This window comes from Cupriavidus sp. 2SB (genome assembly GCF_005503625.1).
GTDB lineage: Bacteria > Pseudomonadota > Gammaproteobacteria > Burkholderiales > Burkholderiaceae > Cupriavidus.
Genome location: NZ_SCMX01000007.1, coordinates 53797 through 110135, shown reverse-complemented (window position 1 = coordinate 110135; position 56339 = coordinate 53797). Strand labels below are relative to the sequence as shown.

The window sequence follows — 56339 nt, the reverse complement described above, 5'->3', positions numbered from 1 at the left end:
CGGGAAGCGGAGGACAGTAAGAAGGTCCTGATCTTCATCTCTCTGACTTGCCCTGTTTGCGCCGCGTACCACGAGCAGATTGCGAAGTGGGCACTGTCGCTACCTAAGGGCTGGAGTGCGGAGTTTGTGCCGGTTGTCGAGGCACATCGTGACACCGTCATCGCTGCGAGGGCCTTCTATGCGGCCAAGGCTTTGAATGCCACGTACCTTCCTGCGTTCTTGAGCTACGCCTACTCCGCTATTCAGGACCGCGGTATGCCGGTGAGTGACGGCAAGACTTGGAGCTTCATTGCCTCGTCATCCCATTTGCAGGGGTTTGATGCTGCATGGAAGAACGTGAACCCCGCTACAGTCCAGGCCGCATTCAACAAGCTCATCCGGTACCGGATCGATGCGACGCCGTCTATTGCGATCGGTGGTCGCTATGTCATCACGCCCGACAGCACGAACGGCGACCAGGAGCTCTTCTTCAAGCTTGCAAATGGCATGGTCTCGAAGGCCATGACCGGCTGAACACTGGCCTTGGCGAGCGGCGCCGATGGTAGCTGCTCGCCAGCCCAGATCCTGATGCTTCAACTTCCCATGATTTGATTGCTGGGCCTGAACAGTCTCAATAGGCACCACCCCCGCCAATACGGTTTGCGATCTCTCTCCTGAGATCATCCGGCGCTACATGAACCGGCACCAGGCGCTCCTCGACCAAGAACCCTGTCAGTTGATCGGCAAATGTCTCGGCGGCCCATTCACTTCCCTCTGCAATGCGTTTCTGCCGCGCAATCAAGGCGGCCTGGATCGCGAGCACGCCGCGATCGGAGAGGCCAATCCGCTTGATCTTCACTAGGCCCTTTATCTCGTCGTCCATACCCGCCAATCCAAGATCCATCTGACTATCGGTTGCTCAAAGAAAAGCCCCGGATTTCGGGGCTGTTTCCAATCCTTCAGCGACGTACAGGGGTCTATCGACCACGCACGCCTCGGCGCAGGTCCTCCATCTCCTGGTTATGCATGACCTCTTGCCGGTGGATGTTCGCCTCGTACTTTGAGAGCTCGAGGAGACCAGCACCGCCTGCCGCTTTCCCGGTGGCCACGGCCTGCCGTGTAGCGTTCTGCGCAACGAACCCGAAAGTTGCGTCGGCCGGTAGCCCATCCTTACCAACCGATGCGCCAAACTTCTGCGAGTATGTCTCGGCCGAACGCAGAAGATCCTTCTCAGCTTTGATGACATTGGCGCCGGCCTTCCCATAGGCCTCCAGGAAATCGTCAGTGCTCTTGAAGCCAAGGTTCGCGACTTGTCGAGCGTCGAGGACCTTCTTGCCACCGAGCAATGCGCCGTTCGGAGACTTGAAGGCGCCCTCCAGCCTTGCCATCTCCTTCGCGGCCGTCGAGACACCTGCTTTCGCTGCTTGGACGCCTTGCCACCCCTTCTTTGCGGCTGCAGATACATCGTAGAGCTTCTTGAGTCCACCGGCGGCGCGCATCACGGGTAGCATGGTGACACCGGCTTCGATGCCGGCGGCCATATAGGGGTGGGCCTTCTCGAAGTCACCCCACGCCATACCTGCTCCCGCGAAGCCGCTCTTGACGGTACCCACTTCACGATGGAACGTGTCTCGCACCTGCTCGGGCGAGATCACAGCCGAGGCCGATTGCACCGCATCCTTCTGGTCGGCAATTCCCTGGCCGACCCCGGCGGTGCCGTTTGCAATCTTCTGCTTGTCCGCTTCATAGTTCGGGAGCGAGTTGTTCGTGAGGCGATCCAACCGCGCTTGGAGGTCTCCCGGGCCCGACGCAGGCGCAGCTGGCCCGCCGCCGGCGGCGCCTCCATTGCCGGTATTCCCAGGAGACGTGCCACCGCGAACAGCGGTCGTGCTCGGGCCGGATGCCGCGGCGGCGCGGCCAGACGCGTCCGGGGAATGGCCTGCGCTGCCGCTCTGTTGCAGCACATGAGGGTCCTTGAGTGACAAGTTGCCCGCAGCCGGATTGGCCGAAACAGCAGCTGCAGCCGGGGCCACCCCCTGGTTGGCGTTAGGGGAGAAATTGGTTGGCCCGTTGATACCGCTAAGCATGGACATGATCTTGGACGTCGCCCGAAACTGATTCGTGTCCGCAAGCGCATTGAATCTGGCAACCTCTTCGCCCCCGCTGATGTTACCAGCCCGTTGGATGCGGTTCTGATGCTCGGCAAGCTTCGCCTGGTAGCCGGGGACGTTTGCTATCGCGCTGCTGTTCATTTGATCAAGCTCGTTCCGGGCGGCGGGATTCGCGAGAATCATCGGACCGAGTTCTTGGTCACGAACCGAGAAGCTCGTGTCCATCGATGTCTTCATGCTCACTGCTTCCTGATAGCGCTGCTCTGCGGACTGGACGCGAGCAGTAGACTGACGGAGGGACGCCGAGAGGCCCTGCGCTGTCTTCGTGTCCTCGCCGGAGTACCGATCCATGGAATTCTGGGCACGATTAGTTATGCTGTCGGTCCATGACTGGTCAGTACTCACCTTTTGTGACATCGTCTTCGAAAAGTCCTGGGCGCTGACTCTACCTTTCGTGGCAGTCGCTGCGGCCTGTGCCGAAGCCTCAACGCCGCCAAATGGGCTCTTGAATCCCGCGCTTGCGGTGATCGCCGCTTGGAAGGCTGATTTCTCCTCTGCCGAGAACTTGTGCGAATCCATCGCGCTCTCGGCGGCCTCCTGCACCTTCGAGGCGCGACTTCCGTAGTCCTTACTCATCGCCGTGATATCGGATTCGCTAGACTTAAAGCCGCTCGAATGAGCCTTCATATAGCTCATCATCTTCTCGAACGAGGCTGCCGCTTCGGCCTTCGTCGACTGCACGTCCGCACTAGCACTGGAAACGTTGTTGTCAAGCATCTGGCCTGCGCTGTGAGCGCGAAGAGCAGCATCTGCGCGTGTCATTCCAGACAGCGGATTTCCGGTGATCGCTGCACTAGATTGAGTGGCCGCGCCGACATCCGTGATAGGCCCGTTACGCATGATGTCAGGGCTTGTCTGCTTCTCGTCAACATGGTCGCGCCCTGACCACCGCCCGGCAAGAGAGGCCATGGACATGGCGGTGCCTGTCAGCATGGCGAGTGAAACCAGTGGCGTCGCCGCGAGCATGTCAGACGCCACCGAGAGTCGAGTGGCCAGGATGTCGTAGTAGATCGCCGGGAAGTTTGAAAGCGTCAGCATCCCGGAATCAATCTGGGACAGCTTCTCGGCAACGTCGTTCTGGATATACATCTGGATCACTGCCGAAAACGGCAGCCAGCTCGACGTCCAGACACCGAACAGGAGGTACTTGATGTACATGCCCAGTGCGCCGCCGCCCTTCATTACGCCGTAGATGATGACCAATGGCGCGAAGCTGAAGAACATCAGCTGCATGAACACCATCGCCGGCATCATGGTCTTGGAGAAGAACGAGCCGGCGGCTGCAGAGTCGGTTCGGCTCTGCTCGAACGCCTGGGTCAACTGAACATTGCACTGATTGAAACTCCCCTGATCAGTGTTGCTCGACATGCAGTTGAACGTGTTAGCGATCGTGTTGTACGTCAGTGCGTTGATCATGAAGTCGCGCGAACTCTGGGCCATGCCTAGCGAGTCCGTTGCCGTCTTCCACCCGCCAGGTAGCACGTTCTGCAGCACGTCCTCGACATCGCCTTGGCCCCACGCATTGCCCGTGGGGCTCTTCTCCTTCATGTTCTTGTTGATCAGCTCCTTGAGGCCACGGTTGGTGCCATTGAGGAACCGGACGTTGGCGTCCTGCGAGATCAGTGCTGCCGATTCGTTGCAGGAGAGTGACTGGCCTTGCGGATTTGCAGCGTTCCAGTAGGTAGTGATGCCGTTGTCGCGTGCATGGGTCAGAATGTAGTTCAGCGAATTTGCGCTTGATTTCATCGCGTCCATTGAGAACGAGGTCGCGTTCGGCGTGCAGTCCAGGATGAATGTCCGAATGCTGGCAGACAAGAACACGTCAGCATTGTCAAAGCCCCTGCGCAACGAGTACAGAAGCTTGAGCGGCGTCACAAATCCGTCCGACGTGACAGCCATATAGCTGCCGTTCACGCTTTGGAAGGCGGTATTAGACAGCTGGAAGAGCTTGTGGCTTGCCGTCGTGAAGGCGCTTGCAGGAAGCGAGACGATCATCGGCACATTGTCGACCCTCGCGACGCTTCCCGTGTAGATGTCATTGACCAGCACGGAGGTAGGTATGGTGGTGGTCCAGACCACGGCAAAGAAGCCAAACAATGCGCTGACCGGGCCCATGGCGCCGGGGACAGGCCCGTCGCTCTGCTTGCCGATCATGTACAGGATGCCGGAGATCAGTGCCACAAGCCCGCCAACCAGAAACGTGCTGTTCAGGAAGCCCTGCTGGTTGAGGATCATGGCCACCGCGTTGAGGGCGGCATAGAACGAGCTCGGGTCGCCGACGACGTAGATGTTGAAGTCGAGCATAGCAGTCCCTTATCGGATTTCCGGCTTCACGAAGACGGCCGGATTGTCCTGGTTGATGGCTTTCGTGTAGGCAATTGCCTCATTGATGGCAGGCAGTTGCTCGGTTGCCGCACGGCGCATGTCAATCACCTCGTGCAGCAGGTCGCTCTGCGCCTTCAATACACGCTCATCGGCGGTGTACTTGGTCCCACCGAAAGCCGCTTGGGCAGCAACAAGCGCCGATTCGGCAAACTTGATGGTGATCTCATTGATGATGACGGGAGCCATCTGCCTTGCGATGTGATCAGCGGCGCCAGGCATTGCCTGAACCTTCTTCATCATCCCAAGCACCGGCGCACTCACGAGGCCGATGAACGTCTTCTGCTGGCTGGTGAAGTTGCAGGCATTGCCAGAGCAGAAGATCAGCTTTCCGACGATCGAATCTGCCGTGGTGGTGGCTCCCGTCGCATCTCCAAGAAGCATCGTGTAGACGTAGCCGCGGACGCCGCTGAAGTTGATCGACGCGCGGGAGATCCTCCGGCAGCTGCCTTCGTCATATCCATCTTGGCAGCGAAGCACGTAGACAGGCTTCTCACCGCCCATATTGCCATCGCGAAGGTCCGGGAGGCGCAGAGTCGGCGACCAGTAGCGACCGTTGTCGACTTGCACGCTGCCGTCCGGGTTCGTCTGGTCGGAGTCGTTTTCTGGCCCCACGACGACCGCACCCACGAGACTCATGACGATCTCATTCGCACCATCCGGATTGGTTTCGGCGGTCGATGGATTCCCAAGCATTTCACCGGCCTTGCTCGACTTCAATGCCTTCCATGTCATGTTCCCCAGTTCAGGAGCTTTGCCGCTCGCCGCAGCAGCTCGCGTGCCGGAGTTCGGTTCCGGAAGAAAGCTGTTGATTCCCGCGAAGAAGTCAGTGATAGCGCCAGAGGCAGTCTCCACTTCGGGGGCTATCTTCTGACCGACAAAACTACGGATCGCATCACTGGCGCCGGACTTGTCCATAATCGTGGTGGCCAGCGAGCACGTATTCTTCATCATCGAGTTCAGGGCAGCGATCTTGTTCTGGAAGTCCTGCATCAGCTTGCCCAGGGCCGGGTTGATCGCATCGATCGCGGCCTTGAATGCGACGCCGACGGCGTTCGCGGCAATCTGGCGGAACAGCGCAACGAGCTGATCGGCGTTGATGAAGGAGAACGAGCCACCGAAGAGGTCGATGCCGCCACACCCGGCAGAGATGCGCGGAGGATCGAACGCGATGAGGTTGATGTTGCGGATGGGCATGCGTACCGATGCGCCGCCGCCGACCAGGCCGCCTCGGGACTGATTGGTGAACGATGACGGTGTGGTGCTGTTCGACATAAACATGCCGTCAAGAGCGTCTTGCAGCCCGGCATGCGCGGCACCTGGGAGCCCCAGAAGCCAAGTCATCAACGATAGCGTGACGACAATCCGCTTGAGATTTAGTTTCATGGTGGTGCTCCGCATTAGTAGCGCCCGTCAAGGCGGTCTTTCAGATACTTCACCCAGGCTTTCGGGTCATCGCCAGCGCCCTTCTTCATGTCCTCGTTGGACAGAACACCGCGGTCGTATGTCCGGATCTTCGCGGCCAGGTCGGGTGGCAACAGGTTGTTCGATTCAGCAGCAATGATGATTCGCTGTTCAAGCTGGTCCTGAGCCATCATTCCCTGCGAGACCACGAAATAGTTGTTGGGCGGAACCACAAGAACTGTCGTGGGCGTCAGGCGGAGATTCAGGAGCTTGGCGTGGCCGTTGTCGTTCGCAAACGTTGGAACATTTGGCAATGGCCTGCCATCCATCGAGATGAACTTTGTGATGAATCCGTACTTCTTGCTGATCTCCTGGACGCTATTGGCCTGGGGGCGGCAATACTCACACTTCGAATCAAAGAAGACCCAAAGACCGCCTACCTTTGCAATGTGCTTGAGCGCCTCGGAGGTACCTTGACCAAGCTGCCGCAGGAAGAACGCCTTGGTGTAAGCGGCAATCGGTACGCGGTTGTTCTCATCAAGGAATGGATCGGCGGCGACCACTCGCTGGGTCATCTCCGCATAGCGTTGGGATTTGTCCATGGCGACCCGCTGCGCGTACAAGTACGCTTCGACGTTCTCTCTCGTCGGATCATTGATCGCGGCGTCGAGGAGCTTAGGCATGCTTGCGCGGAGCCATTCCACAGAGAAGGGCTCGTCCTGAGCCTTTTCAGGCTTTTTTGGTTGGGCGGTATCCTGCTTCTTCGGTGGTGCAGGTGGCTGCTGTGCCGGCGGTTCGGGAGGGATCTCATCCTTCGGATCTTGGTACCAGAACCACCCTTCCGCTTTCCGTTCAAGGAAGCGAGTCGGTGTACCGTCGTCTTCCCTGGCTTGCGCGGCTCCGACGGTAAGGGAGAGCAGTGCCAGTACGAGGAGTGTCTTTGCCATTCTTTACCCGTAGCAGTTGGCTGTAGTCACGTGTGGATCAGATGAGCGGCGTCACAGAGCCAACCAACGACCGTTGGTCCAGGAAGCCCCAGTAACGGCCGTCATAGCTACGCGGAAGCGTTCCGATCACGAAGAGCTTTCCAGGAGGCACAACCTCCTCCCGGTCAAAAGCTCCCGGACCACGGCCGAGCTTCTGGTTGAGCACTAGGTCCCCGATGTACTTTCCATTCACATACGCTCGGTCGTTTGTCACCCGGACCGTGTCGCCCGGAAGGCCGGCTACCTGCTTGGCTATCATTTTTCCGTTGAAGGGTTCGAGCATCAGCCCCTTGGGGGCGATGAACGCGATGATGTCACCGCGTTGGACAGACTTCGGGGCGCCAAGCTTCACCCAATACAGCCGCTCAGGCATGCATCGGATCGGCGTAAGGTCGAGCCCAATCTGGTAGTGCTTGCGGAACTCGGTGACGGCAGCCAAAGCCACGAGGAAGCTCAATACAGTCCACAGCAGCGAGGCACGAAGGAACCGAATGCGGTTCTGGTCCTTCATCCCGAGCCGAATGCGATCGAGATACTGATGGATCGGGTAGTGGAATCGCATCAGTTCACTCGATCTTGATTCCGAGCTTCTGCGCGACTGCTGCAGTCACATCCACGCTGCCGGGCCTGTTCAGCACGACAGAGGAGTTCACGACGATGATGCCGGCCTGGGTGTACTCCGACAGTGCGTTGTTCAGTTGTTGCACGAACTCTTTGCCCTGAGATTCCGCCTGTTCGACTGTCATCCCGGGTTTCGAGAGTGCCGCCTTCGCCTGGAGCTCTACCAGCTTTGCCCCATCAACCATGACCACCGGCGTCGCTTGAGCGCGATCGCCGGTAGCGAAGCTCCAGGTCAGGACGCTGGCGAACGCCGAAAACAGCGCGGCAACGATGATCGTCGTCAGGAGCGACACGCCCCCTTGATCAGGCGAGCGGCTCGGGGTGGCAGAGGACGGCTGAGTGGAGTGAGCAGTGGTGTCGGTGTCTTGGGTCATGGTGTGCTCGGGTAAGAAAAGTGTTCTGCAGGAAGCGCGATGGTCCAGCGGACAGAAACTCGCACATTTGGTAATTACGGAAGCATAACACGTACGGATACGACGTATGGCTAGAAGTGCGTGGTGAAAAGAAGAATGCCCGCAATTGCGGGCATTTTCCGAGGATCGTGTCGTATCTGCTACGCGGCCAGGAGCGCGTCCTCGGCTGCCGCTGCTTCCTGGTCGATAAAGCGATGGACTGCTTCGACGACACTATCCCCGCGGTCGATGGCATCGAAGATGGTGTCGCGCTCGTCATCCTTGGTGGAGAACAGGACCTGTGTGAAGCGGTCAACGGTTAGCCGGAAAATGCCCCACTGGCTTTCGCTCTGCTTCACCATGACTTCCGAGTACTTTCCGGGAATCGTATGCACAGTCTTGAGCATATGCGCACCGTAGGGCTCGATCTTGAAGTGCCCGCCTGCGATCGCACCGTCAATGGACTCGCTGTTCTGCTTCAGGATGAACTGCCATGCCGAGTTGGCGGCAATTGCGCGAGCGTTCGGCGAGTTGTAGAGGTCTTCAATCGATTGCGTGACGATCAGCACGGCGCCCTTCTCCTTTCGCGCCTTGCGATAGAGGGCCTCCATTGCCTTGCCCATGACGGGGTCGTCGAGCAGTTCCCAGGCCTCGTCAATGATCAGGATCTTCTTCCGACCACGTGTGAGGAACATGTCGTAGTTGATGCGCGACATCAACTGAAGCAGCACAACCTGCTGGAGCGCCTTCCGACCCTTCAGGTCGCTAAGTTCCAGAACAACGAAAGCGTTGTTCATGTCCAGGTTGTTTTCGCCCTCGAACCATCGAGTGTAGGCCCCGCCTGCGAACGGATAAAGCTGACGGCCAAGGCGCTGGGTGTCTTCGTCGGGCTGCTGCAGGCAGAACTCGGCCACCGCCTTGACGGACGCGTTGCGGCCATACTTTTGATAGACGCTGGTGATCGCCTCTTCAAGACGGGACATCGCATACGCACCCAACGCCTCGTCGGGGGCTGCCATTTTGGCGATCATCGCCTTGATGATGTCCATTTCCTCCTCGAGGTTGTCTATGAAGGTGAATGGATTCAGGCACAGATCAGAGTCAGCCTTGAACTCGACAAATGAGCCCTTGGCTGCCTTGCATAGCTTGAAGTATGAGCGACCGGCATCAATTGCCCAGACTTTTGCGCCCTCGGCCAGGTAGTCGCTGACGATCTTCTGGGTAAGGAACGACTTACCGGCGCCGGCCTCGGCGAACACGATGCCGTTGTAATTGGTTGTTGACTCGTACAGATCGATCAGCGCAGGTTGTCCGCGGCGCGTTACGAGGAGGAGCGCCCCATTTCGCCCGCTGCCGGTCCATTCACCGATGACTGGCATGAACTGCACGGCGTGGGTGACGCCCATCGTGTGAAACCGGAACAGATTCTGGATTCCCTCGAGAGATGTGTTCAGAGGCAGGAGGTTGTTCCAGAGGGGCTCGAGAATACGGCTGTCCTCTCGGATCTCGAATGCCAGACTGGTGTAGTAGGCGCGCAGGCCGGCCGCGAGCTTGTTGAGCTTCTCCTTGCTGCGGGAGAACAGGAAGAGCGTGAAGTTCGCCTCACAGACGATGGAGCCCTTGCCTTCGATGTCGTGGACCAGGACGTCCATTCCATGCTTCTTGTAGCCAAGAGCTGGGATCAGGTGCGCCGTTGGGCCGAATACCTGGTGATTCAGCATGGAGGATCGGCTTTTGACCCAGTCGACCTTCTTCACCTGATCAGGGTAGTGAAGGGTCAGCACCATGTAGTAGGGGTCTGTGATCTGGTTCGACAGGCCCAGGGGGTCGCCAATCATGTGGTTCATGATGGCCAAGCTCGCCCTTTTCGGGAAGTGCTTGACGCTCATGACCTTGGCGAAGTGCGCCCCATCATTGAAGTTGATGAGCTTCGGATCGTCGTAGTTGATCGAGTCACCGGGGAAGAAGACCTGCTCTCGGATAGGACGGGTTTCGTCGTAGTGGAAGCTCGGGTGCTCGTACATATTCGCGATCAGGCGGAGAAGAACGAGGTATCCCTGAGCGTCGAGCTGGACGGTCTGGAGTTCTGCGGCCTTGAATGCTTCCTGAACGCGGTCGACTGTCTCCCGAGCAGCCGCGATATCCGCGGCGGAGGGGAGTGCGCGAGCGCAAGGCGTCTTGATCGTAAGGATGAGCCGCTGCCGGTTCACCAATACGCCACTGCGGGTAACCAGAGGCTCATGGCGGCCATTCCGGACGTACGAGACATGCTGCTCTGCGAGCGCGCGGAGCACTTCGTTCTCAGTGTCTTTCCCTGCCATGTACGCGTCGAAGAATTCGTCTGCGTCGGGGGAAGACAGGAGTCCGATTTGAATAAATGTCCCGGCCGGGAACGGCATACTCAACGCCGAGCGGAACTTGTCGACGGTCGCGTCGTCCGCGCCTTTCAGCGGTTCCGCGATGAAGCAAGCGCCCAGATAGTGCTCGCCCTTGTCGGACGCCAGGAGCAGATTTGTATCCGGGTCCCACGCGCGAACAGTGATCTTGGCGTAAGGAACGTTGTCCCGGTCTCCGTCAATGGTGGGCGTGGACTTGGAACCCTTCGATTTTTGAGACCCGAGCATCGTGATTTCCTTGCCTTGTGATTCTGAATGGGGGATACGTTTTAGAAGACAAGTTCGCGGCCGGAGCCGCGAACCAGTTTCGAGATTGGCAGTGCAACGCGGCCTCCGACGAAAGCCGGAGGCACGAGCATTACAGAGTTGCCGTGAAAAGACCTTGCAGGACGCCAGGGCCCAGGGAGGCGGACAGAGCCACCGCCACACCGGTCACCACGCTCATCACGGACTGCTTGACGACGCCGATGGCCAGGCCGACAGCCAGCGAGCCGAGCGCGAAAACCGTGCCCAGCGAGCCGGTCATCCAGTCAGACAGTCGGGTCACGATCTGCGCGAACGTGGTATCCGAGGCCGCGGACGCGTTGACCGCAAGCACGAGTGCCATCATGGCCATGGTCAGCAGAGCTTGCTTGTTGTTGGTAATGCGGTTCATGGAAGATTTCTCCTAATGTGGAAATGATCACTCGAGGTTAATGTCCGAGGGAGATGGCATGCCAAGCTTCGTCACATCGGTCCCCTGATACGGCTGGTTGGCGTCTGCCTGCGGCGCATCCCCCCCGGGAGTTCTTTGCGCTGCAGGTTTCCCGTTCGGCCGGCCCGATTCCTGGGGAATCGGAGCGACCGCTGCGAGCTCACGATGAGGAACAACCATGCCCTTGCCGGCGAACTCGGACTTGCCGAACGACCAGCGGCGCGGTTGTACCTCGGTGTACAGATATGACGGGTAGTGAAGATCGTCCTTGCTATCGATCCACGGAGCGATCCAGATGCGCATGACCTGCGCCGGCTTGCGGACCGGGCGTGCCGTTCCGTTGGCCTGGGCGGAACCCGGGACGGACGTTTGGATCAGCCCTGGCGCACCTGCGGCAACACCGCCGGTGAGCTCAGGGCGCGCAACGTTTCCCTGATCGTCCCCCGCCTGAACGCCACGAGCTCCTGAAGACCCAAAGGGGCGATCGCTCTCCGTCGGTTGCGGCATCTGGTTCGTCGATTTGTAGACGGCCAGCGGCGTCTTGCAGATGATTCCCTGCGGCATACCCGGGCACGAGAAGGAATCGTTGTCCGCTGTGTTCAAGATCGATGAGCAGCCGGTCGCGAGCAGTGGAAGCGTCGCGAGAAGAAGTCGAAATTTCATGGTGGGCCTCCTTGACCCGTTTACTTGAGTTCGACGCCCTTGATGAGGACGACAGTCAGCTTGCGGCCAGCATCAATCTCGACCACCGGCGTCATCTCCTTTGCCAGTTCCAGGTAGAACTGCGAAACCATGGTCGCGGAGGAGGAGAAGCCTTTTGCCACGCCGGTTTCGAGGATCGATTGAGGCGTCGCGCGTTGGGTACTGATGAAGTTGTTGCCGCCGGTGCTCAGGTCCAGGCGGGGCACTTGCGTTGGCGTGAGCGCCGTTGCGAAGCCGCTCAGGACACCAGCCGTGAGAGCCTGCGCGATCTTCTGCCCCTGTTTGGAGACGAGGCGGCCACGAGCGCCAACCCGGCCGTCCTCGCCGACTACGTAGCCGTCGACCTTGGCTTCCATGGTTTTGCCTCCTTCGCGGACACAGGAAAGGGTTTCAGTCCTGAGTTGGGCCCGCTCGCTCGACAAGATCCCGAAGCCGGATACCAGTACAAAGCACTCCTTGATATCGTGGCTGTACTGATTCGGCAGCAGCGCTTCAGTCTTGATCCGCATCACAGCCGGCATGGGATTCTTCTGCGCAACCGAGTTGGTGGGCGCATCCATACCGTTCAGAAGGATCGCTTCGAACATGGAGCCCGCGGTGAGGTACGGTGTCGGCTTCGATTCCTGCTTGGCTTGAGCTACAGTGGCCGTGGCTGCATTGCCCGATACTCGAATGCGCGATACTTCCTGCTCTTTGGCACGCTCTGGCGGTTCCTCTCCGGCCTTCCCACCTTCGGTCGGAACCGGCAACGGGTCGGAGAGTGCCGGCGCCTTCCCAGGGGCGGTGCCTTTGCGCTCCATGGCCTCGAGGCGGCCCTTCATTTCCATGAGTTCTTTCATCATGTCCGAGGTAACGCCGTTTGCCGGCTGCTTGCGTTCCCTCTCCATCTCGTCGATCCGTGCCTGAAGAGCCCTGCTGTCTTTCGCGGCTGCCTCCAGATCGCCCTTGAGTCTGTCGACGTCTTTCTGGGTGGCAGAGTTCTGCGCGGACAGCTGTTCCCCCGTGGTGTCCTTGGGCTTGGGAAGCAGCATGTTGCTTACCGTTGGCTGCTCAACCTGCTTACGGGGCTTGCTGTGCGGTTTGATGAACAGCGACCCGATAGCCACCATCGAGCCGAAAAGCACTGCGATTGCGATGACCGTTCGGGACCGTGGTGGCAAGTCCAGCCACTTCTTCTTGAACTTGTCGGAAAGCGACTCAGACATGTCAGTTGCTCTCCGTCTTGTCGGAAACGATGAACACTTCGGTCGACTCGCCCTTGCGCAACGCGGCGTATGGGAAGAAGGCCACGGCACGCACGCCGTCGGTGTAGAACGCGCCCTCGTCGAGATCGACGCTATCGGCCGAGGCCTCGATGCGGTAGCGGAAGATGTCGTAGGTAGGGCCCGAGTAGCGGGTCAATGGGTAGGCGATCACCGGCCCCATCCGTGCGACTGACTTCGGAAGAACGCCGTCCGAGAAGCCTTCCGGCACCTTGCCAAGAGCGATCTGACGCAGAACGTAGCGCAAGCGATCGGTATAGACCGAGCTGTCGGCGCCCCGCTCTTCGTCGCCGGGCACTGCGCCCGTGCTTGCAGCGGGCTTGTCCAGTTGGAGGGTGATCGTCTGTGCAGGGAGGCTCTTGGGGACGAGCGTCAGCGAAACGACAGGATCGTTTGGCTTGTCACCGGTCACATACAGTGCCACCGAGCGATCGGTCTTCATCGTGACGTAGAGGGACTGCCCCACCGCCTTTACTTCGACGTCAGCCGATTGCCCGTCGATGGCCTGGGGGTTTGCAAACGGTGTCGCGATACGATTGGGCAGGCCCGACGAAACGTTGATCACCTCATTGCGGTCTGGGCTCACGCGGACAACCTGCGGCTTGTACACCTGGGTGTCGCCTGGCATGGTGCCCAAGCCGGGCAGGTTCTGTGCGGGGACTTTCTGTACCCGCTTGGCGGCAATCTCCGCGAGGCGAGACTCTGCCGCCGAGAGCTTCTTGCCGGGGACCGGCGGGGGCAGTTCGTCCGCGAGGACTGGTAGCGCGATCAGCGCGGCGACAGCTAGTGCGAGGCGCTTCATTGCGCAACCTCCTTGGTTGTGTTCAGGGGCTGGATGCTCACGGATTCGGCGGCCTGCTGCTTGAGGATCTGATCGGCCTGCGTAGCAGCACTCTCCGCTTGTCGACGGCGGGCCTCTTGAGCGAGGACCGGATTCTTCTCGATCCACGTGAGCGTATGAGGGTCGGAGCCTTCGTAATGGTCAAGGCTGTCCACCCATGGACGCCCGTCACGCATGACGACCTTCATCTCGATTACATAGTTCTTCGTATCCTTGCCGCCGATGCTCTGGGTGGTCATCTGGCCAAGGATGAAGACCTTCTCCGTCTCCTTCTCGGAAACAACCTTCGACGGGTCGAAGCGAACCGAGCCGCCGTTGTGTTTGAAGACTGGGTTCTTGCTCAGCACCAGCAGTTGCTGACGAACGTTGGTGTAGACCCGTGGGGTGACCAGGCCAGAAAGCCGCTCGATCACGAAATCGACGTTCTTCGGAGTGATGTTCGCTGTGAGCGTCGCCACGTACGACCCGAAGCTCTCCAGATACTCCTGGTCGGCAGATTCCCAGCCAACGGAGACCGCCTTTGTGAGGTGTGGCGGCACGATGCGAGTGACTTCGTGGTCGGTGACCAGCTTGCCAACGGCAATGACCACGCCCACGGCAAGAATGACGTTCGACAGAATCATTACGCTGGCCAGCTTGTTGGAGCCCTCCCATGTGGAGGTAAGCAGCGGCATCTTCATCAAAACTCCGTTCGGTTGCTGTACGGATACATAACACGTACCGATAATAGATAACTAAAAAAGGGCGGGTTCTAGTAGAAGAAGTCGCGCTTCGAGGAGTCCTGATACTGCTTGTTCAGCGCCATGAGCCCAGCCCAATAGCACAGGTGGTAGAGGATGCCTTCCAGCGAACCATTCTTGAAGCGTCGGAACGCCTTCACTGCCCCGTAACCGAGCGCCATGCTGACGAGCGTGAAGTAGCCGCCCAGTGAGATTCCGCCGGCTAAACAACCGATGAAAATGATGGCTTCGTCAAGTTCCCAGAAGAACAGCTGGGGTTGATTGTCGACGTAGCGCGGGATATCAATCTCTTTCACTGGCCTGCCCCCTGCGGAAATGCCAGGACGTCAATGACCGCCCGCCGGTTCCGTACGCCATCACCAGGGGCAACCGGCTCGAGTTTGCCCCGCCCTTCAACACTGATCCGAGCGGGATCGACGCCCTTTGCCGTCAGGTAGCGACGAACCTCGTTTGCGCGGACCTCGGAGAGTCGCTTGTTGTACTGAGCGGTTCCCACCTCGTCGGCGTGGCCGACCACGGTGATGCGCGCCGATGAAGTCTGGGCCTGATTCAGCACTTTGGCCAGCGGGCTCCAAGACACAGGCTTTGCCCGGTTGAACGAGAAATGGAGAGTCGCAGCCGCTACGGGCGTCGAATCCTTGGGCGCGGCGTTCAAGCTGGCTTCCTCTGCCGCCAGGCGAGCTTCCTCCTCCGGTATCAGTGCGCGCGAGCGTGCGGGTTCCATGACCATCCAGAAAGCGCCATCGCGCTTCAGTTGGAAGTTCCGCTGCTGGTCGGACAAAACGTGAGCGCGATGGGCGGGCTCAATTGCGATGCCGTCGCTTTGGGGAACGACGATCTGATGCGCGTCCAGCGCCCACGCCTGCCACGCGAGGCTCGCGAACACAAGGGCGACTGCCGGTTTGAGAAGTCGGGTCATTGCGATACAGGATGATGTGATGGCGAAGAATAACGCGTACCGATAAAGAGTGCAACGATTGCAAACGTTTCGCGAGCACAATAGAATTATAACGACGTGTTAAGTATTCGCAAGCGTAAGCCGAGACAAGTCTGTCCGCAACCCGGCCTGTAGGCCTTATCCGACGTTGTGCCGCATACCTCTTCGCAAGGCATTCCCGCATCAGTCATAGGAGGGTCGATGAATGAGTGAAAACGGCAGCAACAACAGCAAGGGGACCAACTTACCGGTTCCGGGGTGGATGCAAGGACCCTTGGGTGAAGGCTGTGCTCATGTCTGGGACAAGGTGTTTCATACAGATCCAACGTTCACGAAGGAGTTCAGCCACGGCGGGTTCTCAGGTACTGCAGTTACTCCAACCTACCTCGTCCAGAAAGCCACCAAGCTGTTCGGTCCAATGGGACTAGGTTGGGGGTGCACCATTGTTTCGGAAGAGATTCTGGAGGGGTCTCCGTTGGGCTGGGACGAGAACGGCAACTCTTGGGGGCGCGAGCTGATCCATAAATTGCGCGTTCGCTTCTGGTACGAGATGGAGTGGAGAGGTGAGATTCGACGCGGTGAGATCGAACAGTTCGGCCAGACGACGTTTGTCGGGCGTACGAGCCACGGCGTCTTCACTGACGAAGAGGCGCCAAAGAAGAGCTTCACGGATGGGATGAGCAAATGTATGTCGTTGCTTGGATTCGGCGCTGACGTACATATGAACCTCTTCAGTGACGTGAAGTACTTGGAAGGCCTACACGCCAAGTTTGGTAGTCCGGATCGCGGGCCTGGGCTCACCGACACCCCTCCTCCCGGAGCGAGTGGCGTCGATGCAGCACCGCCAAGGCAGCGTGCAGGTGCGCAGAGTCAGCAAGCTGATTCTGCCAAGTCCGATCGCTACACCATGTACAAGACCAGGCTTGACGACCAGAACCAAAAGATCGCCGACGTTGCGATCGCACGACAGACGGTTGAGCAGGACGCAGGGCTCACCAAAGTCGAAAGCGCCCTTCTGTTGAGCCACCCGCGCCTTCAACTCACCCAGCAGTCTCCCAAGGACGAGATTTTTCTTTAACCCACTGCCCCGGTCGCTTCTCGCGCACCGGGGCTTTTTTGCTCGACGCATGCGCACCGGTACCAGGAAAGGATGCAGGTGCGCTGGAAATGGAGGCAGCTCTCATGAGCATTGATCAGATTTATCGGACAAAGCTTGGCGGAACACGCGACACGCTCGCACTCAGTTCCATGGGCGCCGGCGCTTTGATGACATCACCCTACTTTGCCAACATACCGGCGGCTGTCCCAATGGCACTTGGCGCCGCCGGCGCAACATACCTTGGCACAAGGCTATTCGACTTCTGGCGCCAACAGAACATCCTCGAATCGAAGATCAGCATTCAGTCAGCCGCGGCGTTGACCAAGCCGGATGGTCTGTTGCTGGGCTTCACGACAGATACCGGTAAGCCAGTGTATCTGCCAGATGACGACTTGATGCGGCATGGTTTCATCGGCGGCCAGTCCGGCGTGGGGAAGACCGTGATGGGCAGATTGCTGATGTTTCAGCAGATCCAGCGGGGCGGCGGCCTGATTTTCATGGACGGCAAGTTGACTGCAGAGGACATGGAGACGGTCTACCAGTACTGCTGCGCGTGCGGTCGCGAACAGGACTTGCTCATCCTCAACCCCGGTGATCCGGACAAGAGCCACACGTACAGCCCTATTCTGCGCGGGGAGCCAGACGAAGTATCTGCGCGCGTCCTCTCGCTAATTCCGGCAACCGACTCGAATCCCGGGGCGGACCACTATAAGCAGAGCGCAAACCAAGGCATTACAACCCTGGTGGCCGCGATGCAGGCGGCCGGGCTAGCCTACAACTTCATCGACTTCACGATCCTGCTCATGAATCACAGAGCGATGGAGGAGCTCGAGACGCGGCTGAAAAAGACGCGCCCCCATCACGACGCTACGAAGAACCTGTCGCTATTCCTTGAACAGTACAAGGGTGGTGGAAAACCTGGCTCCGGGCTGGAGAACATGGTCGACATCAAGCGGATGCGAGAGACCTTCGGCGGAGTTGGAGGCCGCATGTATATGTTCGGGACCGGTAGCTTCGGCAAGGTCATGAACACCTACACACCGGAGATCGATCTTTTCGAGGCGATCAAAAGCAACAAGATCATCTACGTTGCACTGCCGACCATGGGAAAGAACGAGGCGGCATCGAACTTCGGGAAGATGTTCCTCGGTGATCTTCGTACCGCCATATCTTGGGTGCAGGCACTTCCTGAGAGCCAACGCCCGAATCCTCCCTTCTTCGTCTTCATGGATGAAGCAGGTAGCTACGCTGTGCAATCCCTGGCCCGCCCATTCGAGCAGTCACGCAGCGCACGCATCGCACTCTGGCCCGCGGTACAAACAATGGCCAACCTTGAGTCTGTATCCGATGAGTTCAAGGAGATGGTGATCGGCAACACCTGGACGAAGATCATGTTCAAAGTGGGGACACAGGCGACGGCGGAAGAGTGTGCGGAGCTCATTGGCTACCAAACGGGTATTGCCAAGTCGTTGAGTGCGACACAGAACCAGAGTACGAACTCGCCGTTGCTGAATATGACTCCGGAGGGTGGCGCTGGCGCAGGTTCGGGATTCTCGGAGGGCCAGCGGGAACAGGAGGAATACAAGGTTTCTCCTGACGATCTCAAGGCGCTTGGCAAGGGTGAGTGCATTGTCACGTACGGCGGAGATACGGTCTTTAACCTTCGCGTGCCCATGATCACGATTGACAAGAAACTGCAGCGGGAGATCGGCCCACTCCGCATCAACCACTTCCGACGACCCCAGGTTGAAGGTGCCGACTTCTTCAAGAATGCCGACAAGTATCTCGGGGGGAGCAGCGTCCCCAGCGGTGGGCGGAAGAGAGATTTCGGTCAGGAACTGGCGAACGAGTAGCCCCCGCGCACGAATTAAGGGCAGGGATTGAGTAGCAGGCCCTCCCGCTCGCTCACGACTGGGCGGGAAGGCTGGAACACAACGTACGGAGCAAGATATGAGTGAAAACCTAAACTGGGAGCATGGCTATGATCACGTCGGATTGGATGGTGTTTCTGGTGATCGCGGGGATCTGTCTGACCCTCGCGATGTGCATCGCTGGCTTGAGAGCTTTGATTGTTCCAATCTTTTCAAAGATCTTGACGCCTTCGATCTTAGCGATTCTGACGGCGACGGCGAAATGGCTCCTGTGGGGGATGAAGAAGCTACTGGACTCGCACGTCCTTTTAGCGAAGAACTTGCTCTCGCCGCACTCAGTAATATTCCCAACGCTGGAACGACCCAAAAACGGCGGAAAGAAGATTACCTGAGAAACCTGACAGAGGAGGACTTCGAGGAGGGCGTGGAACGTCTCTGCTACCGGATCGTCAAGGCGAACGTTGAGGCGTTGTTCGACAAACGGACCAAGCCAGATCAACTGGTGAAGGCGGCACAGTGGCTGTTCGGGCGCACGTTGGGCGAAGTGAACTTTGAGCGGTGCTGCGAAACGCTGGGGACGCGCAAGGATGTCCTTCGACTGCGAATTCACTATGAGTTCTGGCGTCGCTGGCTGGTCCTGCCCGTGGAGTTCCCCTTCATGATCGATCCAGTGCCTGATGCCGTCGAGGGGGAGATCTACATTGTCGCAGGAGACGAAGGCTACATGTTGGCGCGGGCTGCGTGGTTGCAGCCGGGAATCCGGTCGGCCGCTCTTCTGGAAGAGGCGTCCGGTGGCGAGAACGTGGACCGATATCGCCGGGCGCTGCAGCAGATGGCCGAAAGGTATTTGATGTCGCAACAGAACGACAACTGGTATCTCACTGGCCGGAATCCTACGTTGAGGGCGATCGATCTATCGGCTACGCCGTACCGGCCGCTGGCCAATCAGATCTCCTGGTCGAAGCTGTACTAGCTCCGGGCTAGACTCAACATAAGCCGGCCGCCCTTGGCGGCCGTTGTTCTTTTTTGCGCCGGGACATCAAAAAAAAACCAGCTCTCGGGAGGGGAGCTGGTCGGGAGAAAAGCCTACTCAGGGGTCAGGTAGAGAGGCCATTGGAGGGAATAGTCACGATCCCCAAACTGCTACTGCACGTCTCACTAGGCCGTCAGGCCAAGCAATGGGTGTAATACTAAATGAATCGAAACGATACTTCAAGAGTAGTTATGCGTGTTATGCGCGGATCATGAGCGCCACGAGCGCAGATCGCCGTCATCGACGTGGACGACGCCTTTTGACGGGTAGAAGCCAACTCCGCCCCCCCGCAAGTGCTGAGCGAGCTTGCCCATGTCAGCAACGGAGACGCCGGGGATAAAGATATCCGCAGCGGCCCCCTTCATGTGCCTGGAGTCACCCTTCCCGCCGACGGCTTCATTGGTTGGTTTAGTGCGGTAGCCCGAGGTCAATGCGATTACCTTCCGACGTCCGTTCATTTCCGTCCAGCCTTGCATTCCATAGAGAATATCCAGCAGGGTGGTACTCATCTGAACTGCGGCATCGGCACGTACATCGCGCATCAGGCGGCAGATAGCGAGGTAGCCTGGCCACACCACGCGGTCGTTGGCCCAGTATGTCTCGCTGATCTCCTCGATGACTCCCTTACGAACCTCCGTCTTGATCCAAAGGCGCCTTGGGCGCTCCCAGAAATGCGGGTCTGTCCGTGCAAATAATGGGTCGGTGCACGTGGCGATCAACGCGCCGGCAGTGCAGGTAAGAAATCGCCGTCTGTCCAAGGGAATGCACTCCATTGCTGGGCGCTCTTGATGGCCGTCAAGCCTTCACGCCCGTTGGTAAAGCTGGACGCTATTTTAACGCGTATGTGGAAGACTGGCGTAGCGATCCCGCTACAGGTGGGGTACAAAAAGAAAAAGCCCGGCGGGGAAGCCGGGCTTGGGTGACTACATTTTTAGACCGAGTTTGAGCTTGAGCTCCTCGTTGAGATCCTTCGCGCCAGGTGGCAGCGTGTACGTACCGATCGGTCCGCCAACTGCAGCCTCCAGGACAGGTCGAATTTTCTCCAACGCGGTTCGCCCTGCATCATCATCGTCAAATGCAGCCAAAACGTCTGCTCCGCGGAACGTTTCGAACCATTCTGGGCGCCAGTTTTCGCAACCTGGCAGTCCCATTATGCTTCGCTTCGTGCCCAGTGCGACAGCAGACAGCAAGTCGATGCAGCCCTCGGTGATCAAAATGCGTTGCTTCGATTCACCAAGCCATCCCCACGGAGCAATCGTTCCGTAGCGTAGCGATTTGACCTCGTCGGATCGCGTCGCACGCAAGTAGCGAAACTCCGCAGCCCTCCGGTTGTTCGACACCAGAACCAGAGGACGGAAAGCTGCTGCAGGCGCTTTTGATCCTTCCTTCCACAAGCCGGCTCTCGTCATGAGGTCCTGCCCAATGTGGTGAAGTAGAAACTCCTTTGCTTCCTTTGGGTTTGACGGAAGCGTCAGAAGGATGCCCTTTCGACAGGCGGTTCGAGTGATCTCCGGCGAGATTCCTCGACCGGCAAGGTACTCGATACCATCGCGAGACGGTTCGGGCAGCGCAGCAACAAGCTTGGAGAAGACTTCTTCAAGAGCCGAGTCATCCCTCTCGATCGCTGGCTTCGGCTTTGGGGGCGTGTACGAACGGATAGCGTCCGTGTCAGCACCGCTGAGCTCCAGCGCAGTCTCGACGGGAGACTTACCCAAGTACAGAGAAGCAGCTTCAATCACGTCACCGTGCTTGTTGCACGCGAAGCACTTCCAAGTGTCGTCCTTCACACTCACCTTCACCGAACCCTCGGAAGACGCACCGCATTCCGGATTCGGGCAGATCGAGTAACGGATCGTGCCGCTCATGGGCTTGGGGATTGCACCAAGCATGCGCTCGAAGACCCAATCGAGAGGGAAAGCTTTGCGCACCTTGGAGAAATCGACTTTCCAGTCCTTTGGATTGCTGTTAGCCATCTGGATGCTCCTGATGAAATTCCTTGATGCCAGGAGATGAATCACGCAGGTCCATAAGTGGGGCCGTTTGGGTCGTCGCTACCCCGGGGTAGTTTCCCTTGTCCGGTGATGGCCGATAGACTTATGGTTACGTGGTACAGAAGCCCTCTTTGTGGGGTTTGGTCAAGAAACTGCTAATGGAGGTCGAGAATATGGACTATCGATGCGCGGTACAGGCGGTTGCCACGCGAGAGAGAGGCTCCTTGGAGCTAGAGGAGGTGCCGCATCACGTCGTCGTCGATCGCGGACTCGATCTGGTTGAGACAGTCCGAGTACTTGCGGTGGACGAATGCGCTGCCGTCGACATGGTGAACGTCATGAATGATCAGGCCTACGCTACCCTCTCGAGGGTGATCTGACGGCTTTATCAGGCTAAGCGTTTCATACCCCGGTGTCAGGTGCGTTCCGGACGGGGTAACAGGTTGAACTGAAACGCCAACGGTGCGACATCGAGAGGACGCTCTCGAACCGTGAAGTGGGCAAGGCCCCTCGACAGTGAGATGTCGAGGGGCCTTGCCTTTTTTATGGACACTGAGGCTATCAGACAACATTGCACGTCTGTGCCTTGAGTCATTGCGATACAATGACGGTATGCATACGTGATATGGCGTGACAATGCAATTACGAACGCCGAGCGCCAAATTGACCAGGGACCGAGCCTATGGACATACATCATTCCTGTCCCTCGTGTGAGGGCAAGAAACGGGTGAGTGGTTTCGTTACGGACTCTACAGGAAGGCTCCGTCTGACAAGAACGGCTCCCTGCCCGCAATGTGACGGAGTAGGCACGATAACAGACGAGCAATGCCGCTGGATTGCGATCGGTAGGTCGCACCGCCAAATGCGGTTTGCGCACAAGGAGTCTGCCGCTGCCGCGGCACTGCGCCTCGGTCTGTCCGTGGACCAATTGACCGCGGCCGAGCTCGGGCGCTTGCCCCCCGCCATCCTGGCCCTTCCCGGCTCGCCGCCTGGCCAATCGCCCATCTGAGCTGACGTCTCGCCGGCACCGGCTGTTCCCCGCCGGCGGGCCGCATCAACACAGCTGCAGAGTCACCATTCAGAGGAGAGTCCTTGTTCTCAAACCTGCACCTTTACCGCCTGACCAAGGATTGGCCCATGACATCAGACGGCCTCGAAGCCTTGCTGAAGAAGCGGCCATTTCATCCATGCGGCAGCCAGGATATGAAGTCATCTGGTTGGGTCAGCCCGCGGGACAATGGCCCGCTTGTTCATGCCCATGGGAAGCAGTGGTTGGTTGCCCTCCGCATTGAGACGAAATCGGTGCCCGGGGAGGCCATCCGGAAGTTGGTCGAGCAACGGGCACGTGAGTATGAGGAGCGAAACGGCTATAAGCCGGGCCGCAAGGTGCTCAAGGAGATTAAAGAGCAGGCCCTCACGGAGCTATTGCCACGGGCTTTCCCAAAGCAGGCGACGATTCAGGTGTGGATCAATGCCGCCGATGGATGGGTCGCGATGGATACCTCGACTCCGTCCAAGGCCGACGACGTGGTTAGCGATCTGATTCGAACGGCTGAAACGATCCCGATCGCGCTGGCCCAAACGAATCTCTCGCCGGCCCAGGCGATGTCCGACTGGCTAACCTCGAACGAAGCACCGTACAACTTCACGGTCGATCGCGAGTGCGAGCTGAAGGGCACAGACGCAGAGAAGCCAACGGTCAAGTACACGCGCCTTTCATTGGAGCGAGACGAGATCCGGCAGCACATCCTCGAGGGAAAGCGTCCCACCAAGCTGGCGATGACGTGGACTGACCGCGTTAGCTTCATCCTCACAGATAAGTGCCAGGTTAAGCGGATTGCGTTCCTCGACGCCGTGATGGGAGAGGTCAATCTCGATGGGGAGGACGCTGAGGCCGTGTTCCAGTCCTCTTTTGCCATCATGACAGGTGAGCTGTCACGTTTTCTCCCGGACCTGATAGAGAGCCTGGGAGGCGAAGCGGAGTACGTTGCAGAGTGACCGCGGCGGGCAGCAATGCCGGGGGCACCAGAGGCCGGACATCGGTGGCAGCGCATGAGCGAGCTGCTGGTCATAGCGGGTGGTGGGAAGTCAGGAATGCACCATCACTCAATTCGTCGTTGAGCCTCCGACTGGGGGTATTGAAAGGAAGCGTTTGATGGCATCGGTAAACAAGGTGATTCTGGTCGGGAACCTCGGTGCGGACCCGGAAACCCGCTACATGCCCAGCGGCGATGCCGTGACCAATATCCGGCTGGCGACGACCGACCGCTACAAGGACAAGCAGTCTGGCGAGTTCAAGGAAGCCACCGAATGGCACCGTGTCGCCTTTTTCGGGAAGCTGGCTGAAATTGCAGGTCAGTACCTGCGGAAGGGTTCGTCGGTCTACATCGAAGGCCGCATCCGCACGCGGAAGTGGCAGGATCAGTCTGGCCAGGACAAGTACAGCACCGAGATCATTGCGGACCAAATGCAAATGCTGGGCGGCCGGCAAGGGGGCGCGGACGGACACGATGACGGTCCGCCCCCCCAAGAGCAGGGGTATGCAGACGATGGCAACCAGGGAGATAGCACGTTCATCTAAGCCGCCCTCCTCCTCCCGCCGACTCTTCTCAGCCCGCATCGCGGGCTTTTCTTTTGCCGGCAGCACGCGTCCGTGAAGGCCCTACTACTTGCTGTGACGCATATCCGATCGCAAATCAACCCAGAATGGAGATCTGACATGAATCATCAACAGCAAGCTCGGAAAGCCTTTGAGACCGAGTTGAAGGGTATTGGACGCCGAATGGAGGTCGGTTTTGCTCTGGCAGGACGGCGTTTCGAAGTACAGGACTGGGGTCTGATCAACTTCCATGCCACCGAGACGCTGGCCATGCGCGAGATGGAGGGCTCATCGGATGCGCGGATTCTGGCCGTGATACCGGCTGAAGTCCAGTTTGCTGCAAACGGCAACGTTCGTCTGTGGAATTGCCTTGGGGAGCCCGTCGCGCAACGGTGGGACCCACCATCGCAGCAGGAGCTCTTCCGCTCTCATGATCTCCATCTCCCCTATGTCAGGTCATCGCAAGGGTCCGACATCCACTAGGAGATCAAACATGGCAATCCTGCATATCCTCAAACTCGCCGCACTGGCGTTTGTGAACCGTCTCTTTCGTTCTCAGACCGTGTCGACCACAGGGAAAGACCCCAAGGGCTTCAACATCTATGAGTATGAAGGAACGCCGAGCGTCACGCCCGGATACTTCATCGTCCGTTTCCGTCATGTTCTCAATGGTGAAGTTCGGACCAAGCACCGTCAACGCATGACCGACCAGGAATGGAAGGCCACGCGCGAGCGACTGGAGCAAAGCCGCGAGGAGGCCGGGGTGTTTGACACCGCCGCCCTTCCGGCGCTGTCCGTGAATAGCCACGACGGCCACTAGTATCGGAATCAACTGCACAGAAAGGGTCCGCGTCTATCGATGCGGACCCTTTTTCTTACGCGTCATTGCGTGCCATACCAAAGGGCAATGCAAATGCACACTCAACCAATGTCCGGAGTATCGTCATGCAAGTTCAAGAGCAAGAGGTGAAGTTTGAGTCGCTGGAATTGTGCCTGGGTCGTAATGGAGAGGTCAAAACAAGCGGCCTTCTGATCCGGGACCTCGACGGCTACATTGAAATGCAGCCTTTGACGTCGCGCGGGGTGCCTGCACGATGCCTCATGCAGATTCCCAGCGATCAGCGCGTGCTCAATCAAATGGCCGAGGTGTTCACACGCCTGGCCGCGCGAGCTGCTGAGTCGCGTGGAACATAGAAATAAAGGCGGCCCGGATACCGGTGCCGCCTTTTTACTTTCGCCCTCCAGGTGCGCTCGAGTGGTGGTCGTCGGAACTAGATCGCGGTACTGCAGGCCGCCGGCATGGAGCCAACGATACGGACACTTACCGAGTTCGGCTCGACCTTGTCGATCGCGAGATGGGTGCCGGCCATCGAAATCAGCCGCAGATCATTCATGTATGCCAAGTCGCGCGAGCCGCGGATTCGGCCGGAAGCATCGGTCCGAAGGACGCGGTACTTCGCCACGCCGTCGTTGGCGCCAAGGAATACGGTTGAGATGCCGCAGAGTGCTGGCCCGCTGGTCCGAGACTTGGTGATCACCATGTCGCCCGGGGTGATCGAGACAGGTTCCTGCATCTCGTAGGTATCTCCCGTCGCCTTCAGTGCGTTCTCGAGTACTGCGCCGGTGTCCGTAATGGCGAAGTAGCGATTCCGGGCGAAGAGCGAGCTGCTCTCAGGGGCGGCCTTGACCAGATAGAAGGTCCTCCCCTCCTTGTCGACGATCTTTGCCGCCGGCGCAACGCGGGCGCCAGCCTTGAGGGACAGGGAAGCGTCGCCGGCCTCGAGCTTCACCTCTCGGACAACCTCCAGGAGCGGCGTGGTCGTCTTGGTCGAGACCGTGAACTCCATGAGCTTTGCACCTGGTGCGGCGGTACGTGTGTCGCCGGGTTTGACCCCGTCGGCGCCATTGATGCGCTCGACCGCCGGGCGAACCTGCTCGACAGGTACAACGTTCGGGAAAGTCGATTTCACCGTCGTAGTACCGCCGGCGATCGCGGAGAGGGATAGGGTCGACATGGCCACGGCCATGCCAAGCATTTTCTGCATAATTTTCTCCTTGGTAACCACAAGAACCGGGTTTGGAGGCTGATGTCCTGGGCTCAAGCCCCGCTGGCGGTCGGACCGGTGCCGTCCCGCCAGCAAGGCCCGTTCATCGCAATGTGCCGGGCTGATTCTTGGCTCGGATGGCCGCGAGGCGGTTCTCAGCGAGCTTTGCGATCGTTGGCTGCGCCCGCCGGCGGATCGTGTCCAGGGCTAGCTCGACGGACATGTTGCCGGCCACCGCCGAGTAGGCTGTCTCCGGCGAGCAGCCGTCGTCAAGCACGGATTCGGCCTCCGCACTCGCAACCACAAACGTCGGCACTGCGGTTACCTTGAACGCCTTGAAGAGGTCCGGATGGATCTCCCATGGGGCGCCCGCTCGGTTGACTTCGAGCGCGGCGAGCTTGGTTGCTTTGAGCGACCCGTCCTTGAAACCGCGGACCACCATAACGGCGCCCGTCTCCTTGGCCTGTCGAGCCAGCTCAGTAAGGACGGGCTTTGGCATCGAGAACGAGACAAAGATGATGAGGTCGTTCGCCCCCTGCTTTGCCGGCGCCGGGCCACCCTTCTTGGCCTCTGCATACTGCTGCATGATGTCGTCCAGACTCTGCGTTCGCACTGGCGGCGGCGCCTTAATCGTGGGGACCTCGACCTTGAACGTACCCGGCTTCACCGGCTTGATGTTCTGTCCAAGGACTGCTGCCGCCTCTTCTCGGTGCTTGGCCATTTCTGTCTGGATCTCGGCTTCGGGTGGTAGCGAGAGCGACTGAGCGATGGCCGTGCCAGCCCAGCCATTAGCCAGGAGAAGCGCCGCTGCAGCAATCACGTTTGCGGAATATCGCATAGCCAAAGTCCCTCCAGCCCGGCATGGGCAATTCAGTGTTTGTTTGGGTAAGAATGGGCGATCGCCCGATCGGGTCGCAGCATTTGCCGGCGATCTTGACGGTCTGCGGAATTGGGTACAGGCGCGTGAACTTGTACTGCCGCTTATCCATGATGATCTGCGGGTAGTAGCCGCACATGGCATCGCTGCCGAACGCTGACCACTGCGTTCCGGCGGCATGGAGTTTGGCCAGAACGCGCGTCGTCTGGAGCCGCGCAGTCTGCTCCATGCTCAGGTGAGCCTCATTATTCCCTGTCAGGGGATACATGTGCCCGTAGGCGCCCGCGGCCCAGAAGATCTCTGGGATCGGAAAGCCTGCAGTAGCCGCCACTGCATCGGCTGACATTGCGCCGATGGCAACCATCCCTCCGAACGGGAACGCGTAAGGCGCGATGATGCCGGCGAGCTCATCATCGTTGTGCGTCGGGTCGGCGAAGGACACCCAAGGGATGTCAATGCCCCGCTGGTCCAGACAGGAATCGTCCAGAATCGCGCCCATGACGTACAGTGCCGGATTGATGTAGAGGTTCACCTGCATGAACGACGTCCGGGTAGACCCGATCTCCCCCGACTGGTCATCAGAGATCTGGCCGAAGGCATCGGCATTCACGCCAGTGTTCACCCTCACCCCACCGAGCAGCGGGAAGCAGCCTGGAACGGCAGTCACATCCGTCATCATGTCGAACTCCCAGAATGACGTCGGGATGCCGACTTTCGGCGGGTTCTGGCAAAAGCAGATCGGGTTCACGGGGCCAGAATCGAAGTCGTCCTGGCCGCCCCCGAGAAGAGTCGCGGTGCCGAACAACTTGATCGGCATCATGCATGACCAGCACACGTCGGAGATCAGGTTGGGAAACTTGCCCGTGCAAAGCGCGTCGGCGTTCGCAGTGCCAGAACCGAAGAGTGCACCGGCGAGCAGGAGGGCCGCTGAGATGAGTTTCTTCATGGCGCGAACTCCTCGACCTGCAGCATTTTCCCCTTCTGGGAAAGCACTGCCGGGACCCGCTTGATGCCAAAGTGCTGAGTCAAAATGCCCTGCTGGTCAAAGTAGACCGGTCGCTTCCATTCGCGATCTAGTTTCAGGAAAGAGCCCGCGACGAGAACGACCTTGTCGCGGGGATTCTCGTCGATGCGCTTCTTGGCGTACTGGACTTGCTTCGGGTCGCGGCCGTCGATGAACACGATGGCCTTCGACAGAGCAGTGAAATCGAGCGGATTGAGTTTGGTCCCCGCGGGAACGAGAACATTGCCCAGGTGATCCTTCACGTTGTCAGGGTAGGTATAGGTAGGATCGAACGTCCACACCTTTGGACCGGTTGCGGTCGATATACCCGGAACTGGAGGGGGATTTTCCAGGTTGGAGAGCTGCTTGTTCCTGTAGTCTTCCCAGAACTTCTTCAGCTGGCCCTGCTTCTCCATGTTGGTCAACCGACCTTTGATCATGTCGACAGCGTCCTGCTCCTGGATGTCCCAGGTATTGCCGTATCGGCCGAGAGACTCGGCAAACGACGCGCAGGCGATGGTAGAGAGTGCCAAGCCAAGGAAGAGCGCTGTAGTGCGGCGGCTTACCTTCATATGGGCTCCGATCAACGAAGTAGATAGCACAAAACCGCGACCTTGGCCGCGGCTTTCGATGCGCCACTCACCGTGAAGGCGAGTGGTTGGGAGACACCTGATTACTTCGCACCATTGAGCCACGCGTCGATTCGCGCAGCGTCAGCGGCGCCCGGCAAGATGCGGCCATCGGCGCTGAACAGGGTCGGGGTGCCCCGCACGCCGAGGCCGTCGCCCAGTGCAGCAATACGCTTGATCGGGTTGTCGCACTTCGCCGCCGGCGCCGGGACGTTCTGGGTGACGAGCTTGTCCCACGCAGCAGCGCGTTGTGCGGCCGGCAGGCACCAGATCGACTCCGACTTGGCACTCGCCTGCGGGTGCAGTGAGTCGAGCGGGAACATGAACGTATAGATGGTCACGTCATCCAGCTGTGGGAACGCTTGCGCTTCGAGCTGCTTGCAATACGGGCAGTCGGGGTCAGAGAAGAGGTAGAGCTTGCGCGTGCCCTTGCCTTTCACGCGCACGATCGCGTCCTGAATGGGCAGCTTGCTGACGTCGATCTTGTTGGCGGCTTCGCGTTTCGAGGCGGTGAGATCCTGGCGCTTTTCCATGTCGTACATGCTGCCGAAGAGGAAGTAGTGCCCTTCCTTGTCGGTGTACGCGATGTTCTTGCCCATGGTGAGCTCGTAGATCCCCGGAATCGGGGTGGCCTCGACGCTGGTGAAGTTCGTGTTGGGATACTTGATCTTCAGTGTCGCCATCACGCTGTCGGTCTCAGGCGAAGCATGGGCAGCGATGGACATGGCGGCAAAGGCCAGAGCAGCAGCAATCTTTTTCATTCGTGTTCCCTCAGGTTCAGTTGTCGGAAGGGGTATCCAAATACGATCGGATCTTCGGTTGCCCGCGTCCTGCGATCAATGAAGATTCATCACACGTAACTATACACGTTATGTATTGAATTGGCGTCTTCTGTATAATTTGACGTCGTGGAGGGCGCGGGTGTGGCGAATGAGCCACATCGGCATGGCGCTTGGTGGATGCAAATCTGGCCGGCGCGGCTGAATTGGCGTGAAATCTCCTTTTGCTCGCCGGAGCGTCCCCTGCCCTCCACAAGGCATCATCTTGGATAGAGCAGCTTCACCCTGGCCCCCCGCCGGGAGAACTGCATTCACTGGCTACGGATTTGAGGGACAGCACGTGACTGAAGGGCGTACGGAATTGCTCTATGCGGCGTTTAGAGAGAGGGTTGAGTATCACCTTCTGTCGGCTCTGGTTCGCGGCAAGGCGACGCTGGGGCGCGACGATGTGTCCGCACAGAATGCACTTGCCCAACTTGAGGCCAGGCTGAAAGCCGTGGGCCGGTGGATTCGAGTTCATGGTTTCGTCGATGTCGCCACATTTGGGCAGCACTCGAGCGCGGCCAACCTTTCGCGCAAGGCAAGGGCCTTGATCAGTGTTCCGGGTGCGACATTGGAGTCAGCGCGGCGAGTCCTGACGGCCGAGCGGGTCGAGTTTCTGTGGGCGGAGCATCTCGCCGCAACGCTTGACGAGGACGAGACTGCAGGGGCGATCGACTGGGTTGAACTCGTGGATGCGCAGGGCAGAATCATTGGCACCGGCAGACCGCGACATGGCTCGCTGGTTTGGGAGCTCGTCGAGCACCTCGCAGAGGACGAATGTGCCGCTCGCACTGTGTCTGCCGCAGCAATGGATGCGGATGCTACCCATGCACGGCATGAAGCCCCCGATCGCGCAGCGGCGCTGGTTGCGGAAGCGAGCTATCAACGTTCAATCGTCGCTGCGGCGTCCTTCTGGCGCCAAACCTACGCGGGGCTCGGCGGGCCGCGTTGAGATCCAACCCACCAAAAGAAAAACGCCACCGATTTGTAGTCGGTGGCGTGTGGGGTTAAGCAGCTTTCAGCTCGGGCCTGACAAAGGATGAGAACGTCAGGGTTGCGCTCTCCTTGAAGGAGATGAGCGTCTTGCCGATCGCTTTGAAGACAGCAATCCACGGCGGCACACTGATAGCCTGGCCACAAACTTCGTGTCCAAACGTCTGCGTGGTTCCTTCAACCATTTCCGTCCAGATACCCTTCGCGCGGCCATGTTCGGCCACCGTAGGGATACGCAACAGGTCGGGATCAACCGGATGCTGAATGAACGTGCCGGTGCTCTGGCGTTTTGCCAACGTCTTGTTCAGGGTTGGTAGCTTGGTTGCAGTGCCATCGACCACACACATCCTAAAGCCCTTGCCCGCGGCCTCATCGCGAATCATTTTATCCTTCAAATAATCGAGGCGGCTCCACGATTTGTCGTCAAGCGGTACCTCGTCCATGATTTCAGCGAAGCAATGCTCTTGGGGAACAGGCACCTCCACCATGTCAAAGTCGAATGACAGTGGGTTGGTGACCGCGACCATTGCCATCCGCTGCCGATGCTCGATCATGTTGAAGTCCGCGGCATTGAGCACCGTCTCGTGAACAACGTAGCCCAGGTCCCTCAGCATCGATCGCGAGATTGAAGCGGAGGCCGTTTTCAGCCAGTTTGGCACGCACTCGATTACCACGAACGCCGGCGACGTCTGAGCCACGGCCGCGAGGAACGGAACGACCAGATGGCCGACGTCAGGATGGTCTTCGGGATGCGTCAGCTTGAGCTTACTTCGCCCTGCGCTGGATGCTCCGCTGCACGGAATTCCAATGACGATGCCGTCCAGCTTCGGAAGCTGGGACATTAGCCACGAATCGAACACCACCTCCTGCATCGGTGCCGTGAGCAAAATCGTCTTGGCATCGTAGACAGGGTTGCGCTCGACGGCATGCGCCATGCAATCCGCTCGGATCTCGTTGGCAACTGCAAGCCTGGATGCGACGCCCGCCGCTTGCAGCCCCTCGTGCGCAGCACGATCCAGGATGCCAATGCCAGCGGAGAACGAGCCGATCAGCAACGGCTCACCTGCATCGAGCTTTGCCTTCAGGCGCTCCAGGCGCTCCATGGCACGGAGCTCCGAGGCGATGGGTAGGATGAAGATTCGATGGTACTTGACGACGATGCGAACTGCCGTCAAACCCAGCTTCACGAACATCCCGAGAAGGTCGCTGTTGTTGATGTCGATTACCGGGATCTCACGATCGCGGACGATCTTCTTGGAAACCACACGCTCGCCGCCGCTCGTAACGACTTCGAGTGTGAGCATGCACCGTTCCTTGTCGACCTTGGGGTTGAACTCCACGCCCGGGGCAAAACCTCCCCTCATGGCTTGGTCCCCATCGATCCAGAGGCGTGGGTTGCCGCGCCTCTCGCCGAGAGTCCGAATCTCCATTGTTTCCAATTGCTTGCTCATGTGTCATCTCCTGAGGTTGAAAGGAGCCACTTGCGATGGCCGTACGCCAGGTGATGACCACCAGGTGGCTGTAACCTGGTGAGCGGTGGGAGGTCGGGCAGGACGCGGAGGCGGGTCGGGTATCCACGGCCAGCGCACGCTATGCGCAATGCGCAATGCGCAGTGCGCATAGGGCAGAAGGCGGCAGCTGGTGACGGGGCTATGGGGTGGATGGAAAAGGAAACGCCCCGGCTGTCTTGCTAGCCAGGGCGTCGGTGGTGCAGTTCATTGATATGGCAGGTCATCGGGCTTTGAGCAGCTGTTGGATCTCCGCAGTGACGGGGCGAAACTGCCCTCGGTGCCCGTTGGTCGGTTGCGCCCTATGTGTGGGAACGGTGCTGGGGAGCTGCACCCTGGGGGCATTCCAGAGGTTGATGGGGGGAATCCTGAGGTCAGGCCAGGTGATCACGAAAGCCTCCTTTGCGTTGGTCTGTGATCGGGTATGGCTCACAGCGTCAGCTAATGGCCGCGCAGAAAAACAAAACCCCCGTGAATAACACGGGGGCGTAGAGGCTTGACGGATCAGGGTGTGACCGATGGTCGTTCGCATACGAGCTGGGTTGCCTGCCCACCGGAGGCAAACAAGGTGAACGCGGCAGGAGCCCGGCCATAGAACCGATCCATGTCGGCGAGCTCGGCCTTCAGCGATTCCTCGCTGGGGCATTTCACCAGAATCCGGTCGCCTTCGGCGTAGCACATGGTCCAACGCTTTTCGAGGTTGACCCAACACCCGAAGTAAGGGGCATCCTGGTCGGTGTCGTACTGTTGCCAGCCGGCGCCGCAGAGCTTGCTGTCATACACGTATCGATCCCGGCTAACAAACCCGAGCGCCAGATCCGCATCCAGATCGCGATGGACGGTATTCCCGCGTGCATTGACTTCCTCGCGGTACATCCCTGCCGCAAGCTGATTCCGCCGGCGACGGTAGTCGAGGACGTGTTCGGCTCGCTCCTGCTTAGTTTTACTCGTCGCGCGACGGGCATACAGCCAACTGCCCAGCGCTTCATGCATCTGACGGCGAAGTTCGTGCTTGGTGGGAAGGGCTTCATTCATCTGTATCTCCTTGAGGTGGGGAGCGTTTGCGTGATGCTTGGCTATGCAGATCACCCACCTGCAATCGAGATACAAGGTCGTGTACCGCATCTCCGAGGTAACAGATAACGGAGTCAGTCACGATGAAAAAGCTAGCCTTCGCGGCATTCCTTGCGATGCCGGGGTCATTTGTCATGATCGCCCTCCTCTGCATTCATCCTCGGATGCGTGCGGAGATGGCGGAAGCTTCGGGAATGAATGTCCTCCTTGACACCTTGAATCGAAACGCGGCGCTTCTGCTGCTGGTAGTCGTGCTCTATCGCCACTCGATGGCCGATCGGCACGTCCGCCGATGATGTGAAAAGGCCATTCGGGTTCTCCCGATGGCCTTTTTTCTTTGGGGCTTGCGATTGCCGCCGGCCAGGACCACGCCATGGCGCAATCTGAGACACCCTATGCAATATTGCGCGCTTGTGCCACGCTTCCGCTTTGGCCCACAAGACACACGTTCCTGGGATGTCGGAGAACCACTATCAGACGCTGGGAGTCAGCCCTGACGCTGATGCGGCAACTATACGCACCGCGTACCGGCGCCTTGCCCAGAAGTGGCATCCGGATCGACTGTCCAAGGCCCCGGAAGCCGAGCGGAAATTGGCCGAAGAGCGGCTCAAGGACATCAATCGCGCCTACGCCGTTCTGTCCGATGACGCGCGCAAGCAGGCCTACGATGCGCGCACAGGGTTCGGCGGCTTCGCGGCAGACGACGAAGCCGACGGCGATGACGATTTCGATTCTGGACCGAGCCGGCATCAACGCCAATCCTCGCGGCGCAACCCCCCGCCAAAGCCCCCGGAGCACGGCCGCGACTTGTTCGTGAAGGCCACTACCGATGTGCAGACAGTGCTTCGTGGTGGGTACGTGAGAGTCGGCTGGCTCGCCGATGACGACTGCCCGCTTTGCGACGGGACTGGCTTCCTTTTCCACGCATACACGACGGAGTGTCCTGAATGCGGCGGTATTGGCTGCTACGCGTGTAGTGGTAGGGGCCGAGCTAGGGCCAGGACGCGCTGCCCTTGGTGTACAGGACGCGGCTACCTATCGAGGGATCATCTATTCGAAGTGACGGTGCCGGCAAGGACGCACAATGGTTGCAACCTCCGGCTACTTGGGAAAGGCGGCCCAGGCTTCAACGGCGGCGCCCCAGGAGACCTCTACTGCATCATTCAAGTCAAGAAGCACAAGCTTGGCCACGTTCGGGGACTGAATGTCTACACGGAGATCCGAATCGATTGCATCGACGCAATGCTTGGTGCCACCCGAACATTCGAAGTCTTGGGCAGCGATCTCCAAATCAAGATTCCCGCCGGGACACGCGCCGGGAAGTACCTCAGGCTTGCTGGGCAAGGGCTGAGGAGCGGGGATGGGTCCGGGGACCTGGTCCTTCACGTCAGTATTGATATCCCCAAGGGCACGTTGTCGGACAAGCAGCGCCTTCACCTGCGGCGATTTGCTGGGTTGGAGCCTGAGCCGTCAACGGACCAGGAACAGGCCAGGCCAGCGACCACCCGCCATCCTGAATCCGAGCCATTGCGAGCATCGGAGCGCGAGACACCGAGGATGCGGCAGATCGTCTATGCCGAGGCGGTGGCCGACTTCCACATTCGGACAATGACAGCGCAGGAGTTCGCCAACTACAGCCTTGCCTCCAAGGCGTTCTCAGATTATGCGGACGGTTTCTATGCCTGGCGCGGGCAAAAGCAAACGGCGCAGCGCTTTGCCGATTTGCGCACGAGCATGCTATCGGTGGAGGGCATCAACAAGACGCTGTTCGCAGGCCAGCATGCGCCTTCAACGCTGGTTTCCTTTCTGCGGGCTCTCCGGCAGATGGAGCTCGGGGACCGATTGGTAGCAATCGGAAACTATGCCTGTCTGGTCTACGCATCGGCCGCCGGTGCCATCATCACGGACGCATCCCGGCACCGGCTCTTTGGTAAGCGGGTGCAACTGTTAGCTGCCGGCGCGTTGACACCAAAGGCTCTGATTGATGCTCTGCGGGAGGTCGATGAGACGTTTGAGGAGTTGGTCGGCCACGCCGGGAGATTCAGTGCGTTGAACGCTGCGGGCCTGACGATAGATATCATTGGGGCCGGCTTGGGAACTACCCTTCCAGGCAAACGAGCCCCAAGCAGGCTGCTCAACGATGAGAGCGCGGAGCTTGAGGACTACGGCATTGCCTCGCTCTTGGGCGATGGCATCGTCAGCGCGGTCGTGGTCTCGGACTCGGGTCAGATGGAAAGGCTCGCTGCATTGAAGCCGTCTACATTCATTCGCTACAAGCGATGGGCGTCGGAACTGGCGGATATTGCGCCAGAAAAGCGCGGGCATTGCTCCAGGATGGCCGCCCTCGTCTCCGAACTGGCACGGGGGATAGCGCCGGCGGCCGTCAACCCCTGAAGCATCGGGCCGGCGAGAATCTGCGCCAGCTATCCCACGCGGCTTTGAGCCGCTCGGCTGGCCTATTTCGTGCGCATGACGTGGCGTCGTGGCTGCCGCGATCGCCGGACGGGGGGCGGCGACCTGCCGGCGAGTCACTAGTCATTGCCAAAGCTGCGCCAGGAATCCCACGCGGCTTTCACTCGCGCAGCGGAGATTTCTTCCGCAAACCCCAGCTGGTGCTGCACGCCCAACGTCGTTTCGCCTGACGCAAAAAGAGCCGCGGCAAAGCTGTTCCGGAGTATTTGGGGGCTGATGCTCTCGGCAGACGCCTCCTCCCGACTCGTGTACACCCCCGACTCCTGCATGACCGCCTCACAGATGCGGAGTGCCATTACCGAGTTCATCGCACGCCCAACCAACCGCGCACCGGTGCCATTACGGCCACCCCGGGAGTTCGCTGTAGCGCCCCCTGCTTCGATGAGGTCGATCCATGAGCTGGTGCTGGGCTTTGCCACCGGCGAATCTTTCTCGAGGGCCTGCAGCCTGTTGGGATCAACAATCTCCGCCGGAAAAACCAGATCGCCCACCTTGCGACCCTTCTTCAGACATTCGCGCTCCCACTTCCGTCGCTGCGCCAACCATCGTTTGAGCAGGTCCGCGGCGAACGGCATGACGCGGACCTGGTGGAAGAACTTCGAATCCTCTTCCTGAACGGTGATTTGTACGGCACGTTTCGTCTCGATGCAGCTAACAGTCAAGCTCAGTGCCTGGTGAACCTTCAGGCCTGCCCCGAGAAACACCGCCACCATGGCTCGGTCACGTAGCTGTTTGCGGTGCGCGGTGATGTCGCTTGCTGGCTTGAGTGCGCTGTTCAGATGGGAGACCAGCCCGTCGTACTCAGACCGGCGCAGGAAGCCCATTTGCAGCGATGTATTCAATAAATTCTTTCTACCCGGCTCTATCCCTTGGGACGAACAGCTAGCGGGATTGAGCCGCTCGTTGGTGGTTGCATCGGCGCCAAGCAGGTGCTTGAATACCCGTTCCAGGAGCGCACGATATCGTTCCCGCTGGCTTGACGAGTTTGTCTCCGCGAGCGTCGACAGAAAGTCTGAGACATCCTTCGCCGTTGTCTCGGTGACCGGGATCTTCCTTTCGTCCAGGAACGAGAGGAACTTCCCCCACTGCAGCTTGTAGATCTCAACTGAGGAGACTTTCAGCTGTGGTGCATCCTTTCGGCGACCCTTCAGCGTTGAGAGCCAGCCGTCAAAGGCTTGTTCGGGGTTGTTCTGCCAGTCGACGGCTTTCGGCTCGAAGATTTCCTTGTTGGCCATGTGCGCTCGCGGGATGTGTGGAGGGGTGCTTCACGCTTGACTGTTAGCTACATTATATATATGGGTGCGAATAACGGCACATATTTGCCGTTTCCCCCGCCAAAATCTGCTGTTTTGTCCGCGGCATTGATGGGGATCTGCAACGCTTTCGTAGGCCGGTGTCGATTGATCTGCAGCCTATAGGTTGTAGCCATGCGGTGGAAATTGGCCTACACGTGCGCTGACGGCGGCCTGCGAGAAATCGAACGGTCGCTCGGCCGCGGGCCATCTAACCGAACAAGAGGATGGGGCTACTTTCCCTTCCCCCCATGTCGTCTTGTTGCTGTGGCAGTTCTAGTGTTGCGCTGGGGGCTACAGCCGAGTCTCCGGTGACCCGGAGCACCGCGGAGGCTCGTGAAACATCCCGACCGAACCGGGGGTTTGAATGACTGTTCCCGTCGTCCCCTCTTGCTGGGAGCACATCGTCAGGAAGGCAGAGATCGCTTTCTTGGCGCCGGCACAACGTGGCCTGAGCGACGGCGTGGGCTTGGTGCGGCATGGGAGGCTGGCGTGCTCGCTCTACTGGTCCGCTACGCTGCCTGGCCACCAGTTGGAGCTCGCCATTTGTACTGAGCGCATCGAGTCGACGGCCACCCGCCCGCGGAAGATCACGGCGTGGATTACCCGACAACTCGCCGTCACTAAGCGCTATGCGGGCCATCAACGTGGCGCCGACTGGCTCGGGATTGGGTTTGCCAATACGCACGAAGCGCTGAGTTTCCTGGGCCACTATCACGATGTCCGCATAGGCCTCCTGAACCCAGACGATCTCTATCGGGAAGGTGCGGCCATACTAATGTCGCCGCCTCGGATGGTGGCGTTGCCAGCTGCGGAGCCGGCTGAAGCTTCAAACTCGCTTGTGGCCATTCCTCCGAGCTCCATAGCAGAGATTGAGACGGAAGCCTCGCTGTTGCACCAGTTCCGACAAGCAACGGCCCATATTCCCGCCAAGTCTGAGGCCGACCAGCTTGCGAGACAGCAAGTAGGCCTGGATTTGATCAGGAAGGCCCTGCTCCGACTCCACGTGACTCGCTGCGACTTAACTGGGCTTGGGGACTCCGCCCTACTTTGCGTAACCCACCTCAAGCCTTGGTCCGCCTGCACCGACGCAGAACGGATGGACTTATCCAACGTTTTACTGCTCGCCACCCATGTCGACATGGCATTTTGCCGCGGCTTGGTGTCGTTCGATGACGATGGCTGCCTACTCATGTCGTCCGAGTACGGGGACTACTGTCGCTACCGTGGCATCTCGGTCTTAACGGGGGCGCTCAGGTTGCGTCAGCCCGACGCAGATATGTGCAAGTACCTCGCGTGGCATCGGGCGAATGTGTACCATCGCGCCCCGTCCTGGTGGCTTTCGGGACTGGCCACAAGGCCTCGTACCTGAAAGCGGGCCACAAAAGAAAAACCCCGGCAGCTCGAGAGAGCAACCGGGGTTGGTTTAGATCAGACTTGGGTTCAGGCCTTCTGCAGCCAGGGACGTTCCCCCTCGACCCGCTCGGTCATGTCGACAAAGCGGCATTGCACGAGCATTTCGCAGAACTGCTTGCCCGTTACGTGCTTGGCGTCTGCGGCGGACATCAATGCCAAAAGGTCACCGAATTCCGCCAGCGCCGCCCATGCGTCGTCAAAGACTGTGAGTTCTGGAACGATGTCGCGACCAAGCTCTCGCCACACCACACGCATCTCCCCGGTGGTGCCGCCTTCCGGGGCATAGAAGCCAAACAACACTTCATCGAGCACGGATGTCTTGCCGCGGTGATACCAGGCCTCCGTAGAATGGATAAAACCACGCACGCAGCCCGCATGCTTGCCAGTCTCGATTGTTTTCATTTCTGTGCCTTTCTCCGATTCGGGAATTGTGCCGAAAGTGCTTGCCACAGGGCGAGTCTCTACAGGCGTTTGATAGCTGCCGTGGACGATGCCAAACCAGTAGATTCAGTCCTCCACGTTTGCGAGTGCATCCTCGGGGTCCGTGTCGGTCAGCAAACGCTGCGCCGCACAGGCGCCACGCCATGCCTCGACCTCATGAGGATGGGTGGCCTTGTCAAAGCGATACCCTTGTCGTACGTGATAGCCCCGCAACTCGTAGAGTTGTCTGGCCAACTCGTTCGTCTGCTCGACAACCTGCTTGTCGGTTCGCATCATCTATCCTTGGTGATGCCCTTGGGGCCGCCCTGTGAGGACGGTTGGGCGGTGGTTGGATTGGAGGAACGGGCCGCAGGGCGCCCCGACTCTCCACATGCCTGGTAAGGGGTGATGCCCTACAAGCAGGTATAGATCCGGGCCGTGACCGAACAGAAAGAAAAAGCCCACCAGACATTGGTCCGGTGGGCTGGGCGGTTAAGCCGCGCGTCGCTCGAGGACGGTGACGGTCTTGGGAACCATGATGGTTCGTTCAACCGGCGCGAAGTCAGACAGCAACTCGATGAAATTCTCGCGAATCTCATCGCACGCAGCATCGAACGCCGTGACGACGTCGACGCGCGAGCGCAGTTCGTCCATGCTCATGTCACTGAAATCAGCATCCTGGTCGATGGGACGCATTGGCCAGTGCGAAAGCGTGACCGGGGACTTTTCGTAGTTCACGCGCCCGCGATCGCCGGTGGCCGAACAGACGCCGCAACGGTTGTCCGCGGAACAGTCTTTCAACAGCGGTTTGAGCTTGCTAACCATGGCCAGCTTTTCGGTGTCCGAGAGCGCGATCGCCTGGATGGCCGATCGACCGAGGTAGACGTCGTCGTGCCAGAGGCCCCCATTGCGGAGAATTTCAGCGCCGATGATGCCTTCCGCGCCGTCCAAGGTAGGAGCGACTCGCCTGAAGTTCCGCTGGCCGCACGACCGGCAGAAGGACAGATGCTCCGTGCTCTTGTACTCACTGCGATAGAGGACCAAATAGCCACCGGAGCGCCCGTTCGTCCCGATCGTGTACATCCCGTGCATGGAGTGGGTGAACTCGCGAATGGGATCATCAATGCGATCCCAGTACGTCTCCGCCGCCAGCATGTCATACGCGGCGTCGGTTTGCTCGCGGGTCAAGCCAAGCCGGTCGACCTTGATGCAGTGGGCATACGAAGTACTGCGGTTGTGGCTGCCAGCGGTGTGGTAGCGGAAGTGCGAGGACAAGAATTCCGTCATCGCACGGCGGGAACGGCGGTCTACTGCTTTGGAAAAATGGCTCATGATCGATCTCCTGGGTAAGAGGCCACTTGCGATGGCCTGACAGGTAGGAGATGTTTCACACGGAGCGGTACTCAAAAAAAGAAAAGCCTCCAGTCACACATCGTCGTGAGCTGGAGGCTGCGATCGCGGTGCGATCAGGTTATGCCGGTAGCGGTTCAACCTTGACGGTGACCCACTCTCCGTTGACCATGGTCAGTTAGGCGGCAGCCATTGAGTTCGTAGACAAACGCTGTACCTGCCTTGGCGCGGATGACCATGTTTAGCTCCTCAGCCTTAGACGGTACCGAACTGCTGTACGCCGGCATCCTTGAACCGCTTCAGCGCATCCCGCAAGCCATCGGCATTGGGCAACACCTCGGCTTGTGTTTCGACACCACCGGGTGCGTAGAGCGCGATTCCGATGGGTTTGCCCGGCTGCAAGTTGGTGCTATCGGTCGTCCAGTCAGAGATCATGATCTGCCAGGGTCCCGATTGCCCTTGGAGCTCGAGGAACCAGCCCGAGTACCCTCCTCCGGTCGAAGCATCCGTAAGGCCCTCCGATCGTAGGAAACCCTCGATCTCGGCGCCAGTTTCAAAGGTGTGATCCATATCAATCTCCTGTTCGAGAAATTCTAGCCTGGTGCAGGCTTTACTCCTTGCCTCTTGATATGAAGCGCAGGTGCACACAAGCCGGCCGATCAGAAAAGAAAATGGCCCGTCACTCGCGAGAGTGGACGGGCCGTCGTTGGTTAGAGTGCCACAGGCTCAGGAATGTCCTGAAGCTGCTCGTCGGCGACGACTTCCAGCTCGTCGAGCCGTTTCCGCGCGTCCAGGACAATATCGGCAAAGGCCGGATCGTCGGCAGGAGCGCCACGAAGGACCGTTACCCCAGCATCGTCGACAAAGGCGAACCAGGCAGGGGAACGTCCACTGCTGATCTCGCGATCACACATGACCCGTCCTCCGATCAGGCTCCCCAGCCTCATCGTGCGGCACGACTCTCCGTCCACTACGCAGCCAGAGACAATCATGCCGGCACGTTTGTTCGTTTGGACACTTGCGTCTACGCCACCACCATCTCCAATATCGACCGCGACTCGGTAGCCGCGCCCGTGACAATGCGCCGCCGAGGACTCGTACCCAAAATTGTCCTCATACAACGTTGCAAAGCAATCCTGGCCACACTGGGGACAAAGCTCCTGAAAATCGACTTGCCTGGAGGTAGACATTCTTACTCCTTGTGAGGAATTGAGGCCTCGGATCTGGCCTGATATGCCGGGATGATCAACATCGCGGCATAACCGGCAGAAGCAGCCCGAGCTCGCCGAAGGAGGAGGAGGTTAGGAAAGGAGCCGGCCTGCCACGCCGGCTTCAGGCAAAAGAGAAACCCCCGGGCACGATGCGCCGGGGGCATGGGTTACTCCTTCACGATCACGCGGCTAGCGGGCTCGTTCCGGCGGGTACCGTCGTCGATCAGATGAGCGAGTTTCGTGGCGAGGTCGCGCAGGAGAACCCCCGCATGGACCACCTTCAGCACCATCGTTCCCTCAGCCTGGACCAAAATACGGAGTCCGTGCTGACCAGGGGCATGCTCGAGGACCAAAAAACCCTTCAGTTTCGAGGTATCCACGCGAAACTGCAGGGCGGGCGCCCGTTCGGCCTGGAGGTCGTCGACATCTCGGAAAATGATTCGATCGATGTCAGCGCCGGCGTCAACCAGCATCTGCCAGAGCGTTCGCTCACCGTCCGGGGCATGGAGGACTTCCACAACCTCAATCATGTTGAGAAGGCGCTGCGATTTGATCAGGTCACGGTCGACCGGCAGCTTTGTTGACGAAAAGCCATTCACTTCGGTGTTTGCGGATTCGATCATGCTGTTTACTCCATTGGTAGGGTTGGTAGGGGCATGCCCCCTTGTCCTTGCCAATGGGAATGAGTCACACACGTCCACAACCAGAAGCACCGGCCAAAAACAAAAGCCCCGCTCATCTTTCGGATGAACGGGGTTCTGAGTTGCACTACTAGAGTGCTAGTCGATGCGACGAGTTTTGAAATGCGCAGTGCCTACTGCGCAGGTGGATCGCTCCGCTTTGCATCGTCGGCCGCCGGCGTCGTGCTGCCAGCTGGATCTGCACCATCCAAGATGGCCTTGATTGCCTTCAGTGCTTCCGGACGATCGTTCGTCAGCAGATTGTCGAGATCACTAAGCAACCTGTTCTTGACATGTTCCGCGGCATACTGTCCAGCTCCGTCGATGACGCACTGGATGTACGCCACACGTTCTGCCTCGGTCTCGAAGCTCTTCTCGCCGGAGTCAGCCATTTCTTCTGCCACCTGACGAATGGCATCGTCCTCGTCGACTGCCCAGACGGATACCGAGTAGTCGCCTTGCTCGTCGTCGCCAGGCTGCCAGTCCAGAGTTACACAGAACAGCTCCAGTGCAACCGCCAGTTCAAGTCCAGCTGTCGTTTCGTTCGAGATTGCATTCAGCACAATATGCTCCTGATATCCAGTCGCCCGCGCCCCAAAGGCACGGAACGCCCTGGGGGTTGTTGGAAAGTCCTTGCGAGAAGAGATGTAGATCAGGAGAACAGAAAGGGGACGCCACCTTGCCGTAACCCTCCTCTGCGGCGGCCCGCTGCCCGATCACCATGCTCGCCACGGCGTACCGGAAAAGAAAAATCCCCGGGCAGCGTGGATACGCCCCCGGGGAGTGTTTAATTGAACAAGAGATCGACTTGTGCCGATGCCGTTGTCGCCTTCCCGCCCCATGCAACCCGGGCTTCAGGCGGTAAATCGGCAAACCCGACCGACCGACCAATGAGTGCGTCTATGTCGTACTCACAGGTAATACCGAGACGATCCTTGTGTGCGGTACGACGGCAGATCGCATCGTGTTCGTTCTGCTGCGCGTGTGACAGGGAGAGACACCCGTAGGACAAGTACCAAAGGTACCCTGTGGTAACTCCGCCCGGCATCACTCCCTGATCATGCATTCGGAGCAATCGGTCCACCTCGAAGTCCTCGATCAAGCAGGCACTCTCGAGGTCCACCGAGAAAGTAGGCTCCGTCTCCACGGCCCACGCAAGCTTTCCGTCCCGTAGGGTCGTCAGCTCCGGCGCACATCCACTTCTCTCGGTGAGAGCCTCAAAATACGGGTCACGCAGGCCAGTCCATGTTGCATTGCTAGCCGTCGAATCCCACTCCTTGCCAACATGCAGGAACCGCGCAACAGGTATCGGGCTTTGCTTGACTGCCGGCACATCTGGCACATCGTAGCGGACTCCTCGTTGCCTGATGTCCCGATGGTCTGCCCAGACCGAGAATGGCATGGCCACGCCGTTCAGAGATTGCATTGCGTCCACAGCGATCATGACATCCAGCGGAAGCAGCCTGAACTTCGGCTGCTCACCAGCACTCGCTGCACGCAACTCTTCGTCGTAGTCCAGCTGCAGCATGTAGCGCGTGAGCGCACGAATCATTGAAGGATGGTAAGTATCCGGCTGGATTGTGACCCAACCCTCTTTGATCGTCCGCCCCACCCAATGCCGCCTCTGCCAGTCATACCGAGTATTGCGGATGAAACGGTTCAGCAGGTTCAGCCCTTTGGCGTAAGCATAGCGCGCGTCGTACTCGATCATGTTGGCGAGCGATTTGTCCTCCGCAACTTGGCACACGTGGCACCCGAGTCGAGCACCACAGCCGCCCTTCCCGCGCTTCTCGCCGCCCTCATAGATTGCATCAGCGACAACTGCGCACGACGTGCCTGAGGAATGTGCATACACGCGTTTCGTTTCTTCGAAGTCCGAGAACGATGGGTACTGCTGACCGCCGTAGATTGCGATGGCCTCCCATATATCGTCGGTGCTCCATACCCGAACCGGACTGAGGATCAGCTCGCCGTCCTTGTTGCGAACCGGCACGTCCGAGCGGTCACCGCGGACAAGCATGGCAGCGGCGCGGCGTTGGCCCTCGTCCAGGCGGGTGCCCAGACACGTTACGGGCTCGGGGAGCTTCTCCTGAGCAAGCTTTCTGAACAGCTTGCGTCGGAACATGCGCTGAGGATGAATCTTGAGATCGACAGAACAGTCACTTTGAGAGCCCGGGAAGCTTGGAAGGCCTCGGCCGCTCAGAATCTTCAACTGCCAGGTCGAGAGCAGCGTGGGCTGAACCGTCTTCGTAAGAAGCCGAACGCCGTGATCCTTCGCAAACCCCCGCATCTTCGCCGTCTCAGCTTGGTACAAGGACTGGGACTCAGGTGACTCGACGCCAGTATCCCCTGTCGTCACGATGACCAGTGGATTGCCCCCAGACGCCTTTGCCAAAACTGCCGCGTGGAGAACCAAGGCAGCCACCACAGAACTGTCCTTCCCTCCGCTGTAGGCCACAATAATCGGATGGCCGCCGGCGAACAGGGCCCCGATCGCTGCCAAGGCCTTCTCGATCAGTTCCTGCACGGTGAAGACCATTTCGTCACGCCTGAACAGCTCGATCGTCTTTGTGTCAACCATTTCTTTGCTCCTGATAGCCAGCTGCTCGCCCCGCACGGGGTGCGAGGCATTTGGCGGTTAAGTCGGAAACCCTTGCAGAAGGGAATGCAGATCAGGAACGCGCAAAGAAAAAGCCGCTCACATAGTGAGCGGCCGTGTGTGCCGGTAGCCAGCACGTGGTTATGTTGCGGGTGGGTGCCTCAGCCGCGGTTCCAGGCTGCTCGCCCCGGACTCAGACTGCTGCGCCTTCGATGCTGTGGAACACCCATTCCCAATATCCGAGCAGGGTGTCATCGTTTGCTACCTCTGATCGCCACGCCGACCTGGGATGATCTGGGTGTTCAGTGTCGAAGGTCGCTCGGAGCCAGGCTGGGGAGCCCTCCTCGAGCTTTCCGTACGCGTCGACCAGGGAGCGACCGAGCTTTACGCGCACGCGATCTGCGATCGCCCCGTCCGTGAGGCCAGCGAGGATGCCGTTGATCTGGGTGACGAAGCGGGTAGCTACGCCGTCCAGGTTGCCGATCTCGATCGCTGCATCCAGTTCCGCGCCAAGCACGATCGCCGTGGCCGAGCTGGACCTTACCGAGATGTGCCGACCGATGAAGTCGCCGGCGCCACCGAACTCGAACAACTGTGGCTTGTCGCACCGCCAGCTCCCCTCGAACTTGATCGCCTTCAGGCCGTGGCCGTCGTCGAACCACTGCGCAAGATCGAAAAGAACCTGCAGATCAGCATCTTCGTCCTCCGTGAACTCATGGTGGTCGAGAAGCTGGAAGAGCCCCGGGTCGTTGATGCCGAAGTGCTCCGCCAGCGCGAACAACTCCATTGCGATGCCCTCGCTGGTGTCATCCGGGAGTTCGACTCCCAGATCTGACCTCAGCGCCGCCACCCGATCGTTGACTTTCCCCCAGTGCGGTTCATCCTCGGGAGTCGAGGCTATGTAGACCTCACCATTCCCCGGTGTGGTCGGGTCCAGTGCGAAAGCGCCAAAGAGTGCCATGATCATCGGCGTGACTTTGTCGAGGATCAGTACGCCCGTGGAAGTGCTGTAGGTGTTTGCCATGATGAAGCTCCTATGTAGGATTGGGAAGAGTGTGTTGGTTAGATTTGAACGGAGAGGTCATGACGACCGCGCACAGGAAGCACGCGCGGGACGGAATGGCTTGGCTCCCACCGCGGCGTCCTGCCGTCCTCGGTGACGAGATCAAGGATTGCCCATCCATTCTCTTCGGCGAGTTCGTTGGCATACTGAACCGCGCCTTCGTACGTGGCGAAGTCGCCGACGCAATCGCTCCCACATTCTTCTTCCGGCTTGTAGTGCAGATAGACGGAATAGAACTGGGGATCGACGTTGTCGAGCTCGACGATGCCGCCGCCGGCATCTCGCGGAGAGTGCTCATTGCGTACGCCTTGGATCTCCACGGAGTTGAAACGCTCCGGGTGACCGCCGATAACCTCGTCGGCATAACGATCGGCAAGGCGATCAAGCTGCTCGGAAAGCTGCGGATCTTCCGAGTAGCGCTTCGCCAGCGCCAGGAACAGGATGCTGTCGACGAGCACCCAGCCTGCATCGTCGCCAAGGCTCTTCGGGAACGGAAGAATCTCGCGCAGGCCGGCAGCGTAACGGGTCGCCTTGTCAAAGCTCGACCAGCCATCCTCTGCCGACCAGAAGCCGGCCCCGTGCTCACCAGGTGTAGCATCGGTCAGAGCCGCGGCTTCGGTGGGCGAGTAAAGAACATAGAACTGGTCTTGCATTTGGGATCTCCGGGTGGAAGTTGGACTTGCCCGGAGTGATGAGGAACAGGCGCGACTAAGTCTTGAACACCGCCCCCCGCGTTGATTGTTGACCACCACCGCCCGGCGCCGAGGCGCTCGCGGGCGTCGTGCGCGACAGATAAAAAAATGCCCACCGGTTCCTGAGTCGGAACGCGATGGGCATGGACGGGCTGGATAGTTTCCGGCGATGTGGAACAGGAGCAGTAAGATCCCGGCCGCACTGTGGCCGGCCAAATGAAAAACCCCACCAGTTGACAGCAGTCACCTGGTGGGTCGATGGGGTAACGAAAGCGGGATCAGTGAGCGACCCAGCCAACCTGCGGGTCGTAGCGACCGTTCAAGAAGGAGCCGAAGAAGATCCCGGGATCGGAAGACGCCCGGAGATCGTCGAAATCGGCGTTCACGGCTTCCACGATGTCAGTCGGCAAACCCGCGGGATGCAGCGTGCTGCGGACAATACCAACGGATGACATCACTTCTCGAGTGTAGACCCCCCAGTCCGGCAGGAAGACGCCGCCAGCGTTGTCACGGAAGTCCTTTTCGTAGTAGTCCGGTTTCAGGAACCGCACCGCTACCGTCTCGCCGGCCAGAGGTCCAGCAACGACGTCGAACCGGGCCTCGCCGCGATAGTTGGAACGCCAACGTACAATTTTTTGTGCCATAACGCCTGCTCCTGTAAGGGTTGTTCTTGCAGGGAGGAGATGCTCGACATGAGTGCGTAGATTGACTGGCCCTCAAGGGGTTCTAGAGGAGGGAAAAAAGAAAATGCCCCTCAACCGTTGTGGTGAGGGGCACTCCAGGTTTGGAATTAGCGGATATCAGCCGCAGATCCGCTTGAGGCCTCTGTCGACCAGGTCTCCATCATAACTGATGACGACCTCAACGTTTTTGCAGGAGGCCTCTACCGCCCCTAGCGTCCTTGCGGTAATGAGGTAACCGTTCTCGTCCACTTGCGCAGACTGGCCGTAGAAGATCGCGTTCCGAACCACTGCAGCCAAAACTCGCTGGCTGCCCTGATCGTCGGCCCAACTTGGCGCCACGGTATTACGGGCCTGGACTCTACCGCTGCACACCCGAAAATGCTGATAGTGCTTTCCCGAGCGCACCGCCACGGAGTCACAGTCCCCGAACCGACCGACATAGATGATCTCGGCGTCGCGTCCGTTGATGGTCGCGACCGTCGTCTGGCGAGTCTGCGCAACCATGCCTACGGTTTCGTCGATCGACGCTCCGAATGCCTGGCCGCACAGAAGTACTCCTGCAAGCTGAACTGCCAGAATCAGAATCTTCCTCACGATGGTGCTCCACGTTGTCTTGGTACAAGGTAATGGCAATCAGCCGTGATCAAATGTCACTTGTATCTTTGGTCAAGTTCACGGCACGCAAAGCACGAACCTTGAAGAAAGAAGCCACCGTATCGAGAGGATACGGTGGCCATCAGGTAGTTAGGTCTGACCTACGCCAGCCAACTCAGACCCGCGCAACTGGTCAACCAGAGTGCAAAACGCCTCCTTGTTACCGCGAAAGAACGCGCGAACGACATCAACTTTGTCGCCAAAGCCGGCCGAGACATTGCCACCAGAAACCGTAAAGGATACGGGATACCCCGCCCCATCGCGGTTTACGCGCAATACGCCCAACTTCAGTATGGATCGCCCTTTGGCCCACCGAAGAAGTTCGCCAACGACCCGACGCTGCAGTTCTTCCTGCGCCGCGGTCGCTCGCTGCCGAGCGGCAAAGGTGTTCTCCCCGGCCAGCAGGCCTTCCGCGTAGCGGCGGGCGCTGTCAGCTCGACGAAGCAACTCGCTCGCTTCGCCGGCACGTCGGACAGAGGCGTCGATACGCTGGGATACCCGCTTCGTCATTTTCGTGAACCCGACCCCCATGGGGAACGCGTTTCCCTTCCTCATGGGGTCCGACGCTAGGCGCAACAGCCGCGTCGCTCGCCTGGTCAGATCATCGCACTTGGCCATTGCCGTCCTGATCTCGTCAGCATCGACTGAGTTCAGGACAACGCCGGCTGACATGGCCGCACGGATGCTCGCGTCAACTGCTGAGTCGCCCAGCGCCAGGGGCGCCAGTTCCGCCACATAGGCAGGCGATGCAGCGACGGCCGTCGGCGTCGAAGCACGAGGCTGGGACAGCGTGCTGATGATCGGGACTGCGCGGGCCTTCGGCAAGTACTTTTGGTACTCGGCCAACGCCACATAGGCAGCCTCCTCAAAGTGCACGCCCTGGACGGAGTTCCCCCGCACGACGATCCGATCCACCGCGCCGCCTTCAATGAACACGATGGCCACACCCTCAAAACTGGCGGGATCGGCACCCAGCACGACTGCTCTGATTACTGCGCCCCCTTCCAGCAGGGCCACGCCGTCCATACTCAACTGGTGCCAAACCGCTTTGGGCTCAGAGAAGCTCAAAGCGTTGCCACGGCCCTCCAGCCGTTCGACCTGTGACAGTCGTTCCTGCAGCCAGCCCGGCAGGGCCGGCAGTACTCCGCACACACTGACTTCCGAAACTGTTTCCATGAGTTCTCTCCTGTGAGGTTGTCTATCAGGCCTGAGATGCGGCACACGAAGGTGTACAGCGGCTTTGGGGATACCGTTCAAGGCAAGAAGCAAGACACGGAAGCACGCCAACACCCCAAAAAGAAACGACCACCTCTAGAGGTGGTCGTGAGGGTTGCAGTTCAGCTATCGTTTCCAGTATGGGCGGAGATCGAGATCCGTCCATATCGGCTTCAGACAGCATGCGCACCTGGGAACTCCGTCCTGTGCTTGCATTTCCAGACTTGTGGCAGCGTCCGCGCAGACCTTGGCCATGGCCAGTGCCGCGGGATTGCCACCTTCATTGGCACTCTTCTGCCTGTACAGCTCCTCTTGTTCCCGCCAACCTTGCGCTGCGTTGGTCAGGCCGTCTCGTACCGTTGGATGCAGCTCCATTGCATTACTCCATGGAATCCGCGGTGACAGGCGTCACGCCGGCGCCGCGGGCGGTGTCCGCGAGCAGCTTTTGTCGACCTGGTGCATTTGCCGGCATGACTGCCAGGCCCGGGGCACTCGCGTGCGTAATCAGCTCCTTCTTCGCTTGGAGGTTCAAACTATCCCCCCGGAACACGATCACCTCACCGACCTCGATGCGATGGCTCGCACAGTTCGCGAGAAACTGAATGGCCATCATCCGCGCGCAGATCGGGTCGACGTCGCACCCGTGGAAGCTCCACTGCCGCAGAGCCGCACCGCCTTCTTTCTCGAGGACCGCACTCGCTGCAGCGAGCATCAGCACCCCGCTGCCACAGGTCGGATCACAGGTTGCGATAAGCCTGCCGCTTGTGTCCTCCTGGGGACCGGGTGGAATGGTCAAATGAGCCATCAGCTTTGCAAGGTTCCACGGCGTGAAGAACTGCCCGAGCTGCTGCTTACCACCTCGGCTCGAAAGCTCCTGGTAGAGCGGGCCGAGGAGATCGAGGAACGGCTCTTCTTCTGCAACCGCCGTATCGTAGGCCGATATCGCGTTGGTGATCTTGCCGCGAACAACTTCTGGAACCGGGTCCCACGCAGGGAAGCCCCAGATAACCATGATTTCGCTCAGCATGAACCTCAGCATTTCTGCCATTCGGTGGCGATAGCCGTCATCGAGCTCGTCCGCGATCGCTTTTACAGATTTGGAAGCTCGTCGAGATACAACTCCAGCCATAGGATCATCTCCCGTTGTCATTGACGACTGGGAGATGACGAACCGGTGCAAATAAGAATGCCGCCCCAGATGGATGTGGGACGGCACGGACGGTTGAATGGGGATGGGCTTATGCCGCGATTACCCCGGGGCGAGCTGCCTGTTCAAGAGCGGCCGGAGCGATACCGCTGCGCATGTCCAGTTCGATCCGAAGAACCGCGAAGAAATCCCGTGGCGAGCGATAGCAGCGCACTTCGTGCGTTGTTCATTCTGTTGGTTCTCCTGTCTGAGGAAGCCATTGGATTGATCGGACATGGAGATATGCGCCACACCCATTGGCAGGCGCTGTCTTTCCTCGCTTCAACAGCCGATAGAAAAAAAGCCATCCGAATTAGTCGGATGGCCTTGACGCTTGTTTTCAGGGAGACGCTCGATCTCAATTGCACCGAGAGGTCTGGCGCCGCCACTAGAGACGGCACAGGATCATGGTGCGCCCATGGCCACGGATCTCGATACGCCCGTTGAGCCGGGTTCGCACGACGCGCTCCCTGCCGAGCTGCTTCCGGTTCGCGCGAAGGATAAATGCCGCGTCCTTCCTGGGTATGCTGTTTGCGGTGGATTCATCCGCCCATCGTTGAATGATGATCGGCTTGCGCTGCAGTACCTGTGTTCCAACCATAGCTTGTTCTCCTTGATTTGCCTTGGTCGCCGGGCCGGCTGCCCAATCAGCTTGGCCCTCAAGTTATGCGGCACATTTCTCTGGAAGGGACAAAAGCACCGCGCAGGGATCAGTCAGCGATCCCGGGGCAAATACCGGTTTGCCATCCTCAAGTGGGCGAATGCTTCGTGCTGCGCCAAGTACTCAAGCCCGACCAGCGAGTAATATGCCTCGTCGACCTCCGCCACTTCGAGCCCGAGCGACATAACTTCGCTGCCGTCGGCGGCGAAGACCGTCGTACCGCCCGTGCCGTCGTCCTTGTTGAAGCGGCGACCGCGGAAGAAGCTGGCAAGGATCGTTGGCATGCCAGGTTGTTCAAATAGCGCGTAGCTGGTCCAAGTATCGACCTGGCTAGCCTGTGCGGCCGGCTCCTCCGGATCACAAGCATTGAAGATTCGGTCCAGGTCGCTCCAGACGTAAAGCCGGACAGTGCCCGCCTCCCGATTTCCCTCCGGCGCCCGGCCATTCCACCAGTCGCAGAGCTGCCGGACAGCGGGGTGAGCCTCGTAGTCTTGCTTGTCGCGAGCTCTCAAACGGCTCCCATGAAGCCGTTCGATGGCGGCGTCAATCACCTGGTAGGAGCCAGCAAGAGTCTGGTTTGCACGCACAGAATCTAGACCGCGTCGTGATGCGCACTTGGCGGCCGAAACGCGGGTGCCATGGAAATCTGCAACGCTTTCGAGGGTTAGTCCCGTCAGGTGCCTGTTTGGATGACTCGGATTGCTCCAGATCCCCCACAGCCATTCGTTGCCTCGGTACACACTCACGAATTTCTGGCCGGCCGAAGATTCCGAGCTCGATGTGATCGCTTCGTCGAGCGAGGCGGCGTCGATACTTGATTCCATCCTCCACGTTCCGTACGTCTCGTTCTGGTCGAGCCTGCGCAGAATCTCGATGCCCCTTTCGACCTCGTCCAACTCAGCGAACTTGCCCGCGAACATAACGTGGGACGAGGAGCGCATCTCGCGCATGACAACGCCGGTAACGCCGCCGTTTGGCAGCTCAAGCAAAACGAGTTCTGGGATACCCGCAAATGCTTCTTCAACGCCCGACAGAGCTTGTGTTTCCTGCATAGAGTTCTCCGATTGACAGCGACGAAGATAGGAAGTTAAAAAGCGGTGAGTGGCCAATGCGCCTTGCCCCACATCATATCGACCTTAATGCGTGAGGTACCAACCTAAATGCCGCGCCGAAAAATATCACAGATTTTATTATGATTTTTGCTCAAGCAAAGTACATTGATTTTCCCAATACTCCGTGCACGGACAATATTGCTGTGCATTAATACGAATATTGCCGTTGCCTGGTCCTGCGCCGTTGGCCAACTTGAACTCAATCACATTGGTGCCGTTTCGGAGATATGGCTTCAAATCAACGTTCTCCGCAATCTCAAAGTTGTTTGCTCGCTCAACGCCATATACTCCACCCGCCCCAAGATCGATAGTCCCGTCGGGATATTTCATGTTGGTGTCGTCGTTTACATAGTAGCCAAGTTCAAACTTATCGGCATACTGAGCTTGTGGGGGTGTTCCGTTGTTCGCTCGGACGCCGACCTTCTGCCCGTTGATCGCAATCCAGATCCAATTGTCGACGTAGGTGTACTCCCAGAGAAAGGTTTTAACCTCGCTAACATTTCGAATGTTGAAGGCGAACGTGGAGGACTCTACCCAATACTGCGTCTGATAGTTGTGGGTGATCCACAAGTAAGGCGCCTCGTAACGGATGTTCGCATTACCTGTCGTCGCCGAAACCGTCAACGGCAAAATGCCACCGGTGTCGCAATAACCCGCGCCGCATTGAACTATCAGGACCTTGTCGCAGGTGGTCAGGTATGTCGAGTTCTTCGTAATGTTGCACTGGTAGTTGGACTTCGCATCGACTTCGACCACCTGACCCATCGTGCATTGCTTGTCCTCGGTCACGAGGTACTCGTTGCAGACTTCCGTCTCGTGCTGCGCCGGCGTGGTGGTGGTCTTCGGGACGCAACCACTGTCCGTGACATTGCCTGGCTTGGCATTGTTGATCGTATCCCCGATACCCTTGATGATCGGGTCATTCGGATTCACCGGGATCTTGACCCGATCCTGGGGATTCTTCGCCAGGAAGTTCACCGCGTCGCATTCCTGATTGGCGACCGAGTCCGGGCCGTGTTCAGCCGTTTTGCAGGTGGTGATCCGCCCTACCCCCAGGCTGAACAGTGACGGCCCGCCAAACCCACCTGCCTGCGGGGGATTGTTGTTGTAGAACGGCAGGTCCTTTGCATTCTGCGGATTCACCTTCTCGTTCAACCCGCCCAGTTGCCCCTTGCCGAAGGCCAACCCATCCGAGTGAGGGTCCGCGCCCGCTGTACCTGAAGCAAGCAGGAGTATCGCGGCGCCGGCGCCGGCCAGCATCCGGATAGCGTTCATTTTGTACGTCATTGCGTATGCATACCCGTTATGTGTTTATCGGATACTAATTGTATGCGGCCTGACATTCAACCGCTATGAGTTCTTCGGCCTGACGGCTCGCGTTCGGAACCCAGTGAGCGTTGGAGCCAGGCAACGCCCGGTCCCAAGAATGCAAAAAACCGTCGGCATCTCTGATGCCGACGGACGATGGGTTAAACAGATTCGCTTGGTGCGTACTTCTTACCACGGTAGAACTTGCACACGGGGGCGTTGTCAGCGTCGACGACCCAGAAGGGATTCGGGTACCTTTCATCCTCACCCAACCGTTCAGAGAGCGATTTCGCCGCAGCCGTTGCTGCTCCCAAAGAAGTGGCCGGCCACCAGCATGGTGTGAAGCCGACGGTGGTGGTATCAACGGTGTATGCAGATAGGATCATGGGGTCATCTCCAAGGGGCTCGGCACCGGCAGTGGCGCCTTTGAGAAAAAGCACGCCTTCGCACGATGCGTTGGCTTGGCTCTACCGTTATGTCGCACACTCAACGATTAACACGTATAGATACGAAACGGGTATCAGTCGGATATAATCGGGTCCAACGCTCGGGCCCACCGGGCCACCAACTACCTATTGACTCATGCAGACCGCGTTCCTACTCTTCCTCGCCGCGTACATCATGTGGCACTTGCTGGTCGTGCTGCTGGGTATCCACGAGTACGGCCATCTCCTGGCCATGAAGAGGGTCGGCATTCGCCCCGACAAAGTTGTAATTGGTGGCGTGAAGCTGTTCACAATCACCATCAAGAAGGTTCCGATCGAGTTCGGCCTTGTACCCCTGTGGGCCTTTGTGGCGAGCAAACACTATGAGCAGTCGTCCTCCGACAAGCGCGCGATCGTCGCTGCGGCTGGCCCGGCGATGTCCCTGGTAACCGGTATCGCGTTCTTTCTTGTCGACGCCATATACCCGCTATGGCTGGTGGGGCTCTGCGCCAAGGGTTCTTTCGTTCTCCTAGCTACAAACCTGATCCCGCTGCCGCCCCTGGACGGATGGACCATCATTGAGCATTTCATCGTACGACGCGGGATCAAAATCAGCCCAAAAAGCCGGCAGTACCTCTTGTGCGCCGGCTTTTTGGCGATCGCGCTAGTAGCCCTGCTGGTGTAGTCGCACCAGTCATTGTGCCCAGATTCCAGCGCGGGCAACGATTCTTAGTTCTCCAATGAAGCCACCTGGTCCTGCTTGAAGAGGCCCTTTCCTCTTCGGGCAGCTTCCTCGCGGATGTGCCCCGCGTTGGCCCGCAGTGACTCCAGCATCTGATTTGCGGTCGCTTTGTCGCAACCGTGCTGCAGGAGAAAACTGACAGCGTGAACCGCTCCTTGTTGCACTAAGTCCTGAGCGGTCAGCATTTCATCGGGCATCTCCCGATACTGGGCGGAATCGAGCACGCCGGCATTCTCAATCGTGCACTCGGGGCGATCGCCATCAAGATGCGGAGCCAAGGCATGGCGCAAACCCTCACGATGCAGAGACGCGTCCGCCATCAGAGACTGGTAGTCGGGGTACCCTTCAGCGTCTGCGTATAGATCGACCGTTGTGCAGAAATGACGGGTCGCACAGTGTCTGAAGCCGTACAGGCTTACCATGGCGGCGGCGATGCCAAGGTTTGACACAATTGCCGCGCTCCCGAACCACTCTGACGCCTTGAACCAGCAGTACAGCGCCACCCGCTTACCGTCGACGTCACCCGTCGGGTGCTCAACATAGACGTCTTGGTTTCCGATGTCATACGTGTGCGTGATCCGATAGATCCTCGCTTCCTCGCGTCGCAGGTCTTCTTCGATGTCCTTGAAGTCCTCAGCCCCGAGCACCTGGCCATCCTCAGGTGAGCCCTCGTTGATGGTAAAACCATGCTCCGACAGCGCCGCTGCAAGAGCCGACGCTGCCATCGAATCGGTGAATTGGCCGTAGGCGGGCCGCGTGGTCCCGCTCGTCCCGGCGAGCTCTGGCTGATGCTGTCCATCGAGATTAGCCATCATCTTCCTCACGATGTCCTCGAACGTTCCCTTTTCAATCTCCATTTCGCGTTTCCTTCCGTAGGTTTCGTGGCCGGCACGAGCTTCACGCTCGCTGTTGTTTCGCCGAGACAAGTGCATCCTGATCGACGCATGTGTATTATACCTACCTGTTATGTTTCGAAAAGTTGCCGTAAGGAATCGGCAAACGACCAGGATCAGAAATGTCGAACACTCCTTTGCGGACCCAGTCAATCATCCAGGTACAGGAGCGCGCCCTAGAGCTCGGCTGGTTCCACGACCTGGAAGTCAGCTTCTCCTACTGGCATGGTGGCAAGCTGCTGCTGGATGGTCCGAAGTTCCAATGGCCAAATGAGACTGTGCTGGAGGATGTTCGCGATGAAGGCCAACGACTTTGCCGTATCTACGACATCTCCAGCACCTCCTCGCTCGAGCTCTTGGCGTTCCGCGTGGACAGGGAGGTGCCGCGAGCCAAGTCGCCGTCAGACGGACATTGGCACTACCCAGAACGGGACCAAGGCCTGCCGCCAACCCTCCTGCGCAGTTGCCATCTCATCTGGTCGTCGAAGACCGGAGAGGCACCAACTCTTCGCGACTGGCATGTTCGAGAGGCATGCTTTGCCAAATATGTCCCTATCGTGGGCACATGCGTCGGGGCGGCGGACTTGCTCGGTCGCTTCTTTGTGCAGACGAATCCCCTCGCCCAGGACGCCATGCGGCGTGGGCTGGCCATTTTCGATGGCCAGGTGTCGCACCTCACCATAGACGAAGAGCCCTCCGGGCCAGGCGGACGGTTCATTCGGGTCGCCGGACAGATCTCAATCGCGACTGCGCCCGGTTCCCCTCGGACTTCCGATGCCGAACTCTTGGACACCGTCGCCCTGGCGGCGGCCATCAATGTTCGACCGACCAGCCGCGATCTGCACTGGGACACAACTCGACTGGACAAAGAGCAGCAGTCCTGGTCATGGCGTAATCCCTGAATCGATCGAACTCGCGTTGCCTGTGACTCATTTCAGGGTGCCGAGACAACCTTACAAGGACGAATCCCATGAACGAAGAAATGACGCTCGATAACCTCGAGGAGCTCACCGAATTGGCCCTCCGCCCGCATTGGGCAATCGGATTGGCTGAAGGCTACATGCAACGCGGAGCCCAACTCTGCACGCACGACGGCCGCAGGATGGGGAACGCGGTGGTTGCCGGGTTCGAGACGCGCGCTGAGAAGACTTTTGCGGTCGCTGTTACCGATGTCGGCACTGTCATGCGGTTGACCCAGGGCAAGCTCGCAGAGTG

The 56339-nt window shown here is 59.0% G+C and carries 57 protein-coding genes and 1 pseudogene (2 of these 58 only partly in view); 16 read left to right on the top strand and 42 right to left on the bottom strand.

Annotated features, from left to right (window positions below):
- Positions 1-513 carry the 3' portion of a thioredoxin domain-containing protein gene (locus tag FFS21_RS05345; RefSeq protein ID WP_225934843.1) on the top strand. The gene continues 120 nt to the left of window position 1, outside the view, so only the last 513 of its 633 coding nucleotides appear in the window; its start codon lies beyond the left edge, outside the window; the stop codon is at positions 511-513.
- Positions 514-610: 97 nt separating this feature from the next.
- Here FFS21_RS05345 and FFS21_RS05340 read toward each other — a convergent pair whose 3' ends face one another.
- The 14 genes from FFS21_RS05340 to FFS21_RS05275 form a co-directional block, all read right to left on the bottom strand.
- Entirely contained in the window at positions 611-883 is a 273-nt protein-coding gene (locus tag FFS21_RS05340) for a hypothetical protein (protein ID WP_137923871.1), read from the bottom strand.
- A gap of 73 nt (positions 884-956) precedes the next feature.
- Positions 957-4454 carry a conjugal transfer protein TraG N-terminal domain-containing protein gene (locus FFS21_RS05335; protein ID WP_137923870.1) on the bottom strand — a complete coding sequence of 1166 codons (3498 nt, stop codon included), beginning with the start codon at positions 4452-4454 and terminating at the stop codon, positions 957-959.
- Positions 4455-4463: 9 nt separating this feature from the next.
- Complete coding sequence (locus FFS21_RS05330) at positions 4464-5918, bottom strand: conjugal transfer protein TraH (RefSeq protein ID WP_017512642.1); 1455 nt, start codon at positions 5916-5918, stop codon at positions 4464-4466.
- A 14-nt stretch (positions 5919-5932) separates the two neighbouring features.
- Positions 5933-6883, bottom strand: coding sequence for a conjugal transfer protein TraF (traF, locus tag FFS21_RS05325; RefSeq protein WP_137923869.1), 951 nt, complete (start codon positions 6881-6883; stop codon positions 5933-5935).
- 37 nt (positions 6884-6920) lie between these two features.
- Positions 6921-7484, bottom strand: coding sequence for a signal peptidase I (gene lepB / locus FFS21_RS05320; RefSeq protein ID WP_017512644.1), 564 nt, complete (start codon positions 7482-7484; stop codon positions 6921-6923).
- Between the two features lie 4 nt (positions 7485-7488).
- Positions 7489-7917, bottom strand: a complete 429-nt coding sequence (locus FFS21_RS05315) for a hypothetical protein (protein ID WP_137923868.1) — start codon at positions 7915-7917, stop codon at positions 7489-7491.
- A gap of 179 nt (positions 7918-8096) precedes the next feature.
- The gene (gene traC, locus FFS21_RS05310) at positions 8097-10559 is read right to left on the bottom strand and encodes a type IV secretion system protein TraC (protein WP_137923867.1); all 2463 of its coding nucleotides are present in this window, start codon (positions 10557-10559) and stop codon (positions 8097-8099) included.
- Between the two features lie 130 nt (positions 10560-10689).
- Positions 10690-10986, bottom strand: coding sequence for a TraA family conjugative transfer protein (traA, locus tag FFS21_RS05305; protein ID WP_225934836.1), 297 nt, complete (start codon positions 10984-10986; stop codon positions 10690-10692).
- 27 nt (positions 10987-11013) lie between these two features.
- Positions 11014-11688: a type IV conjugative transfer system lipoprotein TraV gene (traV, locus tag FFS21_RS05300; protein WP_029309086.1), complete on the bottom strand. Its 675-nt coding sequence runs from the start codon at positions 11686-11688 to the stop codon at positions 11014-11016.
- Positions 11689-11708: 20 nt separating this feature from the next.
- Positions 11709-12932, bottom strand: a complete 1224-nt coding sequence (locus FFS21_RS05295) for a TraB/VirB10 family protein (protein WP_137923866.1) — start codon at positions 12930-12932, stop codon at positions 11709-11711.
- A 1-nt stretch (position 12933) separates the two neighbouring features.
- Entirely contained in the window at positions 12934-13791 is an 858-nt protein-coding gene (locus FFS21_RS05290; RefSeq protein ID WP_137923865.1) for a TraK domain-containing protein, read from the bottom strand.
- The gene (locus FFS21_RS05285) at positions 13788-14510 is read right to left on the bottom strand and encodes a TraE/TraK family type IV conjugative transfer system protein (protein WP_137923864.1); all 723 of its coding nucleotides are present in this window, start codon (positions 14508-14510) and stop codon (positions 13788-13790) included. The genes FFS21_RS05290 and FFS21_RS05285 overlap by 4 nt, the downstream gene beginning before the upstream one ends.
- A gap of 71 nt (positions 14511-14581) precedes the next feature.
- Complete coding sequence (gene traL, locus FFS21_RS05280) at positions 14582-14866, bottom strand: type IV conjugative transfer system protein TraL (RefSeq protein ID WP_017515798.1); 285 nt, start codon at positions 14864-14866, stop codon at positions 14582-14584.
- The gene (locus FFS21_RS05275; RefSeq protein WP_137923863.1) at positions 14863-15489 is read right to left on the bottom strand and encodes an OmpA family protein; all 627 of its coding nucleotides are present in this window, start codon (positions 15487-15489) and stop codon (positions 14863-14865) included. The genes traL and FFS21_RS05275 overlap by 4 nt, the downstream gene beginning before the upstream one ends.
- A 223-nt stretch (positions 15490-15712) precedes the next feature.
- Here FFS21_RS05275 and FFS21_RS05270 point away from each other — a divergent pair, with 223 nt between their 5' ends.
- From FFS21_RS05270 to FFS21_RS05260, 3 genes are all read left to right on the top strand, one after another.
- On the top strand, positions 15713-16585 hold the full coding sequence (locus tag FFS21_RS05270; protein ID WP_137923862.1) for a hypothetical protein: 873 nt from the start codon (positions 15713-15715) through the stop codon (positions 16583-16585).
- A gap of 104 nt (positions 16586-16689) precedes the next feature.
- Positions 16690-18459, top strand: coding sequence for a type IV secretory system conjugative DNA transfer family protein (locus FFS21_RS05265; protein ID WP_029309092.1), 1770 nt, complete (start codon positions 16690-16692; stop codon positions 18457-18459).
- Between the two features lie 97 nt (positions 18460-18556).
- Positions 18557-19450: a hypothetical protein gene (locus FFS21_RS05260; RefSeq protein ID WP_137923861.1), complete on the top strand. Its 894-nt coding sequence runs from the start codon at positions 18557-18559 to the stop codon at positions 19448-19450.
- Positions 19451-19719: 269 nt separating this feature from the next.
- Here the strand turns inward: FFS21_RS05260 and FFS21_RS05255 are convergent, their stop codons facing one another.
- Both FFS21_RS05255 and FFS21_RS05250 read right to left on the bottom strand, forming a co-directional pair.
- A complete protein-coding gene (locus FFS21_RS05255; protein ID WP_249359157.1) occupies positions 19720-20268 on the bottom strand; it encodes a YcbK family protein in 549 nt (182 codons plus the stop codon).
- A gap of 165 nt (positions 20269-20433) precedes the next feature.
- Positions 20434-21483, bottom strand: coding sequence for a toprim domain-containing protein (locus FFS21_RS05250; protein ID WP_225934832.1), 1050 nt, complete (start codon positions 21481-21483; stop codon positions 20434-20436).
- A 1110-nt stretch (positions 21484-22593) separates the two neighbouring features.
- Between FFS21_RS05250 and FFS21_RS05245 the strand changes: the two genes are divergently transcribed.
- From FFS21_RS05245 to FFS21_RS05225, 5 genes and pseudogenes are all read left to right on the top strand, one after another.
- A complete protein-coding gene (locus tag FFS21_RS05245; RefSeq protein WP_137923859.1) occupies positions 22594-23499 on the top strand; it encodes a recombination-associated protein RdgC in 906 nt (301 codons plus the stop codon).
- 157 nt (positions 23500-23656) lie between these two features.
- Positions 23657-24019 (top strand): annotated as a pseudogene (gene ssb / locus FFS21_RS05240) (single-stranded DNA-binding protein); the annotation flags it as partial.
- Positions 24020-24220: 201 nt separating this feature from the next.
- Positions 24221-24583, top strand: a complete 363-nt coding sequence (locus FFS21_RS05235; protein WP_137923858.1) for a hypothetical protein — start codon at positions 24221-24223, stop codon at positions 24581-24583.
- Between the two features lie 10 nt (positions 24584-24593).
- Complete coding sequence (locus tag FFS21_RS05230; RefSeq protein WP_017512258.1) at positions 24594-24920, top strand: hypothetical protein; 327 nt, start codon at positions 24594-24596, stop codon at positions 24918-24920.
- 125 nt (positions 24921-25045) lie between these two features.
- The gene (locus tag FFS21_RS05225; RefSeq protein ID WP_017512257.1) at positions 25046-25294 is read left to right on the top strand and encodes a hypothetical protein; all 249 of its coding nucleotides are present in this window, start codon (positions 25046-25048) and stop codon (positions 25292-25294) included.
- Positions 25295-25371: 77 nt separating this feature from the next.
- Here the strand turns inward: FFS21_RS05225 and FFS21_RS05220 are convergent, their stop codons facing one another.
- The 5 genes from FFS21_RS05220 to FFS21_RS05200 form a co-directional block, all read right to left on the bottom strand.
- Positions 25372-26145: a hypothetical protein gene (locus FFS21_RS05220; protein WP_137923857.1), complete on the bottom strand. Its 774-nt coding sequence runs from the start codon at positions 26143-26145 to the stop codon at positions 25372-25374.
- A 103-nt stretch (positions 26146-26248) separates the two neighbouring features.
- Positions 26249-26866, bottom strand: a complete 618-nt coding sequence (trbC, locus tag FFS21_RS05215; protein ID WP_011514826.1) for a type-F conjugative transfer system pilin assembly protein TrbC — start codon at positions 26864-26866, stop codon at positions 26249-26251.
- Between the two features lie 67 nt (positions 26867-26933).
- On the bottom strand, positions 26934-27968 hold the full coding sequence (locus FFS21_RS05210; RefSeq protein ID WP_011229374.1) for a TraU family protein: 1035 nt from the start codon (positions 27966-27968) through the stop codon (positions 26934-26936).
- The gene (traW, locus tag FFS21_RS05205; RefSeq protein WP_011229373.1) at positions 27965-28597 is read right to left on the bottom strand and encodes a type-F conjugative transfer system protein TraW; all 633 of its coding nucleotides are present in this window, start codon (positions 28595-28597) and stop codon (positions 27965-27967) included. The genes FFS21_RS05210 and traW overlap by 4 nt, the downstream gene beginning before the upstream one ends.
- Positions 28598-28698: 101 nt before the next feature.
- Complete coding sequence (locus tag FFS21_RS05200) at positions 28699-29415, bottom strand: DsbC family protein (RefSeq protein WP_011229372.1); 717 nt, start codon at positions 29413-29415, stop codon at positions 28699-28701.
- A gap of 358 nt (positions 29416-29773) precedes the next feature.
- Here FFS21_RS05200 and FFS21_RS05195 point away from each other — a divergent pair, with 358 nt between their 5' ends.
- A complete protein-coding gene (locus FFS21_RS05195; protein WP_137923856.1) occupies positions 29774-30427 on the top strand; it encodes a hypothetical protein in 654 nt (217 codons plus the stop codon).
- A 55-nt stretch (positions 30428-30482) separates the two neighbouring features.
- Here the strand turns inward: FFS21_RS05195 and FFS21_RS05190 are convergent, their stop codons facing one another.
- Both FFS21_RS05190 and FFS21_RS05185 read right to left on the bottom strand, forming a co-directional pair.
- A complete protein-coding gene (locus FFS21_RS05190; protein ID WP_051705510.1) occupies positions 30483-31919 on the bottom strand; it encodes a DNA cytosine methyltransferase in 1437 nt (478 codons plus the stop codon).
- A gap of 561 nt (positions 31920-32480) precedes the next feature.
- Positions 32481-33011: a hypothetical protein gene (locus FFS21_RS05185; protein WP_011229327.1), complete on the bottom strand. Its 531-nt coding sequence runs from the start codon at positions 33009-33011 to the stop codon at positions 32481-32483.
- Positions 33012-33133: 122 nt separating this feature from the next.
- Here FFS21_RS05185 and FFS21_RS05180 point away from each other — a divergent pair, with 122 nt between their 5' ends.
- Together FFS21_RS05180 and FFS21_RS05175 are read left to right on the top strand one after the other, a co-directional pair.
- On the top strand, positions 33134-33346 hold the full coding sequence (locus tag FFS21_RS05180; protein ID WP_137923855.1) for a hypothetical protein: 213 nt from the start codon (positions 33134-33136) through the stop codon (positions 33344-33346).
- A 160-nt stretch (positions 33347-33506) separates the two neighbouring features.
- Positions 33507-35444: a GSU2403 family nucleotidyltransferase fold protein gene (locus FFS21_RS05175; protein WP_137923854.1), complete on the top strand. Its 1938-nt coding sequence runs from the start codon at positions 33507-33509 to the stop codon at positions 35442-35444.
- A 137-nt stretch (positions 35445-35581) separates the two neighbouring features.
- Here FFS21_RS05175 and FFS21_RS05170 read toward each other — a convergent pair whose 3' ends face one another.
- Entirely contained in the window at positions 35582-36757 is a 1176-nt protein-coding gene (locus tag FFS21_RS05170) for a site-specific integrase (protein ID WP_137923853.1), read from the bottom strand.
- Positions 36758-37181: 424 nt separating this feature from the next.
- On the opposite strand from FFS21_RS05170, the gene FFS21_RS32780 reads away from it, so the two are divergent.
- A complete protein-coding gene (locus tag FFS21_RS32780) occupies positions 37182-38186 on the top strand; it encodes an HNH endonuclease signature motif containing protein (protein ID WP_137923852.1) in 1005 nt (334 codons plus the stop codon).
- A 71-nt stretch (positions 38187-38257) separates the two neighbouring features.
- Here FFS21_RS32780 and FFS21_RS05160 read toward each other — a convergent pair whose 3' ends face one another.
- From FFS21_RS05160 to FFS21_RS05080, 17 genes are all read right to left on the bottom strand, one after another.
- Positions 38258-38632 carry a hypothetical protein gene (locus FFS21_RS05160; RefSeq protein ID WP_137923851.1) on the bottom strand — a complete coding sequence of 125 codons (375 nt, stop codon included), beginning with the start codon at positions 38630-38632 and terminating at the stop codon, positions 38258-38260.
- A gap of 105 nt (positions 38633-38737) precedes the next feature.
- Entirely contained in the window at positions 38738-38947 is a 210-nt protein-coding gene (locus tag FFS21_RS05155) for a hypothetical protein (RefSeq protein ID WP_137923850.1), read from the bottom strand.
- Positions 38948-39142: 195 nt separating this feature from the next.
- Positions 39143-39982 (bottom strand): cysteine protease, encoded by an 840-nt coding sequence (locus FFS21_RS05150; protein WP_137923849.1) that lies wholly within the window; start codon positions 39980-39982, stop codon positions 39143-39145.
- A gap of 273 nt (positions 39983-40255) precedes the next feature.
- Positions 40256-40570: a hypothetical protein gene (locus FFS21_RS05145; RefSeq protein WP_035884210.1), complete on the bottom strand. Its 315-nt coding sequence runs from the start codon at positions 40568-40570 to the stop codon at positions 40256-40258.
- 140 nt (positions 40571-40710) lie between these two features.
- Complete coding sequence (locus FFS21_RS05140) at positions 40711-41190, bottom strand: hypothetical protein (RefSeq protein ID WP_212745217.1); 480 nt, start codon at positions 41188-41190, stop codon at positions 40711-40713.
- A 188-nt stretch (positions 41191-41378) separates the two neighbouring features.
- Positions 41379-41834, bottom strand: a complete 456-nt coding sequence (locus FFS21_RS05135) for a hypothetical protein (RefSeq protein WP_137923847.1) — start codon at positions 41832-41834, stop codon at positions 41379-41381.
- Between the two features lie 191 nt (positions 41835-42025).
- Complete coding sequence (locus tag FFS21_RS05130; RefSeq protein ID WP_137923846.1) at positions 42026-42454, bottom strand: hypothetical protein; 429 nt, start codon at positions 42452-42454, stop codon at positions 42026-42028.
- A gap of 224 nt (positions 42455-42678) precedes the next feature.
- Entirely contained in the window at positions 42679-44472 is a 1794-nt protein-coding gene (locus tag FFS21_RS05125) for an adenine nucleotide alpha hydrolase family protein (RefSeq protein WP_137923845.1), read from the bottom strand.
- 211 nt (positions 44473-44683) lie between these two features.
- The gene (locus tag FFS21_RS05120; RefSeq protein ID WP_137923844.1) at positions 44684-45514 is read right to left on the bottom strand and encodes a hypothetical protein; all 831 of its coding nucleotides are present in this window, start codon (positions 45512-45514) and stop codon (positions 44684-44686) included.
- Between the two features lie 38 nt (positions 45515-45552).
- Positions 45553-46206 carry a hypothetical protein gene (locus FFS21_RS05115; RefSeq protein ID WP_137923843.1) on the bottom strand — a complete coding sequence of 218 codons (654 nt, stop codon included), beginning with the start codon at positions 46204-46206 and terminating at the stop codon, positions 45553-45555.
- Positions 46207-46523: 317 nt separating this feature from the next.
- On the bottom strand, positions 46524-46889 hold the full coding sequence (locus FFS21_RS05110) for a hypothetical protein (protein WP_017510866.1): 366 nt from the start codon (positions 46887-46889) through the stop codon (positions 46524-46526).
- Between the two features lie 156 nt (positions 46890-47045).
- Positions 47046-47522 carry a hypothetical protein gene (locus FFS21_RS05105; RefSeq protein WP_225934819.1) on the bottom strand — a complete coding sequence of 159 codons (477 nt, stop codon included), beginning with the start codon at positions 47520-47522 and terminating at the stop codon, positions 47046-47048.
- Between the two features lie 150 nt (positions 47523-47672).
- The gene (locus FFS21_RS05100) at positions 47673-48758 is read right to left on the bottom strand and encodes a hypothetical protein (protein WP_225934818.1); all 1086 of its coding nucleotides are present in this window, start codon (positions 48756-48758) and stop codon (positions 47673-47675) included.
- Between the two features lie 418 nt (positions 48759-49176).
- Entirely contained in the window at positions 49177-49926 is a 750-nt protein-coding gene (locus tag FFS21_RS05095; RefSeq protein ID WP_225934817.1) for an N-6 DNA methylase, read from the bottom strand.
- A 445-nt stretch (positions 49927-50371) separates the two neighbouring features.
- Positions 50372-50584 carry a hypothetical protein gene (locus FFS21_RS05090; protein ID WP_137923841.1) on the bottom strand — a complete coding sequence of 71 codons (213 nt, stop codon included), beginning with the start codon at positions 50582-50584 and terminating at the stop codon, positions 50372-50374.
- 113 nt (positions 50585-50697) lie between these two features.
- Entirely contained in the window at positions 50698-51696 is a 999-nt protein-coding gene (locus tag FFS21_RS05085; protein WP_137923840.1) for a hypothetical protein, read from the bottom strand.
- A 138-nt stretch (positions 51697-51834) separates the two neighbouring features.
- Positions 51835-53043, bottom strand: coding sequence for a hypothetical protein (locus tag FFS21_RS05080; protein WP_212745216.1), 1209 nt, complete (start codon positions 53041-53043; stop codon positions 51835-51837).
- Positions 53044-53646: 603 nt separating this feature from the next.
- On the opposite strand from FFS21_RS05080, the gene FFS21_RS05070 reads away from it, so the two are divergent.
- On the top strand, positions 53647-54174 hold the full coding sequence (locus tag FFS21_RS05070; RefSeq protein WP_137923838.1) for a site-2 protease family protein: 528 nt from the start codon (positions 53647-53649) through the stop codon (positions 54172-54174).
- Positions 54175-54218: 44 nt separating this feature from the next.
- Here FFS21_RS05070 and FFS21_RS32400 read toward each other — a convergent pair whose 3' ends face one another.
- Entirely contained in the window at positions 54219-55088 is an 870-nt protein-coding gene (locus FFS21_RS32400) for a hypothetical protein (protein ID WP_225934816.1), read from the bottom strand.
- 158 nt (positions 55089-55246) lie between these two features.
- On the opposite strand from FFS21_RS32400, the gene FFS21_RS05060 reads away from it, so the two are divergent.
- Positions 55247-56026, top strand: a complete 780-nt coding sequence (locus tag FFS21_RS05060) for a hypothetical protein (RefSeq protein WP_137923837.1) — start codon at positions 55247-55249, stop codon at positions 56024-56026.
- Positions 56027-56094: 68 nt separating this feature from the next.
- Positions 56095-56339 carry the 5' portion of a hypothetical protein gene (locus tag FFS21_RS05055; protein ID WP_137923836.1) on the top strand. It continues 85 nt past the right edge of the window, so 245 of the gene's 330 nt are visible here — the first part of the coding sequence; the start codon lies at positions 56095-56097; its stop codon lies off the right edge, out of view.

Excerpts from the sequence above, each read along its gene's own strand:
- FFS21_RS05340 (WP_137923871.1), bottom strand. The coding sequence starts at position 883 with ATGGATCTTGGATTGGCGGGTATGGACGACGAGATAAAGGGCCTAGTG.
- FFS21_RS05335 (WP_137923870.1), bottom strand. The coding sequence starts at position 4,454 with ATGCTCGACTTCAACATCTACGTCGTCGGCGACCCGAGCTCGTTCTAT.
- FFS21_RS05330 (WP_017512642.1), bottom strand. The coding sequence starts at position 5,918 with ATGAAACTAAATCTCAAGCGGATTGTCGTCACGCTATCGTTGATGACT.
- traF (WP_137923869.1), bottom strand. The coding sequence starts at position 6,883 with ATGGCAAAGACACTCCTCGTACTGGCACTGCTCTCCCTTACCGTCGGA.
- lepB (WP_017512644.1), bottom strand. The coding sequence starts at position 7,484 with ATGCGATTCCACTACCCGATCCATCAGTATCTCGATCGCATTCGGCTC.
- FFS21_RS05315 (WP_137923868.1), bottom strand. The coding sequence starts at position 7,917 with ATGACCCAAGACACCGACACCACTGCTCACTCCACTCAGCCGTCCTCT.
- traC (WP_137923867.1), bottom strand. The coding sequence starts at position 10,559 with ATGCTCGGGTCTCAAAAATCGAAGGGTTCCAAGTCCACGCCCACCATT.
- traA (WP_225934836.1), bottom strand. The coding sequence starts at position 10,986 with ATGAACCGCATTACCAACAACAAGCAAGCTCTGCTGACCATGGCCATG.
- traV (WP_029309086.1), bottom strand. The coding sequence starts at position 11,688 with ATGAAATTTCGACTTCTTCTCGCGACGCTTCCACTGCTCGCGACCGGC.
- FFS21_RS05295 (WP_137923866.1), bottom strand. The coding sequence starts at position 12,932 with ATGTCTGAGTCGCTTTCCGACAAGTTCAAGAAGAAGTGGCTGGACTTG.
- FFS21_RS05290 (WP_137923865.1), bottom strand. The coding sequence starts at position 13,791 with ATGAAGCGCCTCGCACTAGCTGTCGCCGCGCTGATCGCGCTACCAGTC.
- FFS21_RS05285 (WP_137923864.1), bottom strand. The coding sequence starts at position 14,510 with ATGAAGATGCCGCTGCTTACCTCCACATGGGAGGGCTCCAACAAGCTG.
- FFS21_RS05275 (WP_137923863.1), bottom strand. The coding sequence starts at position 15,489 with ATGACCCGACTTCTCAAACCGGCAGTCGCCCTTGTGTTCGCGAGCCTC.
- FFS21_RS05270 (WP_137923862.1), top strand. The coding sequence starts at position 15,713 with ATGAGTGAAAACGGCAGCAACAACAGCAAGGGGACCAACTTACCGGTT.
- FFS21_RS05265 (WP_029309092.1), top strand. The coding sequence starts at position 16,690 with ATGAGCATTGATCAGATTTATCGGACAAAGCTTGGCGGAACACGCGAC.
- FFS21_RS05260 (WP_137923861.1), top strand. The coding sequence starts at position 18,557 with ATGAGTGAAAACCTAAACTGGGAGCATGGCTATGATCACGTCGGATTG.
- FFS21_RS05250 (WP_225934832.1), bottom strand. The coding sequence starts at position 21,483 with ATGGCTAACAGCAATCCAAAGGACTGGAAAGTCGATTTCTCCAAGGTG.
- FFS21_RS05235 (WP_137923858.1), top strand. The coding sequence starts at position 24,221 with ATGAATCATCAACAGCAAGCTCGGAAAGCCTTTGAGACCGAGTTGAAG.
- FFS21_RS05230 (WP_017512258.1), top strand. The coding sequence starts at position 24,594 with ATGGCAATCCTGCATATCCTCAAACTCGCCGCACTGGCGTTTGTGAAC.
- FFS21_RS05225 (WP_017512257.1), top strand. The coding sequence starts at position 25,046 with ATGCAAGTTCAAGAGCAAGAGGTGAAGTTTGAGTCGCTGGAATTGTGC.
- FFS21_RS05220 (WP_137923857.1), bottom strand. The coding sequence starts at position 26,145 with ATGCAGAAAATGCTTGGCATGGCCGTGGCCATGTCGACCCTATCCCTC.
- trbC (WP_011514826.1), bottom strand. The coding sequence starts at position 26,866 with ATGGCCAAGCACCGAGAAGAGGCGGCAGCAGTCCTTGGACAGAACATC.
- FFS21_RS05210 (WP_011229374.1), bottom strand. The coding sequence starts at position 27,968 with ATGAAGAAACTCATCTCAGCGGCCCTCCTGCTCGCCGGTGCACTCTTC.
- traW (WP_011229373.1), bottom strand. The coding sequence starts at position 28,597 with ATGAAGGTAAGCCGCCGCACTACAGCGCTCTTCCTTGGCTTGGCACTC.
- FFS21_RS05200 (WP_011229372.1), bottom strand. The coding sequence starts at position 29,415 with ATGAAAAAGATTGCTGCTGCTCTGGCCTTTGCCGCCATGTCCATCGCT.
- FFS21_RS05190 (WP_051705510.1), bottom strand. The coding sequence starts at position 31,919 with ATGAGCAAGCAATTGGAAACAATGGAGATTCGGACTCTCGGCGAGAGG.
- FFS21_RS05185 (WP_011229327.1), bottom strand. The coding sequence starts at position 33,011 with ATGAATGAAGCCCTTCCCACCAAGCACGAACTTCGCCGTCAGATGCAT.
- FFS21_RS05180 (WP_137923855.1), top strand. The coding sequence starts at position 33,134 with ATGAAAAAGCTAGCCTTCGCGGCATTCCTTGCGATGCCGGGGTCATTT.
- FFS21_RS05175 (WP_137923854.1), top strand. The coding sequence starts at position 33,507 with ATGTCGGAGAACCACTATCAGACGCTGGGAGTCAGCCCTGACGCTGAT.
- FFS21_RS05170 (WP_137923853.1), bottom strand. The coding sequence starts at position 36,757 with ATGGCCAACAAGGAAATCTTCGAGCCGAAAGCCGTCGACTGGCAGAAC.
- FFS21_RS32780 (WP_137923852.1), top strand. The coding sequence starts at position 37,182 with ATGACTGTTCCCGTCGTCCCCTCTTGCTGGGAGCACATCGTCAGGAAG.
- FFS21_RS05160 (WP_137923851.1), bottom strand. The coding sequence starts at position 38,632 with ATGAAAACAATCGAGACTGGCAAGCATGCGGGCTGCGTGCGTGGTTTT.
- FFS21_RS05155 (WP_137923850.1), bottom strand. The coding sequence starts at position 38,947 with ATGATGCGAACCGACAAGCAGGTTGTCGAGCAGACGAACGAGTTGGCC.
- FFS21_RS05150 (WP_137923849.1), bottom strand. The coding sequence starts at position 39,982 with ATGAGCCATTTTTCCAAAGCAGTAGACCGCCGTTCCCGCCGTGCGATG.
- FFS21_RS05145 (WP_035884210.1), bottom strand. The coding sequence starts at position 40,570 with ATGGATCACACCTTTGAAACTGGCGCCGAGATCGAGGGTTTCCTACGA.
- FFS21_RS05140 (WP_212745217.1), bottom strand. The coding sequence starts at position 41,190 with ATGTCTACCTCCAGGCAAGTCGATTTTCAGGAGCTTTGTCCCCAGTGT.
- FFS21_RS05135 (WP_137923847.1), bottom strand. The coding sequence starts at position 41,834 with ATGATCGAATCCGCAAACACCGAAGTGAATGGCTTTTCGTCAACAAAG.
- FFS21_RS05125 (WP_137923845.1), bottom strand. The coding sequence starts at position 44,472 with ATGGTTGACACAAAGACGATCGAGCTGTTCAGGCGTGACGAAATGGTC.
- FFS21_RS05120 (WP_137923844.1), bottom strand. The coding sequence starts at position 45,514 with ATGGCAAACACCTACAGCACTTCCACGGGCGTACTGATCCTCGACAAA.
- FFS21_RS05115 (WP_137923843.1), bottom strand. The coding sequence starts at position 46,206 with ATGCAAGACCAGTTCTATGTTCTTTACTCGCCCACCGAAGCCGCGGCT.
- FFS21_RS05110 (WP_017510866.1), bottom strand. The coding sequence starts at position 46,889 with ATGGCACAAAAAATTGTACGTTGGCGTTCCAACTATCGCGGCGAGGCC.
- FFS21_RS05100 (WP_225934818.1), bottom strand. The coding sequence starts at position 48,758 with ATGGAAACAGTTTCGGAAGTCAGTGTGTGCGGAGTACTGCCGGCCCTG.
- FFS21_RS05095 (WP_225934817.1), bottom strand. The coding sequence starts at position 49,926 with ATGGCTGGAGTTGTATCTCGACGAGCTTCCAAATCTGTAAAAGCGATC.
- FFS21_RS05090 (WP_137923841.1), bottom strand. The coding sequence starts at position 50,584 with ATGGTTGGAACACAGGTACTGCAGCGCAAGCCGATCATCATTCAACGA.
- FFS21_RS05085 (WP_137923840.1), bottom strand. The coding sequence starts at position 51,696 with ATGCAGGAAACACAAGCTCTGTCGGGCGTTGAAGAAGCATTTGCGGGT.
- FFS21_RS05080 (WP_212745216.1), bottom strand. The coding sequence starts at position 53,043 with ATGACGTACAAAATGAACGCTATCCGGATGCTGGCCGGCGCCGGCGCC.
- FFS21_RS05070 (WP_137923838.1), top strand. The coding sequence starts at position 53,647 with ATGCAGACCGCGTTCCTACTCTTCCTCGCCGCGTACATCATGTGGCAC.
- FFS21_RS32400 (WP_225934816.1), bottom strand. The coding sequence starts at position 55,088 with ATGGAGATTGAAAAGGGAACGTTCGAGGACATCGTGAGGAAGATGATG.
- FFS21_RS05060 (WP_137923837.1), top strand. The coding sequence starts at position 55,247 with ATGTCGAACACTCCTTTGCGGACCCAGTCAATCATCCAGGTACAGGAG.